The organism is Pseudomonas sp. NPDC089547 (assembly GCF_050280665.1).
Lineage (GTDB): Bacteria > Pseudomonadota > Gammaproteobacteria > Pseudomonadales > Pseudomonadaceae > Aquipseudomonas.
The window spans coordinates 1-49,000 of the sequence record NZ_JBNNVS010000042.1 but is presented as its reverse complement, the minus strand read 5'-3'; the positions used below and the strand labels follow the sequence as shown (position 1 = coordinate 49,000).

The 49,000-nt window shown below is 62.6% G+C and carries 48 protein-coding genes, 1 pseudogene and 1 riboswitch; of the genes and pseudogenes, 30 read left to right on the top strand and 19 right to left on the bottom strand.

The features are described 5' to 3' along the window. Positions 1-105: 105 nt before the first annotated feature. From ACQKPZ_RS22620 to ACQKPZ_RS22600, 5 genes are all read right to left on the bottom strand, one after another. Positions 106-804, bottom strand: coding sequence for an SDR family oxidoreductase (locus ACQKPZ_RS22620; protein WP_427542363.1), 699 nt, complete (start codon positions 802-804; stop codon positions 106-108). Positions 805-815: 11 nt separating this feature from the next. Continuing rightward, on the bottom strand, positions 816-2,243 hold the full coding sequence (gene phrB, locus ACQKPZ_RS22615; protein ID WP_427542360.1) for a deoxyribodipyrimidine photo-lyase: 1,428 nt from the start codon (positions 2,241-2,243) through the stop codon (positions 816-818). After that, positions 2,234-3,136, bottom strand: a complete 903-nt coding sequence (locus ACQKPZ_RS22610; RefSeq protein WP_427542357.1) for a MerR family transcriptional regulator — start codon at positions 3,134-3,136, stop codon at positions 2,234-2,236. Before ACQKPZ_RS22610 ends, phrB begins: the two co-directional genes overlap by 10 nt. Then, positions 3,126-4,094 carry a YbgA family protein gene (locus tag ACQKPZ_RS22605; RefSeq protein ID WP_427542354.1) on the bottom strand — a complete coding sequence of 323 codons (969 nt, stop codon included), beginning with the start codon at positions 4,092-4,094 and terminating at the stop codon, positions 3,126-3,128. The genes ACQKPZ_RS22610 and ACQKPZ_RS22605 overlap by 11 nt, the downstream gene beginning before the upstream one ends. 100 nt (positions 4,095-4,194) lie before the next feature. Further along, positions 4,195-5,181, bottom strand: coding sequence for an NAD(P)/FAD-dependent oxidoreductase (locus ACQKPZ_RS22600; protein WP_391124150.1), 987 nt, complete (start codon positions 5,179-5,181; stop codon positions 4,195-4,197). 187 nt (positions 5,182-5,368) lie between these two features. Between ACQKPZ_RS22600 and ACQKPZ_RS22595 the strand changes: the two genes are divergently transcribed. Together ACQKPZ_RS22595 and hemH are read left to right on the top strand one after the other, a co-directional pair. Then, positions 5,369-6,274 carry a TIGR01777 family oxidoreductase gene (locus tag ACQKPZ_RS22595; RefSeq protein ID WP_427542351.1) on the top strand — a complete coding sequence of 302 codons (906 nt, stop codon included), beginning with the start codon at positions 5,369-5,371 and terminating at the stop codon, positions 6,272-6,274. 13 nt (positions 6,275-6,287) lie between these two features. After that, entirely contained in the window at positions 6,288-7,301 is a 1,014-nt protein-coding gene (gene hemH, locus ACQKPZ_RS22590; protein ID WP_427542348.1) for a ferrochelatase, read from the top strand. 132 nt (positions 7,302-7,433) lie between these two features. Here the strand turns inward: hemH and ACQKPZ_RS22585 are convergent, their stop codons facing one another. Then, positions 7,434-8,708, bottom strand: a complete 1,275-nt coding sequence (locus ACQKPZ_RS22585) for a uracil-xanthine permease family protein (protein ID WP_427542345.1) — start codon at positions 8,706-8,708, stop codon at positions 7,434-7,436. A gap of 2 nt (positions 8,709-8,710) precedes the next feature. Continuing rightward, on the bottom strand, positions 8,711-9,349 hold the full coding sequence (upp, locus tag ACQKPZ_RS22580) for a uracil phosphoribosyltransferase (protein ID WP_110994785.1): 639 nt from the start codon (positions 9,347-9,349) through the stop codon (positions 8,711-8,713). A 160-nt stretch (positions 9,350-9,509) separates the two neighbouring features. Here upp and ACQKPZ_RS22575 point away from each other — a divergent pair, with 160 nt between their 5' ends. The 4 genes from ACQKPZ_RS22575 to ACQKPZ_RS22560 all read left to right on the top strand — a co-directional run bounded on the left by ACQKPZ_RS22575 (position 9,510) and on the right by ACQKPZ_RS22560 (position 11,573). Further along, positions 9,510-10,067, top strand: a complete 558-nt coding sequence (locus tag ACQKPZ_RS22575; protein WP_427542342.1) for a hypoxanthine-guanine phosphoribosyltransferase — start codon at positions 9,510-9,512, stop codon at positions 10,065-10,067. A gap of 2 nt (positions 10,068-10,069) precedes the next feature. Further along, positions 10,070-10,543, top strand: a complete 474-nt coding sequence (locus tag ACQKPZ_RS22570) for a WbuC family cupin fold metalloprotein (RefSeq protein ID WP_427542339.1) — start codon at positions 10,070-10,072, stop codon at positions 10,541-10,543. A gap of 200 nt (positions 10,544-10,743) precedes the next feature. Next, positions 10,744-11,214: a hypothetical protein gene (locus ACQKPZ_RS22565; protein WP_391124168.1), complete on the top strand. Its 471-nt coding sequence runs from the start codon at positions 10,744-10,746 to the stop codon at positions 11,212-11,214. Between the two features lie 68 nt (positions 11,215-11,282). Then, a complete protein-coding gene (locus tag ACQKPZ_RS22560) occupies positions 11,283-11,573 on the top strand; it encodes a PA4642 family protein (protein WP_201207385.1) in 291 nt (96 codons plus the stop codon). A 163-nt stretch (positions 11,574-11,736) separates the two neighbouring features. Here the strand turns inward: ACQKPZ_RS22560 and mqo are convergent, their stop codons facing one another. After that, positions 11,737-13,245, bottom strand: coding sequence for a malate dehydrogenase (quinone) (gene mqo, locus ACQKPZ_RS22555; protein ID WP_391124174.1), 1,509 nt, complete (start codon positions 13,243-13,245; stop codon positions 11,737-11,739). Between the two features lie 601 nt (positions 13,246-13,846). Beyond that, complete coding sequence (locus tag ACQKPZ_RS22550) at positions 13,847-14,080, bottom strand: hypothetical protein (RefSeq protein ID WP_391124177.1); 234 nt, start codon at positions 14,078-14,080, stop codon at positions 13,847-13,849. 145 nt (positions 14,081-14,225) lie between these two features. On the opposite strand from ACQKPZ_RS22550, the gene ACQKPZ_RS22545 reads away from it, so the two are divergent. Further along, entirely contained in the window at positions 14,226-14,810 is a 585-nt protein-coding gene (locus ACQKPZ_RS22545) for a YajG family lipoprotein (protein ID WP_284356255.1), read from the top strand. Between the two features lie 109 nt (positions 14,811-14,919). Here ACQKPZ_RS22545 and ACQKPZ_RS22540 read toward each other — a convergent pair whose 3' ends face one another. After that, complete coding sequence (locus ACQKPZ_RS22540; protein WP_427542336.1) at positions 14,920-15,126, bottom strand: hypothetical protein; 207 nt, start codon at positions 15,124-15,126, stop codon at positions 14,920-14,922. 160 nt (positions 15,127-15,286) lie between these two features. Between ACQKPZ_RS22540 and ACQKPZ_RS22535 the strand changes: the two genes are divergently transcribed. Beyond that, positions 15,287-15,547 (top strand): hypothetical protein, encoded by a 261-nt coding sequence (locus ACQKPZ_RS22535; RefSeq protein ID WP_403198267.1) that lies wholly within the window; start codon positions 15,287-15,289, stop codon positions 15,545-15,547. Between the two features lie 33 nt (positions 15,548-15,580). On the opposite strand, the gene ACQKPZ_RS22530 is transcribed toward ACQKPZ_RS22535, so the two are convergent. Then, positions 15,581-16,747 (bottom strand): 1-acyl-sn-glycerol-3-phosphate acyltransferase, encoded by a 1,167-nt coding sequence (locus ACQKPZ_RS22530; RefSeq protein WP_427542333.1) that lies wholly within the window; start codon positions 16,745-16,747, stop codon positions 15,581-15,583. Between the two features lie 126 nt (positions 16,748-16,873). Here ACQKPZ_RS22530 and ACQKPZ_RS22525 point away from each other — a divergent pair, with 126 nt between their 5' ends. From ACQKPZ_RS22525 to ACQKPZ_RS22510, 4 genes are all read left to right on the top strand, one after another. Beyond that, positions 16,874-17,056 (top strand): CPXCG motif-containing cysteine-rich protein, encoded by a 183-nt coding sequence (locus ACQKPZ_RS22525; protein WP_012270508.1) that lies wholly within the window; start codon positions 16,874-16,876, stop codon positions 17,054-17,056. Then, positions 17,056-17,316 (top strand): putative signal transducing protein, encoded by a 261-nt coding sequence (locus ACQKPZ_RS22520; RefSeq protein ID WP_403198262.1) that lies wholly within the window; start codon positions 17,056-17,058, stop codon positions 17,314-17,316. The genes ACQKPZ_RS22525 and ACQKPZ_RS22520 overlap by 1 nt, the downstream gene beginning before the upstream one ends. Before the next feature lie 15 nt (positions 17,317-17,331). Then, positions 17,332-17,952, top strand: a complete 621-nt coding sequence (locus ACQKPZ_RS22515; RefSeq protein ID WP_427542330.1) for an SOS response-associated peptidase — start codon at positions 17,332-17,334, stop codon at positions 17,950-17,952. 198 nt (positions 17,953-18,150) lie between these two features. Next, entirely contained in the window at positions 18,151-18,969 is an 819-nt protein-coding gene (locus ACQKPZ_RS22510; protein WP_427542327.1) for a M48 family metallopeptidase, read from the top strand. 129 nt (positions 18,970-19,098) lie between these two features. On the opposite strand, the gene ACQKPZ_RS22505 is transcribed toward ACQKPZ_RS22510, so the two are convergent. The 3 genes from ACQKPZ_RS22505 to ACQKPZ_RS22495 all read right to left on the bottom strand — a co-directional run bounded on the left by ACQKPZ_RS22505 (position 19,099) and on the right by ACQKPZ_RS22495 (position 21,968). Continuing rightward, on the bottom strand, positions 19,099-19,683 hold the full coding sequence (locus ACQKPZ_RS22505; protein WP_016501477.1) for a TMEM165/GDT1 family protein: 585 nt from the start codon (positions 19,681-19,683) through the stop codon (positions 19,099-19,101). A gap of 87 nt (positions 19,684-19,770) precedes the next feature. Continuing rightward, a riboswitch (yybP-ykoY riboswitch) is annotated at positions 19,771-19,911 on the bottom strand. 39 nt (positions 19,912-19,950) lie between these two features. Further along, the gene (locus ACQKPZ_RS22500) at positions 19,951-20,949 is read right to left on the bottom strand and encodes a methyltransferase (protein ID WP_391124200.1); all 999 of its coding nucleotides are present in this window, start codon (positions 20,947-20,949) and stop codon (positions 19,951-19,953) included. Positions 20,950-21,002: 53 nt separating this feature from the next. Beyond that, on the bottom strand, positions 21,003-21,968 hold the full coding sequence (locus ACQKPZ_RS22495) for a 2-hydroxyacid dehydrogenase (RefSeq protein ID WP_427542324.1): 966 nt from the start codon (positions 21,966-21,968) through the stop codon (positions 21,003-21,005). 300 nt (positions 21,969-22,268) lie between these two features. On the opposite strand from ACQKPZ_RS22495, the gene ACQKPZ_RS22490 reads away from it, so the two are divergent. From ACQKPZ_RS22490 to ACQKPZ_RS22445, 10 genes are all read left to right on the top strand, one after another. Then, positions 22,269-23,951 carry a fatty acid--CoA ligase gene (locus ACQKPZ_RS22490; protein ID WP_427542321.1) on the top strand — a complete coding sequence of 561 codons (1,683 nt, stop codon included), beginning with the start codon at positions 22,269-22,271 and terminating at the stop codon, positions 23,949-23,951. Positions 23,952-24,283: 332 nt separating this feature from the next. Continuing rightward, positions 24,284-26,170, top strand: coding sequence for a DUF1302 domain-containing protein (locus ACQKPZ_RS22485; RefSeq protein WP_427542318.1), 1,887 nt, complete (start codon positions 24,284-24,286; stop codon positions 26,168-26,170). 25 nt (positions 26,171-26,195) lie between these two features. Next, positions 26,196-27,560: a DUF1329 domain-containing protein gene (locus ACQKPZ_RS22480; RefSeq protein WP_391124211.1), complete on the top strand. Its 1,365-nt coding sequence runs from the start codon at positions 26,196-26,198 to the stop codon at positions 27,558-27,560. Between the two features lie 353 nt (positions 27,561-27,913). Beyond that, positions 27,914-30,631, top strand: coding sequence for a LuxR C-terminal-related transcriptional regulator (locus ACQKPZ_RS22475; protein ID WP_427542315.1), 2,718 nt, complete (start codon positions 27,914-27,916; stop codon positions 30,629-30,631). A gap of 159 nt (positions 30,632-30,790) precedes the next feature. Continuing rightward, the gene (locus tag ACQKPZ_RS22470; RefSeq protein WP_427542312.1) at positions 30,791-32,398 is read left to right on the top strand and encodes a response regulator; all 1,608 of its coding nucleotides are present in this window, start codon (positions 30,791-30,793) and stop codon (positions 32,396-32,398) included. After that, positions 32,395-33,087 (top strand): sensor histidine kinase, encoded by a 693-nt coding sequence (locus ACQKPZ_RS22465; protein WP_391124220.1) that lies wholly within the window; start codon positions 32,395-32,397, stop codon positions 33,085-33,087. The genes ACQKPZ_RS22470 and ACQKPZ_RS22465 overlap by 4 nt, the downstream gene beginning before the upstream one ends. Positions 33,088-33,256: 169 nt before the next feature. Continuing rightward, positions 33,257-33,535, top strand: coding sequence for an AbrB/MazE/SpoVT family DNA-binding domain-containing protein (locus ACQKPZ_RS22460; protein ID WP_427542309.1), 279 nt, complete (start codon positions 33,257-33,259; stop codon positions 33,533-33,535). Beyond that, complete coding sequence (locus ACQKPZ_RS22455) at positions 33,532-33,879, top strand: type II toxin-antitoxin system ChpB family toxin (RefSeq protein WP_427542306.1); 348 nt, start codon at positions 33,532-33,534, stop codon at positions 33,877-33,879. The genes ACQKPZ_RS22460 and ACQKPZ_RS22455 overlap by 4 nt, the downstream gene beginning before the upstream one ends. A gap of 18 nt (positions 33,880-33,897) precedes the next feature. Continuing rightward, on the top strand, positions 33,898-34,542 hold the full coding sequence (locus ACQKPZ_RS22450; RefSeq protein ID WP_427542303.1) for an MBL fold metallo-hydrolase: 645 nt from the start codon (positions 33,898-33,900) through the stop codon (positions 34,540-34,542). Positions 34,543-34,651: 109 nt separating this feature from the next. Further along, a complete protein-coding gene (locus tag ACQKPZ_RS22445; RefSeq protein ID WP_016501466.1) occupies positions 34,652-35,374 on the top strand; it encodes an OmpA family protein in 723 nt (240 codons plus the stop codon). Between the two features lie 135 nt (positions 35,375-35,509). On the opposite strand, the gene pta is transcribed toward ACQKPZ_RS22445, so the two are convergent. Further along, on the bottom strand, positions 35,510-37,597 hold the full coding sequence (pta, locus tag ACQKPZ_RS22440) for a phosphate acetyltransferase (RefSeq protein WP_427542300.1): 2,088 nt from the start codon (positions 37,595-37,597) through the stop codon (positions 35,510-35,512). Positions 37,598-37,628: 31 nt separating this feature from the next. Continuing rightward, the gene (locus tag ACQKPZ_RS22435) at positions 37,629-37,931 is read right to left on the bottom strand and encodes a DUF3565 domain-containing protein (RefSeq protein WP_391124233.1); all 303 of its coding nucleotides are present in this window, start codon (positions 37,929-37,931) and stop codon (positions 37,629-37,631) included. On the opposite strand from ACQKPZ_RS22435, the gene ACQKPZ_RS22430 reads away from it, so the two are divergent. After that, complete coding sequence (locus ACQKPZ_RS22430) at positions 37,930-38,415, top strand: FKBP-type peptidyl-prolyl cis-trans isomerase (RefSeq protein WP_391124236.1); 486 nt, start codon at positions 37,930-37,932, stop codon at positions 38,413-38,415. The genes ACQKPZ_RS22435 and ACQKPZ_RS22430 overlap by 2 nt on opposite strands. A gap of 145 nt (positions 38,416-38,560) precedes the next feature. Next, on the top strand, positions 38,561-39,043 hold the full coding sequence (locus tag ACQKPZ_RS22425; RefSeq protein WP_427542297.1) for a glutathione peroxidase: 483 nt from the start codon (positions 38,561-38,563) through the stop codon (positions 39,041-39,043). Between the two features lie 48 nt (positions 39,044-39,091). Here the strand turns inward: ACQKPZ_RS22425 and ACQKPZ_RS22420 are convergent, their stop codons facing one another. After that, positions 39,092-40,288 carry a glycosyltransferase family 4 protein gene (locus ACQKPZ_RS22420; protein ID WP_427542294.1) on the bottom strand — a complete coding sequence of 399 codons (1,197 nt, stop codon included), beginning with the start codon at positions 40,286-40,288 and terminating at the stop codon, positions 39,092-39,094. Between the two features lie 157 nt (positions 40,289-40,445). On the opposite strand from ACQKPZ_RS22420, the pseudogene ACQKPZ_RS22415 reads away from it, so the two are divergent. Together ACQKPZ_RS22415 and ACQKPZ_RS22410 are read left to right on the top strand one after the other, a co-directional pair. Next, positions 40,446-41,189 (top strand): annotated as a pseudogene (locus ACQKPZ_RS22415) (PAS domain-containing protein); the annotation flags it as partial. A gap of 60 nt (positions 41,190-41,249) precedes the next feature. Beyond that, positions 41,250-41,783 (top strand): methyl-accepting chemotaxis protein, encoded by a 534-nt coding sequence (locus ACQKPZ_RS22410; protein ID WP_427542366.1) that lies wholly within the window; start codon positions 41,250-41,252, stop codon positions 41,781-41,783. A 185-nt stretch (positions 41,784-41,968) separates the two neighbouring features. Here the strand turns inward: ACQKPZ_RS22410 and cysZ are convergent, their stop codons facing one another. After that, a complete protein-coding gene (cysZ, locus tag ACQKPZ_RS22405; protein ID WP_427542291.1) occupies positions 41,969-42,697 on the bottom strand; it encodes a sulfate transporter CysZ in 729 nt (242 codons plus the stop codon). A gap of 331 nt (positions 42,698-43,028) precedes the next feature. On the opposite strand from cysZ, the gene trxB reads away from it, so the two are divergent. Beyond that, a complete protein-coding gene (gene trxB / locus ACQKPZ_RS22400; protein WP_016484911.1) occupies positions 43,029-43,991 on the top strand; it encodes a thioredoxin-disulfide reductase in 963 nt (320 codons plus the stop codon). A 162-nt stretch (positions 43,992-44,153) separates the two neighbouring features. Here trxB and nadC read toward each other — a convergent pair whose 3' ends face one another. Then, the gene (gene nadC / locus ACQKPZ_RS22395) at positions 44,154-45,002 is read right to left on the bottom strand and encodes a carboxylating nicotinate-nucleotide diphosphorylase (protein WP_016713265.1); all 849 of its coding nucleotides are present in this window, start codon (positions 45,000-45,002) and stop codon (positions 44,154-44,156) included. A gap of 242 nt (positions 45,003-45,244) precedes the next feature. Between nadC and ACQKPZ_RS22390 the strand changes: the two genes are divergently transcribed. The 3 genes from ACQKPZ_RS22390 to ampE all read left to right on the top strand — a co-directional run bounded on the left by ACQKPZ_RS22390 (position 45,245) and on the right by ampE (position 48,883). Further along, on the top strand, positions 45,245-47,395 hold the full coding sequence (locus ACQKPZ_RS22390) for a DUF1631 domain-containing protein (protein ID WP_427542289.1): 2,151 nt from the start codon (positions 45,245-45,247) through the stop codon (positions 47,393-47,395). A gap of 88 nt (positions 47,396-47,483) precedes the next feature. Further along, positions 47,484-48,056 (top strand): 1,6-anhydro-N-acetylmuramyl-L-alanine amidase AmpD, encoded by a 573-nt coding sequence (gene ampD, locus ACQKPZ_RS22385; protein ID WP_391124254.1) that lies wholly within the window; start codon positions 47,484-47,486, stop codon positions 48,054-48,056. Next, positions 48,053-48,883 carry a regulatory signaling modulator protein AmpE gene (ampE, locus tag ACQKPZ_RS22380; protein WP_427542286.1) on the top strand — a complete coding sequence of 277 codons (831 nt, stop codon included), beginning with the start codon at positions 48,053-48,055 and terminating at the stop codon, positions 48,881-48,883. The genes ampD and ampE overlap by 4 nt, the downstream gene beginning before the upstream one ends. Positions 48,884-49,000: the final 117 nt, after the last annotated feature.

Sequence of the window (49,000 nt, the reverse complement as noted above, 5' to 3'; positions counted from 1 at the left end):
TGTACTGCGCGAACAGTCAGAAGCGAGTTATGACCCTCCTCCTCCCTTCAAGTCCTACCATACAAGCGGGTTTACCCGCGAAGAGGCCGGCACAGATCTCAGTGGCTAGGGCCTCAACGGCCACAGGCTGGTTAGGTCCAGGGTCTCAAGCACCAATTCCGGCTCCCCTTGTGGCCACCGCCGCAGCAGCTCTTCAGCCGCACTCTGCGGCGTCCACTCCTCCGGTATCGCCTGGGCAGGCGTTACAGGTGTCTTCAGTGATTGTGGCCCCACCACCGTGAGCTGAACCCCATGAGCATCCAGTGCCTTGCGCTGCTCGCGCATCCATTGCGGCACGCTGTTCCAGCCAGCGGTAACTTGGGTGGGACCATACAGCTGCAACGCCGAATAGCGGTTGAACACCGCCATCACCTGCGCCGGCGCGCCTTTGACCAGCAGAGGTAACGCATGGGTCAGGCACTGCTCGCCCGCCAGCTGGTTGCTGGTGACAATTGCCTCGAACAAGTCGCCATCGGCCACATCTTCCGCCAGATAGTCGCTTGTCCCGGCGTTGATGATCAGTCCATCCAGCGAGCACCACGCGTGGCATATCTGCTGGCAGGCATCCGCCGCTTGCCCATCGGCATGCAACTGCCAAGGCAGGCGCAACAAACGCCGGCCATGCTGTGCTGCCAACGCATTCAGTTCATCGCTTTCCTTTGCACTGGCGGCAACGCGATGGCCCTGATCGAGCAAGCGTTCCACCAAAGCCAGACCTAGTCCATTGCTGGCGCCCGTAACCCAGAAACTACGTGAGTCAGTCAAGACGTTGTCCCCTAATCCTGCCGGCGTGGTAGGCCCTTGAAGGCCTCCAGTGCACGCTGGCGACTGCTGCTGAGATCGACAATTGGACAGTGATACGAATTATTAGCAAAAAGATCACTGGATTTCACGGGCTCATGGATGGTTTTCTCGTCAAGGTCACGTAGTTCCGGTAGCCAATGCCGTATGAACCGCCCCTGCGGGTCGAAGCGTTGCGACTGCGAAATGGGGTTGAAGATACGGAAATAGGGCACTGCGTCGGTGCCGGTGGACGCGCTCCACTGCCAGCCGCCATTGTTGGCGGCCAGGTCACCGTCTATCAGGTGGCGCATGAAATGCCGCTCGCCTTTGCGCCAGTCGATCAGCAGGTTCTTGCTGAGGAACATGGCCACCACCATGCGCAGGCGGTTGTGCATCCACCCGGTGTGCAGCAACTGGCGCATGGCAGCATCGATGATCGGGAACCCGGTGCGGCCCTGTTCCCAGGCTTGCAGGTCTGCCGGCGCATCGCGCCAGGGCAACGCCTCAGTCTGGGCCCGGAAAGCTCGGTGGCGTGAAACCTGCGGGTAGCCGGTCAGGATGTGTTTGTAGAATTCGCGCCAGAGCAACTCGTTGACCCAGGTCTGCACGCCGACGCTGCCACTGTCGAACTCGCCACGGTTGCTGGCCAACGCGCCGTGCAGGCACTGACGCGGCGAGATCACGCCCGCAGCCAGGTAGGTGGAGAGCAGGCTGGTACCCGGCTTGGCCGGCAGGTCGCGCAACTGCTGGTAGTCATCGATGGTTTCGTCAAGAAAGCGCGATAACCGTGCTTGTGCCTCAGCCTCACCGGCCGGCCAGTGATCGCTCAGGGCACGCTCAGGCTTTTCGAACCCGTCCACATGCTGGGGGATGGGGTCGCTGCTGACTGGCAGCGGTGCCTGGGGTTTCACTCGGTGGGCCATGGCAGGCAGGCTGCGGTGCAGGTGCTCCAGGCAGGTTTTCTTGAACTGGCTGAAGACCTGGAAGTAGTCGCCACTGCGCGTGAGGATGGTGCCGGGGCGGAAGAACAGCTGGTCGAGGTGGCTGTGAGCCTGGATACCCGACTTCTCCAACAAGGCGCGGGTTGCATCGTCGCGGCGTTGTTCGTTGACGCCGTACTCTTCGTTCCAGTGAGCGCTTGCCACCTGATGCTGGCGGCATACCTCAAGCACGGCCTGTGGGGCCTGGTCCCAGGTGTCGATGGTGCGGATCAGCAGGGGAATGTTCAGGTCTTGCAGCGACTTTCGCAAATCACGCAGGTTGCGTAGCCAGAAGTCGACTTTGCAGGCAGCGTCGTCGTGGGCCTGCCATTGGCCGGGGCTGAGCAGCCACAGGGCGATGGTCGGGCCGCGCTCGCTGGCGGCGCTCAGTGCAGTGTTGTCATTGATGCGCAGGTCGCTGCGCAGCCAGGTCAGGTGCATGGTGCAATGGTCTCTACAGGCTGGCGGTCATGGGCTTGAAGCAAACGCAATGCCGCCTGAGGGGTGTCGAACAGGGCGAGGTTGGGCAGTTCCAGGGCACGCAACTGGGCTTCATGCAGCGCCAGCGTCGGGCCACCGACCAGGGTTGTCACGGGCAGGTTGGCCAGGGTGCGCTGCAGTGCCTTGCCATCGATGCGTGGACCTAGGTGCAGCAGCACTGCGCGGGGGGTGAGCGTGGTTACGGCGCGTTGCAGGTGCTGGCCGGTGACCGGGTGTTCCAGCACCTCGACCGGGAAGCCATTGCTGGTCAACAGCCAGGCGCATAGCCACAGACCCGGGCTGAAGGCACGCTCACTGTCTACCACCAGTAGCACAGCGGGGCCCTGCAGCAGCTGGTTGTCGTGGTAGACCCGTGCGCCAAGCTTGCTGCGCAGCCAACTGTGGAAAAATACCTGCTCCAGCTGCGCATTGAAGTAGTTGCGCCAGCGCAGGTCGAGCAGGTCGAGCAGTGGCATGAGCAATTGCTCGCACAGCGTGACGGCCGGGTACAGGGCCATGGCCTGGTTGAGCTGTTGGTCGAGTGCACGTTGCGACAGGTTGGCGATGGCTTCTGTCAACAATGACTGCCTGGCCTGCCAGTCGCCACTTGGAGGCGTTGTGCTGGTGGGTTGATCGATCAGTTCGCGTACTTGGCCAACCGATGCCCCCCGTTGCAGCCAGCCAAGGATGGTCTCGACCCGCTCGACCTGTTCCAAGGGGTACAGGCGATGCCCTTTTTCAGTGCGCTGCGGCTTGAGCAAGCCATATCGGCGCTCCCAGGCGCGCAGGGTGACCGGGTTGACGCCAGTGCGGCGGGCCAGTTCGCCGATGGGCAGCAAGCTCTCAGACCGCATTGCGCAGGCCCAGGCTTTCGGGGTGCGGCTGCAGGTAGGCTTGCTGCTGCAGGTAGGGGTCAGGGTGTTTGCGCAAATGGTGCTTGATCAGGGTCAGCGGAACGACCAGCGGCACCACGCCTTGTTGGTACTGGCTGATGACTGTCTGCAACTCGGCCTTGTCCTGTTGCGTCAGGCTGTCCTTGAAATAGCCGCTCAGGTGCTGCAGCACATTGCAATGGGTGCCGCGGCTGGCGCACCGGCGCAGGGCCTGCATCAGCTCGCTGAAGTAGCGCGGTCCGACACTCTGCGGGTCGTCATCCCGGCTCATGCTGCCCAGCAGTCGGCCCAAGGCGCGATAGGCCTGAGGGTTGTTGGCCATCACCAGGTATTTGTAACGCGAATGGAAGCGCACCAGGGCGCCACGGCTAAGGCCTTCGGCCAGCAGGCGCTGCCAGTCAGCGTAGGCGTACACACGGCTGATGAAGTTTTCCCGCAATACCGGGTCATGCAGGCGGCCTTCCTCTTCCACTGGCAGGTCCGGGCGTTGGGCGCAGAAGGCCTGAGCGTATACGCCGCGCCCCCCCTGGAAAGCCGGGTGGCCGTTGTCCTGGTACACCTTAACCCGCTCAAGGCCGCAAGACGGTGACTTCTGCATGAAGATGTAGCCGCAGATGTCGTCGAGTTCGCGGGCCATCTGCTCGCCATAGCTGTGCAAAGGGCCGGTAAGGTCCATGCCAGGGTTGCGAGTGCCGACCACTTCCGGCCGCTCGGGGTTACCGACCAGGCGGATCGGGTCGCGCGGTACGCCCAGGCCGATGGCCACCTCCGGGCAGACGGGCAGCCAGTCGAAATGAGCATCCAGTTGCGTACGGCACAGGTCCGAGGCCTTGTGGCCGCCGTTGTAACGCACGCTGTGCCCGGTCAGGCAGGCGCTGATAGCGATACGCGGCTTGCTGTGGATTGAGGGGTCGTGCATGGCTGCCTCCGGTAAACCTGTACGCTACTCAAATCTTGTACAAGTTTATTCCAGCACAGCCCAGAAGTTATGCAAACTAGAATTTGTGTATAGCGCTACATCACTCCAAGTGTTCGAGCAGTCGTCGCGCTGCTTCCTGGCCGCTAAGCCAGGCACCCTCGACGCGCCCCGACAGGCACCAGTCGCCGCAGGCGTACAAGCCCTGGTCGGCATCGGCCAGCGCGCCCCATTCGTGATTGCTGCTGGGGCGTGCGTAGAGCCAACGGTGGGCCAGGGCGAAGGAGGGGGCGGGTACTACGCAGCCGACCAGTTCGGCAAATTCGCCCCGCAGATGCTCGATCACTTCTTCCTTGGACAGGTCGATGTGCTGCCGGCTCCAGTCAGACGTGGCGTGCAGTACCCAAGTATCGAGATGCTCGTCACGGCCGGGTTTGCTGCGGTTGCGCGCCAGCCAGTCGAGCGGGTTGTCCTGCACGAAGCAGCCTTGCATCGGGGTGTCCAAAGGTGCCTGGAAGGCCAGGGCAACAGCCCAGACAGGCTCCATTTGCACGCCCGCAGCCACGGCGGCCAGTTTCGGGGTAGAAGCCAGCAATGGCGTGGCCTGTGGTGCCGGCACGGCGATCACCACGCGGCTGTAGGGCCCATGGCTGCAGCCTTCAGTGTCCTGCAGGTGCCAGAACTGCTTGCCGCGAAATACTTCGGCGATGCGGCAGCCGAAGTTCACCGTCACATCCTTGAGCAGGCCGCGGGTGATGGCGCTCATGCGGGGCACGCCTACCCAACGCGTCTGCTCGTCGGGGGAGGGAGTGAGTTCGCCATCACGGTAGTTGTACAGCTGCGGTTTCCACTGCTCGGCCCAGCCCGCAGCAACCCATTGTTGAACCTGCTCGACGAAGCGCCGGTCACGGGCGGTGAAGTACTGCGCGCCAAGGTCGAGTGCACCGGCCTCGCTGCGCTTGCTGGCCATGCGCCCGCCACTGCCGTGGCCTTTGTCGAACAAATGCACGGATTGCCCGGCCTTCTGCAAGGCTTGGGCAGCTGACAAGCCGGCGATACCGGCCCCGATGATGGCAATAGGTACTGTCATGATGGCCTCTTCAAACCTTGCTGTAAGCAGACTACGCTGTCAGGCAAACCTGTACAATCCAGAAAATCTGTATAAGGTTATTCCGCTTTGGCGGGCAGGTTGGCCTATGTTTATCCGAGAGCGTCGGGTCAAAAAAGTGCCTTGATGTTAAAAATAGACCACCTCAGCATTCTGCGAGGACACAGCCATGCATATATTGCTGACCGGCGGCACCGGATTGATTGGCAAACACCTCTGCCAGTACTGGCTTGGCCAGGGCCATCGCCTGACGGTGTGGAGCCGACGACCTGAGCAAGTGCCAAGAATCTGTGGCAGCGGCGTGCGTGGGATAGCCCGCCTGGAACAGCTGGAGGCGGACGATCATCTGGATGCGGTGGTCAACCTGGCCGGTGCGCCGATTGCCGACCGGCCCTGGACGGCGGCCCGGCGCAACCTGCTCTGGGCCAGCCGCGTTACCCTGACCGAGCAGTTGTTGAGCTGGCTGGGCACCCGGGAGCAACGCCCTCAAGTGCTGATTTCGGGCTCGGCGGTGGGCTGGTACGGTGATGGGGGCGAGCGCGAGCTGACCGAGGCGTCACCGCCGGTGCGCGAAGACTTCGCCAGCCAGTTGTGCATCGCCTGGGAGGAAACCGCCCTGCGCTCCCAGGCACAGGGCCTGCGCGTGGTGCTGGTGCGCACCGGGTTGGTACTGGCCAGCGATGGCGGCTTTTTGTCGCGCCTGCGCGTACCCTTCAAGCTGGGGCTGGGCGGGCCTTTGGGCGATGGTCGGCAGTGGATGCCGTGGGTCCATATAGACGACCAGGTCGCCCTGATTGATTTTCTCTTGCAGCACAAGGATGCCAGCGGTCCTTATAATGCCTGCGCCCCGGAGCCTGTGCGTAACCGCGAATTTGCCAGGCGGCTGGGGCGTGCCCTGCATCGGCCGGCGCTGCTGCCGGTCCCGGCATTGCTGCTCAAGGCCGGCCTGGGTGAAATGTCGACCTTGCTGCTGGGCGGCCAGCGGGCACGCCCGGTACGGTTGCTGGCAGCTGGCTTTACCTTCCGCTTCAACGATCTGCAATCGGCCCTGGACAATCTGTCCAGCCGCCTCTGACATAGGACGCTGCATGACCGATCACGCCCTGCTGCTGGTCAACCTGGGTTCCCCGGCCTCCACCTCGGTGGCCGATGTGCGCCGCTACCTAAACCAGTTCCTCATGGACCCGTACGTGATCGACCTGCCCTGGCCGGTGCGGCGCCTGCTGGTGTCGCTGATCCTGATCAAGCGCCCGGAGCAGTCGGCGCATGCCTATGGCTCGATCTGGTGGGAGGAGGGCTCGCCGCTGGTGGTGCTGACCCGTCGTTTGCAGGCCGCGATGGTTGAGCACTGGCCGCATGGCCCGGTAGAGATTGCCATGCGTTATGGCCAGCCAGCCTTGCCCGACGTGCTGGAACGCCTGGCGGCCCAGGGCGTGCGCAAGGTGACCCTGGCACCCCTTTATCCACAGTTCGCCGACAGCACGGTGACCACCGTGATCGAGCTGGCCAGGCAGACGGTCAGCGAGCGTCAGTTGCCGTTGCAGATGCGCGTGTTGCAGCCGTTCTACGATCACCCGGCCTACATCGAGGCACTGGCTGCCAGCGCCCGGCCGTACCTGGAGCAGGATTACGACCACTTGCTGCTGAGCTTCCACGGTTTGCCGGAGCGGCACCTGAAGAAGCTGGACCCGACCGGCAAGCACGACTTCCAGGCAGCTGACTGCTGCAAGGATGCCAGCGCAGAGATGCGTGCGGTGTGCTACCGCGGGCAGTGCCTGGCCACGGCCAAGGCTTTTGCGCAGAAGATGGGCATCCCGGATGGTAAGTGGTCGGTGTCGTTCCAGTCACGGCTGGGGCGGGCCAAGTGGATTGAGCCCTATACCGAAGCGCGGCTGGACGAACTGGCCAAGGCAGGGGTGAAGAAGCTGCTGGTGATGTGCCCGGCGTTTGTGGCCGATTGCATCGAGACGCTGGAGGAAATTGGCATGCGTGGCAGCGAGCAGTTTATCGAGGCTGGCGGCAAGGAACTGGTACTGGTGCCGTGCCTGAATGATCACCCTGAGTGGGTGAGGGTGTTGGCCGGGATGTGTGAAAAGGCCTGATTTTTCAGGTTGCCTGTACCGGCCTCTTCGCGGGTAAACCCGCTCCCACAGGTATAGCGTTAACCTGGGGGAAACGGGAAACCTGTGGGAGCGGGTTTACCCGCGAAGAGGCCAGATCAGGCTAACGCCGGATCAAGGCAACTGATCATCCAGCTTCTTGTGCTTCCAGCCATCATTGCCCGGCAGAATCAGGTTCAGGGCAATCGCTACGATCGCGCACAGGGCAATGCCCTTCAGGCCCCAGTCATCCGGGCCGTCACCGCTGCCAATCAGCACGCCGCCGATACCAAATACCAGGGTTACCGACACGATCACCAGGTTGCGCGCTTCTGCCAGATCGATCTTGTGGCGGATCATGGTGTTCATGCCCACCGCCGCGATCGAGCCGAACAGCAGGCACAGGATGCCGCCCATCACCGGCACCGGGATACTTTGCAGCAGCGCGCCGAACTTGCCGATGAACGCCAGGGTAATGGCAAAGATCGCCGCCCAGGTCATGATCTTCGGGTTGTAGTTCTTGGTCAGCATCACCGCACCGGTCACTTCGGCGTAGGTGGTGTTGGGCGGGCCGCCGAACAGGCCGGCTGCCGTGGTGGCAAGGCCGTCACCCAGCAAGGTGCGGTGCAGGCCGGGCTTTTTCAGGTAGTCACGGCCGGTCACGCTACCGACCGCGATCACCCCTCCGATGTGCTCGATCGCCGGCGCCAGGGCGACCGGGACGATGAACAGGATGGCCTGCCAGTTGAACGCCGGCGCGGTGAAGTTGGGTATCTCCAACCACGGCGCAGCGGCGATCCTGGCAGTATCCACGACGCCAAAAGCGAACGATAGGGCAAAACCCACCAGCACGCCGGAGATGATCGGCACCAGGCGGAAAATGCCTTTACCGAACACAGCAACGATCAATGTAGTCAGCAAGGCCGGCATGGAGATCAGCATGGCGGTCTTGTAGGGCATCAGCGCCGCGCCATCCCCACCTTTGCCCATTGCCATGTTGGCGGCGATCGGTGCCATGGCCAGGCCGATGGAGATGATCACCGGGCCGATCACCACGGGTGGCAGCATGCGGTCGATGAAGCCGGTGCCCTTGATCTTCACCATCAGGCCCATGAACGTATACACGAAGCCTGCGGCCATCACGCCGCCCATGGTCTCGGCCAGGCCGAACTGGCCCTTGGCGAGGATGATCGGGGTGATGAAGGCAAAGCTGGAGGCCAGGAACACCGGTACCTGGCGGCCGGTAACCAGCTGGAACAGCAACGTGCCGATGCCAGCGGTGAACAGCGCGACGTTCGGGTCGAGGCCGGTGATCAGTGGCATCAGCACCAGCGCGCCGAATGCCACGAAGAGCATCTGCGCGCCCGAAACGACCTGGCGCCAGAGCGGGTCGTTGAAGCCGTCCTGCATGGTCAGGCGTCCTTTTGCTTGGTGCCGAAGATCTTGTCACCGGCATCGCCCAAGCCCGGCACGATATAGCCGTGCTCGTTCAGGCGCTGGTCGATCGACGCGGTGTAGATCTTCACGTCCGGGTGGGCTTTTTCCACCACTTCAATGCCTTCTGGCGCGGCGACCAGGACCATGGCGCGAATTTCTTTGCAGCCGGCCTTTTTCAGCAGGTCGATGGTAGCGACCATCGAACCACCGGTGGCCAGCATCGGGTCGATGATCAGGGCCAGGCGCTGGTTGATGTCGGGTGCGAGCTTTTCCAGGTAGGTGTGGGCTTCGAGGGTTTCTTCGTTGCGGGCAACGCCGACGGCGCTGACCTTGGCACCCGGGATCAGGCTGAGCACGCCGTCGAGCATGCCGATACCGGCGCGCAGGATGGGCACCACGGTAATCTTCTTGCCGGCGATTTTTTCAACTTGCACCTTGCCACACCAGCCGTCGATCTCGTAGGTTTCGAGTGGCAGGTCCTGGGTGGCTTCATACGTCAGAAGCGCGCCGACTTCCTGGGCGAGTTCGCGAAAATTCTTGGTGCTGATATCAGCACGGCGCATCAGGCCGAGCTTGTGGCGGATCAGCGGATGGCGGATCTCACGAGTGGGCATAGGGGGCTCCGAAAGGCGGGCAAAAAAACCGCGCTAGATTAATCTATTCAGCCTGTGCTGTCGTCTGGTCATTCTGGACGTTAGTCCATAAATGCTTGATCTGGGACGAGCGGATGCGTACCTTTGCCCGCTTTTCCAAAATACCCCCCCGGAGAGCGCCATGTCCGCCGATCTCGAGCACATCCGTCAAGTCATGCTTGAAGCTGACTGCCTGTACAACGAAGCTGAAGTCGAAGCGGCCATCGCCAACGTCGGCGCGCAGATCTGCAAAGACCTGCACGACAAGAACCCGGTGGTGTTCTGCGTGATGAATGGCGGCCTGATCTTCGCCGGCAAACTGCTGACTCACCTGCAGTTCCCGCTGGAAGCCTCGTACCTGCATGCCACCCGCTACCGCAACCAGACCAGCGGCGGTGAGCTGTTCTGGAAGGCCAAGCCTGAAGTGTCGTTCATCGACCGTGACGTGTTGATCGTTGACGACATCCTCGACGAAGGCCACACCCTCAGCGCCATCATCGAGTTCTGCAAGCATGCCGGCGCACGCTCGGTGCACACGGCGGTCCTGATCGACAAGGACCACGACCGCAAGGCCAGCCCGGACCTCAAGGCCAACTACGTGGGCCTGCCGTGCGTCGATCGCTACATCTTCGGTTACGGCATGGACTACAAAGGCTACTGGCGCAACGCCAACGGCATCTTCGCCGTTAAGGGGCTGTGACCATGCGCCAGCCTGCGTTCATCGACCAATCGCTGTTCGCCGGGCTGGCCGAAAAGGCTGCTGCCAACCCGCGTGGGCGGCAGCACCATAACTTCCATGAAATGGAAGAGCCCTGCCACCGTATGGCGGTCGGGTTGCAGCCAAACACTTATATTCCGCCCCACCGCCACTTGAGCGCCGACAAGGCCGAAGCCCTGATCGTGCTCAAGGGCCGTCTGGGCCTGCTGATTTTCGATGAGCAGGGCGTCGTGACCGACAAGCGGGTGTTGCAGGCCGGCGGCGACTGCCTGGGTGTGGACCTGGCGCCCGGTACTTACCATGGCTTGGTAGTGCTGGAACCGGACAGCATCTTGTTCGAGTGCAAGGCCGGGCCATACCGGCCTGTGGGGGAGGGCGAGCATGCGCACTGGGCGCCGCGCGAGGGTGAGGCGGGCGTAGCCGAGTACCAGGCCTTGATGCTCGCGCAGTTCGATTGATCTTGCCTGTTTCGGTCGGCGTGTGCGGTCAACTGTAGGAGCGGCCTTGTGTCGCGATCGGGCCGCACCGCGGCCCCGGCGATGTCTGTGGCGAAGCTGCAATCGAGGGGCTGCTGCGCACCCCGATCGCGACACAAGGCCGCTCCTACAGTTGAACGTGTATGCCGTGCTAGAGTGCTCCTTCATACAAGGAGCCTCACATGCGTGCGATTCTTCCCCTCTTGCTGGCAGTCAGCCTGCCACTCGCCGCCGCACCGCTGCACAGCCAGTTCCTGCCACCTGACGATCTCTCCCTGCGCCAGGAAGCGCCGACCGGGCAGCAATTGCTGCAGGTAACCGACTACTCGGTGGTGGTCGGTGCCCAGCGCCAGTCCGATCAGCAGCCGATCCCGATCACCTCGTCGTTGCAGGTGCGCCTGAAGGGCAAGCCGTTGAGCAAGGGCGCGACCATTGCCCAAGTGCTGCTGACCTTCGACGGTGAAGCGGCCAAGAGCTTGAAAAAGCCCGTGTATGACGAGAAAACCCGCACCCTGAGCCTGAATTACCCGGTCAGCGATTACCGGGTGATCATGGACTTGCTGCGCAATGAAACGCTGTATGTGCAGTTTCTGACCTACGCCAACGGCCACATCTGGGCCGACCTGCACACCGGGACCGTACGTACGCGTTGAGGCACGCAGGCTGCGGGGGGTAAACTGCCGGCCTTCGAAATTCCGTGATGGCCCAGTTGGAGTCGGCAATGCGTAAAGACAAGAAACAGGTAATCGGCGACGAAATCAGCGACGACTACATCAAGTCGTTCCTTCAGTTTGAACCGGCCGACGGCGTGACCTCGCCGTCGCTGCACAAGCTGGTCAAGGCCTACCGTGGCCTGCGCGTCGACGACTTCGAGCGCTTTGTTGGTTTCTTTGTCGAGGCTGGCCTGGACCTGGATGGCAAGGACGAGCATGGCAAGACCTTCGTCGAGCAGATCGCCGACCAGCGCAATGCGCCGGAGTACGTTGAGATCATCGCTAACGCCCGTGGCTGATCGTTAGCCTGGACCGGCCTCTTCGCGGGCATGCCCGCTCCCACAGCCAGGCTTTGCGCTATCCCTGTGGGAGCGGGCGAGCCCGCGAAGAGGTCGGCACAGGCTGACAAAGATCCAGGCACAAAAAAACGCCCCGAGGGGCGTTTTTTCGTTACCGGGCGGTTCAGGCGTAATGCTTGGCCGCCGGGCTGCTTTCTACCAGGTCCAGCGCCACGTCGTTGTCGGCGCTGATCTTGTGGTACAGGGCGGCATCGGTGGCCAAGGTCTTCTCGCGAGCCGGGAAGATTTCCTTGAGCTTGGCAGCCCAGGCACCTTTGGCCTGCTCGGGGAAGCAGCGCTCGATCAGTTCCAGCATGATCGACACGGTTACCGACGCACCCGGCGAAGCGCCGAGCAATGCAGCCAGGCTGCCATCCTGGGCCGAGACCAACTCGGTACCAAATTGCAGCACGCCGCCTTTTTTCGGGTCTTTCTTGATGATCTGCACACGCTGACCAGCCACTTCCAGGCGCCAGTCTTCGGCCTTGGCCTGCGGGTAGAAGCGACGCAGGGCTTCCAGGCGCTGCTCCATCGACTGCATCACTTCGCTGACCAGGTACTTGGTCAGGTCCATGTTGTCGCGGGCCACGGCCAGCATCGGGCCGATGTTGCCCATGCGCACCGACAGCGGCAGGTCCATCAACGAACCGTGCTTGAGGAACTTGGTGGTGAAGCCTGCGTATGGACCGAACAGCAGCGAAGTCTTGCCGTCAACAACGCGGGTGTCCAGGTGCGGAACCGACATCGGCGGGGCGCCCACGGCGGCCTGGCTGTAGACCTTGGCCTGGTGCTGCTTGACGATTTCCGGGTTGTCGCAACGCAGCCACTGGCCACTGACAGGGAAACCACCGAAGCCTTTGCTTTCCGGGATGCCGGATGCTTGCAGAAGCGGCAGGGCAGCGCCACCGGCGCCGAGGAAGACGAAGCGGGCGTCCACTTCGCGGCTGCCGCCGCTGTTGACATCCTTGATGCTCACGGTCCAGCCGCTGCCATTACGGCGCAGGCCGACAACCTTCTTGCTGTACTTCACCTGCGCGTCCGGCGAGTCACCCAGCAGCTTGAGCAGCTTGTTGGTCAGGGCGCCGAAGTTGACGTCAGTGCCTTTGGCTACGCGGGTAGCTGCAATGTGCTGGTCCGCCGGGCGGCCTGGCATCATCAGCGGCATCCAGTCGTTCATCACCGCCTTGTCTTCGGTGTATTCCATGTCGGCGAAGGCGTGGTGCTGCTTGAGCAGCTCGAAGCGCTTCTTGAGGAAGGAAACACCCTTGTCACCCTCGACGTAGCTCAGGTGCGGGACAGGGTTGATGAATGCACGCGCCGAGCCAAAGTTGCCCTTCTTGCTCAGGTAGGCCCAGAACTGACGAGAAACCTCGAACTGGGTGTTGATGTGCACGGCCTTCTTGATGTCGATGCTGCCATCGGCGGCCTGAGGCGTATAGTTAAGCTCGCACAGGCCAGCGTGGCCGGTACCTGCGTTGTTCCAGGGGTTGGAGCTTTCCGCGGCTCCGGAGTCCATCGCCTCCACGACCTCAAGCTTCAGGGTCGGGTCGAGCTCCTTGAGCAGTACGGCCAGGGTGGCACTCATGATGCCTGCGCCTACCAGTACCACATCAACCGATTCGTTCTGCGCCATTTAACGCGTCTCCACAATCTACAGCTACCTAATTGACAGCATAGGACCTGGGTTCGCCAGGGTCGCCATGTCCGACTTTTCGCAGTTCTTGCAACTTCCGCGGACACCGCCAATCAGTCTTCGGGTTCGGGTATTGAACGCCGTTTGCCACGGGTGCGGCAATTCGACTTATGGTCAAGGTGTCGTGCGTGCGTTATGGAACGGTTCAGACACTCATGCGGGATGAGTGCATTTGCCGCCTGTTCAGGGCTGTTCGGGACACATCTGCCGCTTTTGCACATGCCAGACTGTTCATTTGCTCGCCACACTCTTGTGAAGTTGTGAAAACCGTTTTTTCACGCTCTTTTGGAGACGTGAACCTCAAAAGGGGACTGCGCGATGGCAACCCGCAGGTTCATGCAGTGTGAAGGGCCGGAAAAGCAGGCACGACAGCCGATGCAAGACCTGAGTGGAAGGCTCTCTGTGGGCTAGGCAGTGAAGTTGCCGGGGTCAATCGGCGAGTGCGGGGCCCGATCAGGAGACGTCCTTATAATCGGGGGGAGATTATAGCGATGTCGCGGGCAGAAATGTCGCCATTCGTGGCTTTTTATTGCAGCGTTTGTCAGGCCGTGAGGATGCGCTGGTGCCAGCGACGGCTTGCGCGTGTGCAAGCCCGGGCGTCGGCGGGCAGCTCGCGGCCCAGCCAGGCCAGCTGGATTTCACTCACCTGGACCCACCCACTGCCACCAGGTGCCTGGCTGCATTGCTTGAAGGCCAGGCATTTGCCCTGGGCATCGAGGCGGGCGTAGGCGTTGTGGCGCGGGCGTCGGAAGAGCAGGGTCCAGAGCGAAGCCATGGCGGCGAGTCCTGTGCGTTAGGGCTTGGCGCAAGGATAAGGGCGTGGCCATGAAACGATTGTGACAAGCGGTTCGGGCCGATGACTGGTCTGTGCCTGGCTAGGTATACTGTGGGCCTTTGCCGCATTTTCTGGAGAAACGCGCATGTTGCAACGTCTGTTGTTCGGTTTGATTGCCGTGGCCAGCCTTAGCCTGGTCGGTTGTGCCCACAGCCCGCAACAACTAAACCCGCAACCCACGCTCAAGGCCCAGCTCGCGCCGGTCGGCCACGGCCAGCCGGTCGTGGTCCGGGTGGTTGACGGGCGGGCTTCGCAATCGCTGGGCACCCGTGGTGGCATGTACCCCGAGACCAGCACCATCAGTGTCAGCGGTAACGACGTGGTACCCAAGCTGCAAGCCCAGGCCGAAGCTGCCGTGCGCCTGCTTGGCTTCACTCCGACGCCAAACGCCTATAACGCTCCGCAGCTGACAGTGACCCTGGCAGAGCTGAAGTATCAGTCGCCCAAAGACAACCTGTACGTGACCGAGGCCACCATCGGCGCCACCTTCCGTGCCGACGTGCGCAACGGCGGGCGCAGCTACAGCGGCCGTTACGGCGCTTCGCTGGACCAGCGTTTCGGCATGGCGCCGAACCAGGACACCAACACCCAGCTGGTGGGCGATGTGCTGAGCGATGCCCTGACCCGCCTGTTCAAGGACCCGACCATCGGGCAGGTGCTGGGGCAGTAAGCCTTTAGCTGCAAAAGAAAACCCGCTGCCTGTCTTCAGTCAGCGGGTTTTTTGTTGCCTGTGCCGGCCTCTTCCCGGCTGAAGCCGTTCCCACAGGGGCCGCGCAGGCTCAGGCAGCTTCTATGTGGAAATCCAGCAAGCTTAAGCCGGTCCCGGCGTCCACCTCTGGCAAATCCTCATGCACATGCCCACCCAGCGCGCAGTAGACCAGCCATTGGCGGTCGTGCACGTTGATGGCAAAACCATCGATCAGCGCCTGCTGTTCATCGCTCTGGGCAACGAGGTAGAGGCGGTCCTGGTTTTCGGCGTGCAGCATGAACAAGCTCCAGATCATGAAAAGGCCGACAGGGTGGCCTGTTCTGATGACGAGCGGATGACAGATGAAATTTAATGACACTTTGTCGCCCAGGCCGGGCGCCAGGGTGTGACTTGGGTAGAATGCGGGCCTTTGCTGCTGCTCACACCGAGGTCGCGTGATGTCCTTGCAAGTGCTCTGGGGGTTTCTGGCCGCCCATCCCGCCAAGTGGATCAACCTGCTGGCGTTGCTGCTGACCTGCCCAGGCGGGCTGCTGCTGCACAGTGCGCGGCGGCGCGATGCCGAGACCCGCGAATACATGGCGGTGGACGAGGGCGTGGTGGATGCGTTCGACCTTCGAGTGCCGCGCTACTTTTATATTCTCGGTTTTTCGTGCCTGGCGATGGCGTTGCTGTTGTCCTGGTTCAGTACCTGGGTTTGAGAACCTGGGGCCGCTTTGCGGCCCCAAAATCCATCAGGCTACAGGTGCCTGTTGCCTGACCTGGTACTGGTTACGCACAGGCGTCGCATACTGCAACACCAGGTAAGGCCGCTGCTCTTCAGGGCAGGCATCCAGGCGGCGCTGCCATTCTTCCTTGGCCTTGGCCAACTCATCGGCCGGGAACACCTTCTCGGCACTCGGCACGTGCAGGGCATCGTCCTTGCCATCCCACATCTCATACGCCAGGTAATGCACCGGGAACAGCCGGTACCCGCCTAGGATCTGCCGGTCAATTTCCACAGCCAGCTGTTTGGTGTCCTCGTAGTACTCGGTCACCGGTGGGGCAAAGCTGATGTGCACCCGGCCCTTGTAGCCGGTAATGCCCTTGGCGATGCTGTTGTCATCCTCGCCCGGCGCCTTCTTGTAGGTGCCGGTGGTGGCGCGGATATAGAGCTCGCGGGCCTTGGCCTGGTCGCACGGGTCGTATTCGTAGCTGATCGACACCGGTGTCAGGTTCAGGCTCTGGATCACTGCACCGAAAGGCTCGTCCTTGCGGCTCATGTGGAACATCTTGAGGATCGCCGAATCGGTACGGTCGTCACCATCCTTGGCGCGGCCTTCGGCCTGGGCGATCCAGATCGAGGTGGCGTCGTTGCGGATCGAGTGGCTGATGTAGGCCGAGAGCAACTGGTAGGCGGCCAGCTTCTCGCGGCGCCCACTGATCGAGCGGTGTACGATGAAGCTCTTGTTCAGGCGCATCATGTCGCTGACAAAGGGCTTTTGCAGCAGGTTGTCACCAATGGCAATGCGTGGAGTCGGCAAGCCTGCGTGATACACCGCGTAGTTGACGAAGGCCGGGTCCATGACGATGTCACGGTGGTTGGCCAAAAACAGGTAGGCGGTGCCGGCCTTGAGCTGTTCCACGCCCGAATAGGTAACGCCGTCGGTGGCGCGGTCGATGGTCTGGTCGACGTAGTACTCGACTTTGTCCTGCAAGGTCGAAACGCAGGTGACGCCAGCAAATTCCTTGCGCAGGCGGCGAGCAATCAGCGGCTTGAGCAACCAGCCAAGAGCGCCGGCCGCCCGCGGGAAGCGGAAGTGGGTGAGGATATCGAGGAATGCCGGGTCGCTGAGCAGGCGTGCCAGAACGGCAGGGACCTCAGCGTCGTCGTACGGTCGGATGGCATCGAATTCGCCCATCATGCTCTCTTGTTGGAAACGGCTAGGGTAATAAGGTAGGGGCGGGCTCCGAAAATACGGCTCGGACACACACAGGCCCTGTAAACAGACCGGCAATTATACGCATAAGTCACCCCGGAGGCCGCGATGCTGGAAACTGCGATCTACGATTGCCCTTATTGTGGCGAAGAAGTCGAAACCACGGTGGACCTGTCCGGTGGCGATCAGGAGTACATCGAGGACTGCCAGGTGTGCTGCAAGCCTATCCGCTTCGTGCTGCAGGTTCATGGCGAGGAATGGATGCTGGATGTGTTCGGTGAGAATGACTGATGCGGCGGATCTACGAACCGGAAAACCTGCTCGAAGCCGAAATGCTGCTCGGCATGCTGGCCAGTGAAGGCATCAGCGTTCAACTGGTGGGCCGTGACCTGATGGGCGGCGTAGGTGAACTGCCCCTGCACGGCCTGCTCGGGCTTGCAGTGGCAGATGAGCAGGCCGAATACGCACGGCAGCTGATCGATGCGTACAATGATGCCCAGCCACTGGTTGGCGACGAACCGGAGAGTTTCCCCGGTACCTTGATCTGCTAGGTTCTTAATTCGCCCATGTGTGGACGTTACGCCCTGTTTCGCTGGCCCCAGGTGCTTGCCAGCCTGCCTGGTTTCCCCGAAGGCCAGCCGGCCCAATGGAACATTGCGCCAGGTGCCACGGTGCTTATCCAGCGCCAGCTCGACGGCCAACAGCAACTGGCCAAGGCGCGCTGGGGCCTTACCCCGGCCTGGCTCACCGACCTGTCCCGCACGCCCGCGCATGCCCGCGCTGAAACCCTGGCCGAGCAACCCATGTTCCGTGAGGCGTTTCGCCAGCGCCGTTGCCTGATGCCGGCCAACGGTTTTTACGAGTGGCGTGGCAGCGTGCGAAAGCGCCCGTACTGGTTGACCCCAGGGGAGGGCTCGTCGTTGTACTTTGCTGCGGTGTGGGAGGCCTACCCGGTACAGGATCAGGTGTGGCTGAGCTGTGCGGTGGTGACACAGGCGGCCATGAACCAGCGTCGGCCGCTGATACTGGACGAGGCGGGGCAGGCAGCCTGGCTGGATCCGGATACGCCGATTACCCGCTTGCACGAGTTGCTGGCCAGCCCGCCGGCAACATTGCGCGAGCGGGCTCTGGCCAACTTCGTCAATGACCCGAAACTGGATGCGCCGGAGTGCCTGACCCCGGCTTGATGTGCTGCCTGTACTGGCCTCTTCGCGGGTAAACCCGCTCCCACAGTTAATGTGCCCACCTCAGGTATGCCAAAGCCCCTGTGGGAGCGGGCTTGCCCGCGAAGAGGCGGGCCCAGGCGAAGAAAATCTTCCCTACGGCTATAGCGGGCACTGGCGACTCGGCCTAGGATACGGCGCATGTAAAAAGGGAGTGTTTTCATGCGTAAGTCTTTTGTCGTCAGCCTGTTGAGTGCTGGCATCCTGCTGGCCGGCTGCCAGGCGGTGAACACCACCAGCGGCGGTGCTGTCGGCGTGCAGCGCCAGCAGTATATGTTCAGCATGCTTTCGACCGATGAGGTCAACCAGATGTACGCCCAGTCGTACCAGCAGACCTTGGGCGAAGCGTCGAGTAAGGGTGTGCTGGACAAGTCCAGCGCCGATGCCAAGCGCGTGCAGGTCATCGCCAACCGCCTGATCGCCCAGGCGCCCAAGTTCCGCCCGGATGCCGCGCAGTGGAACTGGGAAGTCAACGTGATCAAAAGCGACGAGCTGAACGCCAACTGCGGCCCGGGCGGCAAGATCATCGTGTACACCGGGCTGATCGATCAGCTCAAGCTCACCGATGCGGAAATTGCCGCAGTGGTGGGGCATGAAATTGCCCACGCCCTGCGAGAGCACAGCCGTGAGGCGATGTCCAAGGCTTATGGCGTGCAAATGGCCCGCCAGGGGGCCGGTGCCCTCTTGGGCCTGGGCGAGGGCAGCATGGCCATGGCCGATGCCGTGGTGAACTACTCCATGACCCTGCCCAACAGCCGGGCCAACGAGAACGAAGCCGACCTGATCGGCCTGGAGCTGTCGGCACGTGCGGGTTATGACCCGAATGCCGCGATCACCTTGTGGAACAAGATGAGCAAGGCTTCCGAAGGTGCGCCCCCAGAGTTCATGAGCACTCACCCGGCTTCTGAAACCCGTATCGCTTCGCTGCAGGCGGCGATTCCAAAGGTGATGCCGCTGTACCAGGCTGCGGCCAAGCAGTAATGATGTGAATTCTGGGGCCGCTCTGCGGCCCTTTCGCGACGCAAGGCCGCTCCTACAGGGGATCGCGTACCTTTGTAGGAGCGGCCTTGTGTCGCGATGGGCTGCGCAGCAGCCCCGCTTGTTGTCCCGTTACCCCACCCAGCCACTGGCCTTCATCGCCGTGTAAACGGCCACGATCGCCAGCACGAAGAACGCCGTGGCCGCCAGGCGTCGGATCAGCGTCAGTGGCAGTTTGTCTGCCGCGAAGTTACCCGCCAGCACCACCGGCACGTTGGCAATCAGCATGCCCAGGGTGGTACCGATAATGACCATGATCAGGTGCGGATACTGCGCAGCCAGCATGACCGTGGCCACCTGGGTCTTGTCACCGATTTCGGCCAGGAAGAACGCAATCAGCGTGGTCAGGAACGGCCCGAAACGGCGTGCCGGGTTCTCGTCGTCGTCCATCTTGTCCGGGACCAGGGTCCACAGCGCAGTGGCGGTAAAGCTCGCCGCCAGGATCCAGTGCAGTGCCGAGTCGCTGAAAAAGCTGCCAAACCACGCGCCCACGGCACCGGCCGCAGCATGGTTGGCCAGGGTAGCGGCAATGATGCCGGCAATGATCGGCCAGGGCTTGCGGAAGCGGGCAGCGAGAATGAGCGCGAGCAGTTGCGTCTTGTCGCCGATTTCGGCGAGCGCAACGATAGCGGTGGGGACCAACAGAGATTCCAGCATCAGGATTCCTACGGGGGCGGGTCGACACGGCTATGACACGTACAGCCTCCCCGCCCCGGGTAAGGTGTGCGTGTCATAGGTCTTGTCAAACCCTGGATCCGTCTACGCGGATCTCTCCATGCAGGCTGGCATGATGGGTCGCACGCGCCATGGTCTGTGGACCAAGTATGTTGACGCGTACCGGGCGAGCAGTGCGCTCGCGGGAGACTACTCCCCTAGGACGGTGCGGATTCTGCCTAGGCAAAACGCTTTCGGCAAGCGCTGTTTTTATCCGCGCATTGCCTGGTAAATCCGAAAACCGTCAGCCTCGTCGCGTACCTGGCAGTTGCCCAGCGCCCCTTCGATCAGCGGTTGATAGCGCAGGAAGCTGTTGGCAACCAGGCGCATTTCGCCACCTTTTCGCAGATGAACGGCGGATTTTTTCAGCAAGTTTTCCGAAGCCTGGTAGTTGGTGTGCACTCCGGTGTGGAATGGCGGGTTGCTCAGGATCAGGCTCAGCTCGGTCGGTGCAGCGTCGATACCATCACCGCTGATCACGTCGCCTTCCAGGCCGTTGGCGGCCAGTGTCAGGCGGCTGGCCGCCACGGCGAAGGCGTCCACGTCCAGCAGGGTTACCCGGCTTTGCGGGTAACGGCGCTTGACCGTGGCGCCCAATATCCCGGCGCCACAGCCGAAGTCCAGCACATGCCCGCTTGGCAGGCCGTCGAGGTGCTTGAGCAGCAGGGCGGTACCCCGGTCCAGCCGCCCGTGGCTGAATACGCCGGGCAGGCTGACCACCTGCAACGGGCCGTCTTCCAGGGCTAGCTCGAAGTGTTCGGCCAGGCTTTGCAGCGGCTTGGCTTCGGGCGCCTGCTCGATGGTCACTTGCCACAGCTGGCAGTGCCGGGCGCTGTCGAGCTTGCGCGGTTTGCCAAAGGCTTGCAGCTGTTTGGCCGCGCCTTCGATGCCGCCGCGCTTTTCGCCGACCAGGTACAGCTCGCGGCCGGCCAGGCGCGATGCCAGGGCATTGAGCAGGTAGGCCGCCAGTTCGCGGGACTTGGGCAGGAACAGCACGGCGCTGTCGAAGGCCGCTGCAGGCGGCTCTACCCCATAATGACTGCGGCCGGCAAAGCGGCTGTCGAGCATGGCCTGATCGCCTGCATGCCAAGTCCAGGCCTGGGCCTGCGGCAATTGGGTGAGCAGGCCATCGGCGGGGGCACCAGCGATCAGCAGCGGCCCCTGGAACAGCTCTGCCTGGCGGAGCAACACTTCACTGCGCGGGTCCATGGACGACGCCTCCTGGAAAAAGTGGCGCAGTGTAGCAGAGGCGGGCGACGGGCTCAGCTGACTACGCGGCGTGGCTGCCCGGCAAAGAAGGCCTGGGCGTTCTCGCTGAGCTGGCCGACGATACGCTGGCGCGACTCCACCGCACCCCAGGCGCTGTGCGGGGTGATGATCAGGCGCGGGATGCCGGGTTCGAGCAGGGGGTTGCCATTGACCGGCGGTTCCACGCTCAGCACGTCGGTGGCTGCACCGCCCAGGTGGCCACTGCGCAGTGCGTCGGCCAGCGCCTGTTCGTCGATCAGGCCGCCGCGAGCGGTATTGACCACCAGCGCACTGGGCTTGAGCAGCGCCAGTTCGCGGGCACCGAGCATGTGCCGGGTGTGCTCGTTCAGCGGGCAGTGCAGGGTCAAGGCGTCGACTTGTGGCAGTAGCTCGTCCAGCGGCAGGCGGTCGTCACGTTCCGGGCGCCCAGGGATCTGCCCGCTCAGCACACGCATGCCAAAGGCCTCGGCCAGCCTTGCCACCGCGCCGCCCAGTTCGCCGTGGCCAAGCAGGCCGAGGGTTTTGCCTTCCAGCTCGACGATGGGGAAGTCCAGCAGGCAGAACTGGCTGGCCTTGGCCCACTGGCCGTCGGCCACTGCCTGGTTGTAGTCGCACAGGCGGGTTGCCAGGGCCAGCAACAGGGCGAGGGTGTGCTGCGCGACGGACGGCGTGCCGTAGCCCTGGCAATTGCAGACCGTGATGCCTTGGGCGCGCGCCGCCGCCAGGTCGACGTTGTTGGTACCGGTGGCAGCCACCAGGATCAGCTTGAGTTGCGGGTTGGCCGCCAGGGTTGCGGCGTCAAGCATGACCTTGTTGCTGATCACCGCGACCGCGCCTTGCAGGCGTTCCGAGACCTGGTCGGGACCGGTGGCGGCGAACAGCTCGAATTCATCGAAATGCTGCTTGAGGGGCGAGAGGTCGAGGTCGCCAAGGTCCAGGGACTGGTGATCGAGAAACACGGCGCGACGCGGGCTGGGCATGGGGTTCTCCGGTGATTGAGGTGTGGCCATTCGCGGGTAAACCCGCTCCCACAGGTACTGCACCAGCCTTGGCCGTTGTGCAGGACATGTGGGAGCGGGTTTACCCGCGAAAAGGCCCTCAGCTTCACCACACAACCTGAAGCTGCTGCCGCAGTGTCTAGCTCAACGTTGTCACCCGTCAACGCCCCCCACTCATACCTCAACCAGCCAAATCATTCCTTCGGCTGATTTAGCCGTCACATTGGCGAACTACAGTAGTTCCCAGACTTGTCCGGCCCGCTTTTCAGAAAAGGGATACCCATGTTGCAGACCCGCATCATCAAACCCGCCGAGGGCGCCTACGCCTACCCATTGCTGATCAAGCGCCTGCTGATGTCTGGCAGCCGCTATGAGAAAACCCGCGAAATCGTCTACCGCGACCAACTGCGGCTGACGTATCCACAGCTCAACGAGCGCATCGCGCGCCTGGCCAACGTGCTGACCGAGGCCGGGGTAAAGGCCGGTGATACCGTGGCGGTAATGGACTGGGACAGCCACCGTTACCTGGAATGCATGTTCGCCATTCCCATGATCGGTGCGGTGGTGCATACCATCAACGTGCGCCTTTCGCCTGAGCAGATCCTCTACACCATGAACCACGCCGAAGACCGCGTGGTGCTGGTCAACAGCGACTTCGTCGGCCTCTACCAGGGTATTGCCGGGCAGCTGACCACCGTCGACAAGACCCTGCTGCTGACCGATGGCCCTGACAAGACCGCCGAGCTGCCCAACCTGGTGGGCGAGTACGAGCAGTTGCTGGCAGCTGCCAGCCCGCACTACGATTTCCCCGACTTCGACGAAAACTCGGTGGCCACCACCTTCTACACCACCGGCACCACCGGCAACCCCAAGGGTGTGTACTTCACCCACCGGCAACTGGTGCTGCACACCCTGGCCGAGGCCTCGGTCACGGGCAGTATCGACAGCGTGCGCCTGCTGGGCAGCAATGACGTGTACATGCCCATTACCCCGATGTTCCACGTGCATGCCTGGGGTATTCCCTACGCTGCCACCATGCTTGGCATGAAGCAGGTGTACCCGGGGCGCTACGAGCCAGACATGCTGGTCAAGCTGTGGCGTGAGGAGAAAGTCACCTTCTCCCATTGCGTGCCGACCATCTTGCAGATGCTGCTCAATTGCCCGACCTCGCAGGGCCAGGACTTCGGCGGCTGGAAGATCATCATCGGTGGCAGCGCGCTCAACCGTTCGCTGTACCAGGCAGCCCTGGCGCGTGGCATCCAGCTGACCGCCGCCTATGGCATGTCCGAAACCTGCCCGCTGATTTCCGCTGCGCACCTGAACGACGAACTGCAGGCCGGCAGCGAGGATGAACGTATCACCTACCGGATCAAGGCCGGCGTGCCGGTACCGCTGGTTGAGGCGGCGATTGTCGACGGTGACGGCAACTTCCTGCCGGCCGATGGTGAAACCCAGGGCGAGCTGGTGCTGCGTGCGCCATGGCTGACCATGGGCTATTTCAAGGAGCCGGAAAAGAGCGAGGAGCTGTGGCAGGGCGGCTGGCTGCACACCGGTGACGTCGCCACCCTCGACGGCATGGGCTATATCGACATCCGCGATCGCATCAAGGATGTGATCAAGACAGGTGGCGAGTGGATCTCTTCTCTCGACCTGGAGGACCTGATCAGCCGTCACCCGGCCGTGCGCGAAGTCGCCGTGGTAGGGGTGGCCGACCCGCAATGGGGCGAGCGTCCGTTTGCCCTGCTGGTGGTGCGCGACGGCCAGGCCATCGACGCCAAGGCACTCAAGGAACACCTCAAGCCGTTCGTCGAACAGGGGCACATCAACAAGTGGGCGATTCCTAGCCAGATCGCCGTTGTTACTGAAGTTCCCAAGACCAGTGTCGGCAAGCTCGACAAGAAACGCATCCGCCAGGACATCGTCCAGTGGCAGGCCAGCAACAGCGCGTTCCTTTCAACGCTGTAACCGCCGTGCGGGTCGCGATCGCCAGAACGCGACCCGCACGCTAGAGGCCTCGGCGCCTTGCCAAACGGCAGAAATGCGCCATCCTTTAGCACTGCCAGCCCGCAACCGGAGCAACAGAGCAGCGAGTTGGCGGCACGGAGCGCAAATCACACTTTAGAGGGATCAAGCGCCTGTGCCTTGCTGGCTATAGTCGGGGCCAGGGGATTTTCAGGAATGGGGGAGGGCGACGCGCGCAAGCCGTGTCGCCGTGGGCGAAAGCCTGCAAACCGGTCGCTCGGGCCGTTCTTGAAGGGACTCACTGCCATAACAATAAAGTACATGGAGTAGCGTCGATGAAATCTGCAAACCTGTTCTGGCGCCGGGCCAAGTTGCCCCTGGCCGTCAGCCTTGCTTCCACGCTCGCAAGTCCTGCTTTCGCTGTCAGCTTCAACATTGGTGAAATCGAAGGCCAGTTCGACTCCTCGCTCTCCATCGGCGCCAGCTGGTCGACAGCCAACCCCAACAAAAACCTGATCGGGGTGAACAACGGCGGCAAGGGCCTGTCGCAGACCTCCGACGATGGTCACCTGAACTTCAAGAAGGGCGAAACGTTCTCCAAGATCTTCAAGGGTATCCATGACCTGGAGCTGAAGTACGGCGATACCGGTGTGTTCGTGCGCGGCAAATACTGGTACGACTTCGAGCTGAAGGACGAGGGCCGCGAGTTCAAGGACATCAGCGACTCCAACCGCAAGGAAGGCGCAAAGTCGTCCGGCGCCCAGTTGCTCGACGCCTTCGTGTACCACAACTACTCCATCGGTGATCAGCCTGGCTCCGTGCGCCTTGGCAAGCAGGTTGTGAGCTGGGGCGAAAGTACGTTCATTGGCGGTGGCATCAACTCGATCAACCCCATTGATGTATCGGCGTTCCGCCGCCCTGGGGCCGAGATCAAGGAAGGCCTGATCCCGGTCAACATGTTCTACATCTCGCAAAGCCTGACCGACAACCTGTCGGCCGAAGCCTTCTACCAGATCGAGTGGGACCAGACGGTTGTCGACAACTGCGGCACCTTCTTCTCCCAGCCGGACATCATCGCCGATGGCTGTACCGACAACCTGCGCGTGCTTAACAGCAGCCGCACGGTGCCGGGCGCGGCCCAGCAGTTCCTCGCTTCCCGGGGCGTCAACATCAACGAAGAAGGGGTGATGGTACGTCGTGGCGCCGACCGTGATGCCCGCGACAGCGGCCAGTTCGGCGTGGCACTGCGGTACATGTTCGATCCGCTGGACACCGAGTTCGGTGCCTACTTCATGAACTACCACAGCCGCGCGCCGATCTTCAGCGCGACCGGAGCTGCACCGTCGGTGTTCGCCGGCCTCAGCGCGCTGCCTGCGCAGTTGCGGGCGTTGGCGCCGCTGATTGTGGCGGGTAACTCCGAGTACTTCGTCGAGTACCCCGAGGACATCCGCCTGTACGGCCTGAGTTTCTCCACCACGCTTCCCACCGGCACCGCGTGGAGCGGTGAAATCAGCTACCGGCCGAATGCCCCGGTGCAGCTGAACACCACCGATATCCTGTTCGCTGGCGTGCGTCCGATTGGTGGTGCATTGACCAACGCCTCGCTGCTTACCGGTACGCCGGGGCAGGACCTGCACGGCTATCGTCGCAAGGAGATCACTCAATTCCAGACCACCCTGACGCACTTCTTCGACCAGGTAATGGGCGCCAGCCGCATGACTGTAGTGGGCGAAGTTGGTGTCACCCACGTTGGCGGCCTGGAAAACGCACGCGAGACCCGCTATGGCCGTGACCCGGTCTTCGGGCCTGGCCCGCTGCCTGCCACCGGCGGTGCCGACACCTGCCAGGCGCTCAATGCCAGCACCATCGCGGGTGCCGGTGCGGGGGCATCCACTGCCAACCTGAACCGCAACTGCGAGAACGATGGCTACACCACCAGCACTTCCTGGGGTTACCGCGCCCGCGTCATCTGGGACTACAACGACGTGTTCGCCGGGGTCAACCTGAAGCCGAGCGTAGCCTGGTCGCATGACGTTTCCGGCTACTCGCCAGGCCCTGGTGCCAACTTCGAGGAAGGCCGCAAGGCTGTCAGCCTGGGCCTGGACGCCGAGTACCAGAACACCTACACGGCGAGCCTGTCGTACACCAACTTCTTCGACGGCAAGTACAGCACCGTGGATGACCGCGACTTCGTCGCCCTCAGCTTCGGCGTGAACTTCTAAGCACACAGATCCAGGACGACACGACATGAACAAGACCAGAAGTCTGCTGCAAGCCGGTGTACTGGGCCTGTCCCTGCTGGCGACCAGCGTAATGGCTGCGGTATCCGCCGACGAGGCGGCCAAGCTGGGCAGCACCCTGACCCCGATGGGCGCCGAAAAGGCCGGTAACGCCGATGGCTCGATCGGCCCGTGGGAGCCGCTGTCGAAGACCGCGGGCAGTGTCGACGGCAAGGGCTTTTTGTCCGACCCGTATGGCAGTGACAAGCCGCTGTTCACCATCACCGCGCAGAACGCCGAGCAGTACAAGGACAAGCTTTCGCCAGGCCAGCTGGCCATGCTCAAGCGCTACCCGGATACCTTCAAGATCCCGGTATTCAAGACCCATCGCGGCTCGACCGTGCCGGCTGATGTGTTCGCCGCCATCAAGGAAAACGCCACCAAGACCACACTGGTCGAGGGTGGCAACGGGCTGAACAACTTCCGCACGGCCGTGCCGTTCCCGATCCCAAAAAGCGGCCTGGAAGTGATCTGGAACCACATCACCCGCTACCGGGGTGGCAGCGTCAGCCGCCTGGTGACCCAGGCCACGCCGCAGCAGAACGGCTCGTTCAACCCTGTGTACTTCTCCGACCAGTTCGTGTTCCGCGACAAGATGAAGGATTACGACCCGAACAACCCGGGCAACATCCTGTTCTACTTCAAGCAGGAAGTGACCGCGCCTGCACGCCTTGCCGGTACCGTGCTGCTGGTGCACGAAACCCTCGACCAGGTGAAGGAGCCGCGCAAGGCGTGGATCTACAACGCTGGCCAGCGTCGCGTGCGCCAGGCGCCGCAAGTGTCGTATGACGGCCCGGGCACCGCCGCGGACGGCCTGCGGACTTCGGACAACCTGGACATGTTCAACGGTGCGCCAGACCGCTACGACTGGAAGCTGGAAGGCAAGAAGGAGCTGTACATCGCCTCCAACGCCTTCAAGCTGGATGACCCCAAGCTGAAGTACACCGACATCATCAAGGCCGGCCACATCAACCAGGACCTGGCCCGCTACGAGCTGCGCCGTGTCTGGCATGTGGTCGCGACCCTCAAACCGGGCCAGCGGCACATCTACGCCAAGCGTGACTTCTACATCGACGAGGACACCTGGCAGGCTGCAGTGATCGACCAGTACGACGGCCGCAACCAGCTGTGGCGCGTATCTGAAGCCCATTCCCAGCCGTACTACAACAACGAGGTGCCTTGGTACACCCTGGAAACCATCTACGACCTTCAATCGGGGCGCTACCTGGCCCTGGGCATGAAGAACGAAGAAAAGCGGGCCTACGACTTCGGCTTCAGTGCCAGCAAGGCCGACTTCCAGCCTGCAGCGCTGCGTCAGTCGGGTATCCGGTAACCTGAAGTCTTCAACTCCGCGTGATCCCCAGAACGCCCCGGCTTGCCGGGGCGTTTCTATTTTCCTGTACGGGCCCTTTCGCGGGCACGCCCGCTCCCACAGGTACTGCCCTGGCTTTGAAAGCTGTGCAATACCTGTGGGAGCGGGTTTACCCGCGAAGAGGCCCGTACCAGCAATAAACTTGCTGAATACCTTCTCAAACCCCCGCCCCAGCCCTTGTCCATCAGCCATGTTGCTTTTTGTCGCAGTCTTTTCCACGCCAATAGCGCCCATCATCTTCAAATGCGCTGCGTTACCGGCTAGTCTCGCAAGCATCCATAACGCCGTAGTCTTCCACCCAGAATGAGCCGGCCATGACAGACCTGTCCCGTACGCATGGATTCACCAGCCAGGCCCTGGGCCTGCTGGACGGGCGTTTCTTCCGGCCGCCGCTGCCGGACGGCCATGTGCCACGTCTACGGTTGTGCCAACGTCTGCGCGCCGGCCTCGGCGGCCGCTTGCTGTTGGTAAATGCGCCGGCCGGTTTCGGTAAAAGCTCCCTCGCCATCGAATTTTGCGAAGCGCTGCCTCAGCACTGGCGCAGCCTTTGGCTGGGCCTGAGCCAACGGGATGCCGACCCTGGCCGTTTTCTTGAGCGCTTGCTCGAAGGCCTGCAGCAGTACTGCCCGGCCCTGGGGGGCCAAGCGATGGGCTTGCTGAAAATGCGCCAGCGCCACCAGCCGTTCGCCTTCGAAGAGTGGCTCGACGGCCTGCTCGACGAGCTGGCGCTGTACCTGCAAGCCGATACGCCGGTGCTACTGGTGCTGGACGACTATCACCTGGCTCAGGGGCCGGTGCTTGACCGCTGCCTGCAGTTTTTCCTCAATCACTTGCCCGCTGGCCTGGTGCTGCTGGTCACCAGCCGCCAGCGCCCTGACTGGCATCTGGCGCGCCTGCGCCTTTCACGGCAACTGGTCGAACTTAACGAACAGGAGCTACGCCTCACGGCAGATGAGTCGCTGGCAGTGATCGGTCGCCAGCCCACCGGCCTGCGTGGCCAGGCGCTGGACAACCTGATCCAGCGTAGCGATGGCTGGGTGGCCGGGTTGCGCTTCTGGCAACTGGCGGCCAGCGACAGCGCCGACGAGCAGGCCTTGCCCCAGGCACTGCATGGCGGCGAGGGGCTGATCCGCGACTACCTGCTTGAAGAAGTCATCGACATGCTACCTGCCGATGTGCAGGCCTTCCTGTATGAAACCGCCTCTCAGGAGCGTTTCTGCGCGCAGCTTTGCGATGCCGTGCGGGGCCGCCACGACAGTGCCGCAGTGCTGCGCTTCCTGCAGGCGCACCAGGTGTTCCTGGTGCCGCTGGACGAACATGGCCACTGGTTCCGCTACCACCACTTGTTTTCCGACCTGCTGCGCAGCCGCCAGGCCAGCGAGCCGCTGGCCGGCTTGCACCTGCGTGCGTGCCGCTGGTTCGAAACCCAGGGCCTGCTGGACGAAGCGGTGGAGCAGGCGCTGCGTGCCGGCCACCTCGATGTTGCTGCCGACCTGGTGCAAAGCTTGTCCGAAGAGCAACTGCTGGCCGAACAGAACGTTGGCATGTTGCTGCGCTGGAAGATGGACCTCCCCGACAGCCTGCTGATCAGCACGCCCCGGTTGATCGTGCTGTACAGCTGGGCGTTGGGCCTGGCGTGCCAGCTGGACGCGGCCGAGGAACTGGCCGGCTACCTCAGCCGCTTTCTGCCCGCGCCTTCGGCGACCGCGCAAAAGTCGATGCTGGCCCAGTGGTTGGCGCTGAGTGGGGTCATAGCCCGTGGCCGTGGCGACCGCGAGCGCACCCTGGCCTATTGCGGTGAAGCGCTGCAGAGCCTACCGAGCAAGCGCTATGGCCAACGTCTGGTGTGCCTGTCGACGCTGTCCAACCTGGCCATCGCCGATGGTGATTTCTGGCGGGCCCGCGGCTGGAACCGGGAAGCCCTGGAGCTGGCCCAGCGAGTCGGCAACCCGTTGTTCGAGGCCTTGGCCCATTACGACCGGGCGCGTGTGCTGCACGCCCGTGGCGAAGTATTGCGGGCGCTGGACGAAGTGCGCCAAGGGCTGCAACGCCTGCAAGGGCTTTCGGCACAGCGGTTGTACGCCGTGCGCGCACGCCTGACGCTTTACGAAGGCTATCTTTTGGTTTCGCGCCTGCAACCGGCCCAGGGCCGTGCGCGGTTGCGCGCGGGGCTGGGCGAGGCGCGGGCCTGCCGGGACATCAGTGTGCTCATCGGCCATTGCGTGATCGCCACGCTCGATGGGCGGGAAGGGCACTTTGCCGAGGCCTTTGCCGAACTGGCCGAGGCTGAGCGCCTGATGCATATCTGGGACGTTCCCCCGGTCTATTACCTGGCCATGATTACCCTGGTCAAATGCGAACTCTGGCTGGCCCAGGGGCGCATCGACCTGGCCGAGTCGTGGCTGCTGCGTCTGGGCCAGACCTATGGCGGTGAGCAGCCAGCGGCAGCACCGGAGTTCCACCCACTGCTGCCGTTGCACATTGCGCTGCAGCAGGCGCTGCTCGAGCGTATCCAGTTACGTGGCGACGCCGCCGTGCAACGCTTGGCAAGCCTGGTCGAGCGGGGGCAGGCCAGTGGCGGCATGATGCTCACTGTCAGCGCGCTGTGCCAATGGCTCTCCCTGCTGCTGGACGAAGGCCGCGAAGGGCAGGCCGCGCAGTTGCTGCCAGGCTTGCTTGAGGCCGCACAGGGGGGCGTGCTGCAACCGTTCCAGCCACTGCTGGAAAAGCACCCGCTTTGGTTTCACGAGCAACTGCCGGCAGGTGCCACCTGCCCGGTACAGGCCGAACTGCTCAAGCGCCTGCCGCCGTTGCCAAGCGCCAGCACGGGCAGCGGTGAAGCGCTGAGCGGCCGCGAGCTGGCCGTGCTCGAACTGATTGCCCAGGGCTGTTCCAACCAGCAGATCAGTGAGCGGCTGTTCATTTCCCTGCACACGGTGAAGACCCACGCCAGCCACATCAACAGCAAGCTGGGGGTGGAGCGGCGTACCCAGGCGGTGGCCAAGGCGAAATCCCTGGGGCTGCTGGCCTGATACTGGCCCTGCATGACATTGCCCGCTAAAGTGATGGCCTGAGGCCATGGTTTGTGGCCGGCAATGCTCTACCCTCATCTTTCCCGACCAGCTGCCGATACAGCGATCGGTGGCATCGCCTCGCGCGATTTTTCAATCATTCCAAGGCAGGTCGTGTTGATGCTGCAGTACGGGCAAAAAAGCTTTCTGATCGTCGACGACTTTACCGACTTTCGCACGTCGACCCGTTCCATGCTGCGCGAGCTTGGCGTGCGCGACGTGGACACCGCTGACAGCGGCGAGCAGGCGCTGCGCATGTGTGCGCAGAAACGCTATGACTTCATCCTGCAGGACTTCCACCTGGGCGATGGCAAGAAGAACGGCCAACAGGTGCTCGAAGACCTGATCATCGACAAGCACATCAGCCATGAGTGCGTGTTCATCATGGTCACGGCCGAGAGCAGCCAGGCCATTGTGCTCAGCGCCATCGAGCACGAGCCTGATGCCTACCTGACCAAGCCGTTCAATCGGGTTGGCCTGGCCCAGCGCGTCGAGAAGCTGTTCCAGCGCAAGACGCTGCTCAAGCCGATCCTGCAGGCGCTGGACCGCAATCGCCCGGCCGAAGTGCTGGCGGCCTGTGCCGAGCTGTGCAAGAAGGACCCACGCCTGGCACCTCTGTGCCTGCGCTATCGGGCCGATGCCCTGCGCAACCTCAACCGCTTCGACGAGCTGGAAAAATTCCTCAAGGCCATCCTGGCCAGCCGTCCGCAACCTTGGGTGTACGCAGCGCTGGGCGCCCTGATGCACAAGCGTGGCCAGAATGCCCAGGCCCAGGGTGTGTACGAGCAGGCGCTCAAGGCGTTCCCGATCATGCCAGGCCTGTACGACGGCATGGCCGAGGTGCTGGTGGCGCAGGGTGATACCAAGCGGGCGCAAAACCTGCTGGAAGAGGCCGTGCGCCTGTCGCCGCTGTCGGTGCGCCGACAGTCGACGCTGGGCAAGCTGGCGTTGGAAAACGAAGACTTCGAGAGCGCATCCAAAGCGTTCCGCCATGCGGTGAACCAAGGGCAGAGTTCGCGCTACAAGGATGCCGAAAACAACCTCGGCCTGGTGCAGGCGCTAATGAGCAAGAACGCAGGCTTTGGCCTCGACGCCCGCACCCGGGTCGAGATCAACACCACGCTCAGTGAGGTGGCCAAGGAAAACCCCGAAGACCAAGGCTTGCAGGTGCGTGCGCGGATGATGAAGGCCGCCAGCCTGCAGCAGGCTGGCGACCCGGAAACGGCCGCCAAACTGACTGAACAGGCGATCCAGCGCCTGGACAAGATGAACCAGTTCTTCTCGGTCGATTCGGCCCTTACCGTTGCCGCGCAGTTGCAGGCAATGGGCCAGGAAGCCGCCGCCATCGGCGTGCTGAAAAGCTGTGTGGAAAGTTATGGCGATGACCCCAAGGTCATGGAGAAAGTGGGCAAGCTGACCGACGACCCCACTGTGCTCAACGCCATTACCGAAGCGGTCACCCTCAATCGCCAGGGTGTGCGCAGTTACCAGGGAGGGCAGCTTGGCGAGGCGTTGCAACTGTTCCGCAAGGCGCTGGGTATGCAGCCGAAGAACATCAGCATCGCCCTCAACACCGCCCAGGCGCTGCTGCGCATCGGCGGTGACAACCCTCAGCCTGCGATCATGCAGGAGTGCCAGGACGCCTTGACCAGCGTGGCCGGCATCCCTGCCAGCGACAATCGCTATGACCGTTACCGCAAACTGCACATCCGAGTGTTCGGCGCATGAATCTAGACAACCAGGGGCTGGATTTTTCCACGGTGATCGCCTCCACCGTGCACGACCTCAAAAGCTCTTTGTCCGCGTTGATCCAGTCCCACAACCAGTGGATGGAACGCTTGCCCGAAGAGCTGCGAGGCGGTGCCGAGCAGGGGATCATGGAGCACGAGTTTCGCCACCTCAACGGCATGCTGGTGCAACTGCTTGGGCTCTACAAACTGGGCATCAACCAGCTACCGGTGTGCCCGGACTACCATGAGCTGGACGATTTCATCGAGGCCCAGTTGGCAGCGCACCAGGAAGTGCTGAAACACAACGACATCCTCGCCACCTGGCGCATCGACACCGACAACCCGCTGGGTTTCTTCGACCGCGAACTGGTGGCCTCGGTGATCGCCAACGTCATTACCAACGCCACCCGCTTTGCCGGGCACGCCTTGCTGATCACCATCGAAGAAGCAGACAACCAGTTGGCGATCTGTGTAAACGATGATGGCCCGGGTTATCCAAAGCACATGCTCGAGCGCCAGGAGGAGTACATCCAGGGCATCGACTCGACCAGCGGCAGTACCGGGCTGGGGCTGTATTTTGCGGCGCGGATTGCAGCACTGCATGAAAGCGGCGGGGTACGTGGGCGGATCGAGATTTCCAACGGCGGGGCGCTTGGGGGTGGGTTGTTCAGGTTGTTTTTGCCTTGATCACTGGCTGAGCTTGCGTTTCTTATTTTTACAGTTGGAAGGTGGTTTCCCAAGGTGATGTAGGAGGTTTCCTTCTTGAGGTTGCAGGGCTTTTGTCCGGTGCGGACAGATGACAATGTAGATACGACGTTTCTACATTTCGCTTGCAATCGCTTGGAGGGTTTCTACTATGTATCTACCTTGGGAGATACTCATGCAGATCAAGATTCAGCAGTGGGGCAACAGCGCCGCCATCCGCTTGCCGGCGGCAGTGCTCAAACAGATGCGCCTCGGTGTCGGCTCCACCCTGAGCCTGGACACAGCGGGAGAAACGATGGTGCTCAAGCCCGTCCGATCGAAACCCAAATATACCCTTGAGGAATTGATGGCCCAGTGCGACCTGAACGCACCGGAGCCAGAGGACATGGCCGACTGGAATGCGATGCGCCCAGTAGGACGTGAAGTGTGAAACGGGTGAAATTCGTCAGGGGCGATATCGTTCGCGTCAACCTCGACCCTACAGTGGGGCGAGAACAACAGGGTGAGGGGCGACCCGCACTGGTACTCACACCGGCGGCGTTCAATGCGTCAGGGCTGGCAGTGATTGTCCCGATCACCCAAGGTGGTGATTTTGCAAGGCATGCGGGTTTCGCAGTGACGCTCAGCGGTGCGGGCACGCAGACTCAGGGGGTGATGCTCTGCAACCAGGTCCGCACAGTCGACCTTGAAGCACGCTTCGCCAAGCGCGTAGAGTCGGTGCCCGAAGTCGTCATCCTGGATGCACTGGCCCGAGTGCAAACCCTATTCGATTAACCGGTTCCCGTATTCACCATGCACAATCCATCGCCCGCGCTCATCCGCGAAACCTTCCCCGTAGGCCCCCTGCAATGCAACTGCACCCTGATCGGCGACCCCTTGACCAAAAAGGCCATCGTCGTCGACCCGGGCGGTGACCCGGACAAGATCCTGGCGCGCTTGCAGGCCCACGGCCTGACGCTGGTGAGCATCATCCACACCCACGCGCACTTCGATCACTTCCTGGCTTCGGGTAAGCTCAAGGAGCTGACCGGCGCCACCCTGCACCTGCACAAGGACGACCAGGTGCTGTGGGACAACCTGGAGATGCAGTGTCAGATGTTCGGCGTTCCCTACACACCGGTACCTTCCCCCGACCGCTGGCTGGGCGATGACGAAGAACTGGCCTGTGGCTGTGGTGTGGCGCTGCACACGCCAGGGCACACGCCGGGCTCGATGAGCTTCTGGTTCGCCGATGCCAAGCTGTTGATTGCGGGTGACACCCTGTTCCGCCGTGGCATTGGCCGCACGGATTTGTGGGGTGGTGACCAGCGTGCCATCGTGCGTTCCATCAAGGAGCGGCTGTACCGGCTGGACGAAGAGGCCGTCGTGGTCACCGGCCACGGGCCCGATACTCGTCTGGGCGACGAGATGCGTGAAAACCCCTTCGTCCGCGCCTGACGGCACATGAAGGCACTTTCATTGAATTTTTCATTGCCGATGCAATCCAAGGCTGGCATAGATCCCTTTGTGATCTGCCGCATTTATGAATTTCAGTAGGAGCTTGTCCATGTTCACCATGCGTCGTCTGATTATCGTCGCAACCGCCGCTGCCCTGATGACCGGCTGTGCCGGCCAGAACCCTTATGACAACCAGGGTCAGGCACAGGGCTCCACGGGGATGAGCAAGACCGCCAAATACGGCGGCCTGGGCGCGCTGGCCGGTGCCATCGCCGGTGCCGCCATCGACCACAACAACCGTGGCAAGGGTGCACTGATCGGCGCTGCTGCGGTGGGTGCTGCCGCTGCCGGTTACGGCTATTACGCCGACAAGCAGGAAGCCGAGCTGCGTGCGCAGATGGCCAATACCGGTGTGGAAGTTCAGCGCCAGGGTGACCAGATCAAGCTGATCATGCCGGGCAACATCACCTTCGCCACCGACTCGGCCAACATCGCCCCAAGCTTCTATTCGCCGCTGAACAATCTGGCTGGCTCGTTCAAGCAGTTCAACCAGAACACCATCGAAGTGGTCGGCTTCACCGACAGCACTGGCAGCCGTCAGCACAACATGGACCTGTCCCAGCGCCGTGCGCAGGCAGTCAGCACTTACCTGACCTCGCAGGGTGTGGATGCCTCGCGCATTTCGGTTCGTGGCATGGGCCCGGACCAGCCGATCGCCAGCAACGCCGACGCCAATGGCCGTGCACAGAACCGCCGTGTGGAAGTCAACCTGAAGCCGATTCCGGGTCAGCAGTATGACCAGCAGCAAGGGCAGGTCCAGCAGTATCCCTGATTGAACCCCGGGGCCGCTCTGCGGCCCTTTCGCGACACAAGGCCGCTCCTACAGGAAACCGCGTGGCTTGAAGCTTTCGCGATTCCCTGTAGGAGCGGCCTTGTGTCGCGATGGGCTGCAAAGCAGCCCCAGATTCTAGCCTGCCACGCTGGCCTGAATGGCAGTCAAGGCAATGGTATGCACGATATCGTCAACCTGAGCCCCGCGCGGCAGGTCGTTCACCGGCTTGCGTAAGCCCTGTAGCATCGGCCCAAGGCTCACCCCATCTGCACTGCGCTGCACCGCCTTGTGCGTGGTGTTGCCAGTATTCAGGTCAGGGAACACAAAGACCGTGGCGCGCCCGGCCACCGGGCTATCCGGCGCCAGCTCCCGTGCAATCGCCGGGTTGGCTGCCGCGTCATACTGCAACGGCCCATCGATCAGCAGCTGCTGCGCTGCCCCCTGTGCCAGGCGTGTCGCTTCGCGCACTTTCCCCACTTCTTCATCACTGGCCGAGTCGCTGGAATAGCTGATCATCGCCACCCGTGGCGCGATGCCGAAGGCCTGCGCCGATTCAGCACTCTGCCGGGCGATCTCCGCCAACTCGGCAGCGCCCGGGTGCGGGTTCATCACGCAGTCGCCGTACACCAGCACCTGCTCGGGGAACAACATGAAGAACACCGACGACACCAGGCTTGAGCCCGGCGCCGTCTTGATCAGTTGCAGGGCAGGGCGGATGGTGTTGGCGGTGGAGTGCACCAGGCCCGAAACCAGGCCGTCCACTTCGTCCAGGGCAAGCATCATGGTGCCGACCACCACCGGGTCTTCCAGTTGCTGTTCGGCCATCGGTGCATTCAGGTTCTTGCTCTTGCGCAGCTCGACCATCGGCTCTACATAGCGCCCGCGAATCAGTTCGGGGTCGAGGATTTCCAGGCCTGGCGGCAAGGTGATGCCCTGAGCGCGGGCCACGGCGTCGACATCCTCGGGCTTGGCCAGCAGCACGCAGCGGGCAATGCCACGGGCCTGGCAGATGGCCGCCGCCTGCACAAGCAAGGGCTCGGCGCCTTCCGGCAGGACGATGCGCTTGTTGGCCTGCTGTGCCCGCTGGATCAACTGGTAACGGAACACCGCTGGCGATAGGCGCATTTCACGTGGGGTGCCGCAGCGCTGGTGCAGCCAGGCCGCGTCGAGGTGGCTGGCGACAAAATCGGTGATGAACTCGGCGCGCTCGCGGTCGTCGACCGGGATTTCGCGGTTCAGCGAATTGAGCTGGTTGGCGGTGTCGTACGAGCCGGTGCTGACCGACAAGATTGGCAGCCCAGCCTGCAGCGCGCCGCGGCACAGCCCAAGGATGCGCGCGTCGGGCTTGCTGTCACTGGTCAGCAGCAGGCCGGCGAGCGGCACGCCATTGATCGCCGCCAGGCTGACAGCGAGGATGATGTCGTCGCGATCGCCCGGGGTTACCACCAGGGTGCCGGAGGTCAACAGCGGTACCGTATTGGCCACGGTGCGTGCGCAGATGATGATCTTGCTCATGCGCCGTTGCTCATAGTCACCGGCGTTGAGCACCTGGGCACCCAGCAGCTCGGCCACGTCGCGGGTGCGTGGGGCATTCAGCTCGGGTTGGTACGGAATGCAGCCGAGCAGGCGGAAGTCGTTGCCGCGCAGCAGGGGCGAGTGCTCGCGCAGGCGGGTGGCGAAGTCCGCCATGCTTTCGTCGGTGCGCACCTTGTTGAGGATGACCCCGAGCACTTTCGGGTCGCGTGGGCCGCCGAACAGCTGGGCTTGCAGCTCGACTCGGCCGGACAATTCGCTGAGCACTTCGTTTTCCGGTGCCGACACCAGGATCACTTCGGCATCCAGGCTCTTGGCCAGGTGCAGGTTGACCCGCGCCGCATAGCTGGCGTGGCGCGTGGGCACCATGCCCTCGACCACCACCACGTCATTGCCAATGCAGGCTTGCTGGTAGAGGCGGATGATTTCTTCCAGCAGCTCGTCCAGCTGGCCGTCGCCGAGCATGCGCTCGACCTGCGCCAGGCTCAGGGGCACAGGGGGCTTGATGCCGTGGGTGCGGGCTACCAGTTCGGTCGAGCGCTCGGGGCCGGTGTCACCCGGGTGGGGCTGGGCGATCGGCTTGAAGAAGCCGACCTTGAGGCCAGCGCGTTCAAGGGTGCGCACCAGGCCCAGGCTGATGGAGGTCAGGCCGACGCCAAAGTCGGTCGGCGCAATGAAAAATGTCTGCATGCGTGCTTCTCGAAATAAGCGGTGCAAGAAATTAACGGCCAAGGGTAGCGCTATCGGCCCCTTGTGCGCACCAGCCGCATGCGAAAGGCTGGCCGATGTGCTGCGCACGCTGGGCCGGGTCGAGCACCCAGGGGCGTGCCTGCCACGGCGGCTGGTGGCGCAGGTGCTGGGTATGGCCGCAGGACAGTTCGGCCACCCAGTGGCCTTCTTCGTCCTGATGAAAGCCAGTGATCCGACTGATGGGCCGTTGCTCGTCCGCAGTGCGTTCGCAATCGGGCGATGGCTTGGTTACACTTGTCCGCTCTACATACTTTTGCAAAAGGTCTTGCCCCATGCTGATCGCCGCCAACAAGGCAGTCTCCATCGACTATACCCTGACCAACGACGCCGGGGAGACCATCGACAGCTCCGCCGGTGGCGCGCCGCTGGTTTACCTGCACGGTGCCGGCAACATCATCCCGGGCCTGGAAAAAGCCCTGGAAGGCAAACAAGCCGGTGACGAGCTGAATGTTTCCATCGAGCCGGAAGACGCCTACGGCGAGTACCTGGCCGAGCTGGTAAGCACCCTGAACCGCAGCATGTTCGAAGGCGTGGACGAGCTGGAAGTGGGCATGCAGTTCCACGCTTCGGCGCCGGACGGCCAGATGCAGATCGTCACCATCCGTGACCTCGACGGCGACGACGTCACCGTTGACGGCAACCACCCGCTTGCCGGCCAGCGCCTGACCTTCCAGGTCAAGGTTGTCAACGTGCGCGACGCCAGCGACGAAGAAATCGCTCACCGTCACATCCACGGTGAAGGTGGCCATCACCACTGATTTTCTGCGCTAAGCTCAGAAAGTCGCCAGGCGCTCGGGCAAGCCGATTTACCTTCCTACGGGAGGGGGACGGTTTGGACGAGCGCCTTTTTAGTGGGCGGAATTCGCCTGCGCGGCAACCGGGAACCTGAGAGGGGATGTCATCATGAGTGCATTTCACGACCTGAAACTGGACGCGCTGAACGGCGGGGAACTGCCCCTCGCTCCGTTCAAGGGCCAAGTGGTGCTGGTGGTCAACGTTGCCTCCAAATGCGGCCTTACGCCGCAATACAAGGCCCTGGAAAACCTCTATCAGGTTTACAAGGACAAGGGCTTCAACGTGCTGGGCCTGCCGTGCAACCAGTTTGCCGGGCAGGAGCCGGGCAGCGAAAAGGAAATCCAGGATTTTTGCAGCCTCAACTACGGCGTGAGCTTCCCGCTGGGGGGCAAGCTGGAAGTCAACGGGCCGCAGCGCCATTCGTTGTACCGCCTGCTGGCGGGTGAGGGGGCCGAGTTCCCCGGCGACATCACCTGGAACTTCGAGAAGTTTCTGGTCGGCAAGGATGGGCGGGTGCTGGCGCGCTTTTCGCCGCGCACGGCGCCGGATGATCCGACGGTGGTGCAGGCCATCGAGAAGGCACTGGCCTGAAGTTCCTGTGGGAGCTGGCATGCCCGCTCCCACAGGAACACGTAACCTTCAGGTTCGAGTTTTGAGTGCGATGGGGCCAGCATTTGTAGGTGAAGCAGCAACCTGACTGCGGGCTGCCTGCAAATGCCCCTCAAACTGCTCGACAATCGCCGGCCAGCCCTGGCGGCTGGCGTGCTGCCGCGCATTCAGGCGCACCCGACGCAACGTTTCCTCTTCTTCCAGCAGCCAGCAAGCCGAGTCGATAAACGCGGCCTGGTCCCCCGGCATGGCCAGCGCACCGCTGTGGCCATGGCGAATATGCTGCGCAGCGGCCGCCTCATCGTAGGCAACTACCGCCAACCCCGAGGCCATGGCCTCAAGCACCACATTGCCAAAGGTTTCGGTCAGGCTCGGGAACAGGAACAGGTCGCCACTGGCGTAGTGCTCGGCCAGTACCTCGCCGCGCTGGGCACCACAGAACACCGCGTCCGGCAATTGCTGCTCAAGCGCGGCCCGCTGTGGGCCGTCACCGACAAAAACAAGGCGCAGGCGTTTCTGTGGATAAGTTTTCTGCAGTGCCTCAAGGCAAGGCCGTAGCAAGCCAAGGTTCTTTTCCACTGCCAACCGGCCGACATGCAGCACGGCGATATCGTCCGGCCCAAGCCCCCAGCTTTCGCGCAGCGCTTCGCTGCGCCGGGCAGGGTTGAACAGGCAGGCATCGACACCCCGGGCCAGCAACTCCAGGCGCTCGAAACCACGGCGTTCAAGCTCCCGGCGCTGGCTGAGGCTAGGCACCAGGGTGGTGGCCGTGCGCCGGTGGAACCAGCGCAGGTAGTGCGTGAGCATGCGAGCCAGCAGGCCCAGCCCGTACTGGCCGGAATACTGCGGAAAATTGGTATGGAAGCCGCTGACCACCGCCACTCCCAGGCGCCGCGCCGCACGCAGCGCGCTGAGCCCCAGCGGCCCCTCGGTGGCGATATACAGCACATCCGGGCGTTGCCGACGCCAGCGGCGCAGCAACTTGTGCATCGATACCTCGCCCCACTGCAAGCCCGGGTAGCCAGGCAGCGCCCAGCCGCGGCACAACATCAGGTTCGGGTTGTTGTGCGCTGGCCCCTCACCTGTCTGGCGAGGGCGTACCACCTCGACATCGTGGCCGCGTTGGCGCAACCCTTCGCTGAGGCGGCCAAGGGTGTTGGCCACGCCGTTGATTTCAGGTGGAAAGGTTTCGCTGACCAGGGTAATGCGCAGGGCGGGTGTATTCATGACAAAAAGTTTCCGCCTACTCGGTTGCGCCTATGTGACCGCCATGTGACATGCAGATGACGCCCGACCACCGTCGCCTCGGGCTTTGAGAATATTTCCTTGCGCGTCTCTCAAGAAAGGCGCTTCGCCAGCCGATGCAGATGCATTCGACTAGGTGATGCGCTCCGGGAGAGCGGTGATGTTCAACAGCAAGCTCAAGCAAGAAATCCGGCAACTGCGCGAAGACCTGATGTCTGTGGAGCAGGTCAAGAGCAGTCTCGACAACGAGATGCTGGTACTTCAGCTCGACCCCCAAGGACGGATCGAGATGGTCAACGGCAACTTCGAGAGCGAGATGTTCTACCGTGCCGAACAATTGCTTGGACGCAACATCGAGGACATCGTCCCCGGTCATGTGAAGTCGCTGGACTTCTACCAGCGCATGAAAAGCGCGATCAGCCGCGGCGAGCACCTGAACGGCGCCTTCCGCCTGCTGCGTGGCAATGGCCAGGAAGCCTGGCTGCGCTCGATCCTGCAGCCGGTCAAGAACAGTGAAGGGCGCATCAAGTATTTCACCCTGCACTCCAGCGACCTCACCCGCACCATCGAGACCTCGCGCGAGCATGAAAGCCTGATCAAGGCGCTGATGCGCTCTACCGCCGTGATCGAGTTCAACCTCGACGGCACCATCCTCACCGCCAATGACCGTTTCCTGGCCACCGTCGGCTACCGCCTTGAGCAGATTCGCGGCAAGCACCACCGCATGTTCTGTGAGCCAGGGGAGGCCAATTCGGCCGGCTACCAGGCGTTCTGGGACAAGCTGCGCCGTGGGGAATACATTGCTGAACGCTTCAAGCGCATCGATGCCCATGGCCGGGTGATCTGGCTGGAGGCCTCGTACAACCCTATCTTTGACGCCCATGACGTGCTGTACAAAGTGGTCAAGTTCGCCACTGTGATTACCGACCAGGTCAACCAGGAGATGGCAGTGGCGGAGGCGGCAGATGTTGCCTACAACACTTCGCTGGGTACCGATGTCAGTGCCCAGAAGGCCACTGATGTGGTTACCCAGACTGTCAGCGTGATGCGCGGCCTGGAAGCTTCGATGCAGGAGGCGGCCGAGGGCATCCAGGCGCTGGATACCCAATCGCGGGTGATCGGCTCGATCATCAAGACCATCAGCGACATTGCCGGGCAGACCAACCTGCTGGCGCTGAACGCGGCCATCGAAGCGGCCCGTGCGGGCGAACAGGGGCGTGGCTTTGCCGTGGTTGCCGACGAAGTGCGCCAACTGGCGTCACGCACCAGCACCGCCACCGAGGAAATCGCCCGGGTGGTGAAGCAGAACGAGCAACTGGCGCAGGCGGCGGTTGAGATCATCGATACCAGCAAACGCCAGGCGGAGCAGGGGCTGGCGCTGGCTGACGAGACCGGTAACGTGATTGTCGAGATCCAGGACGGGGCCAAGCGGGTGGTGGATGTGGTGGGGCAGTTTTCCAGCCGGTTGGGGCAGTGAAGTTCAGCGATAGGGCCGTGACACGGCCCTTGTGGGACTAACTGTCCTGCTCAAAATCTAAAAGTTGAAGCCATACCTGTGGGAGCGGGCTTGCCCGCGAACACGGGCGAAGCCCGTGCCATCCACCGCGGTGCCTGCTTCGCGGGCATGCCCGCTCCCACAGGGACCGCGCCAGCATGCAGAAACTAGTTGCGCTCCCGCACCCAGAACAACGTAGCCCCCGCCACCGCTGCCGGCATCATCAGCACGTTCACCCCCGGAATCATCAATGCCAGGTAGGTAATGCCGCCAAAGCCCAGCGATTGCCAGCGCTTCTGCCGCAGCCAGGCGAGCATGTCCTGCCAGCTCATCTTGTTGTTGTCCGCCGGGTAGTCGATGTACTGGATGGCCATCATCCACACCCCGAACATCAGCCACAGCGGCGCGGCCACCACATTGACCACCGGGATCAGCGACAGGATGAACAGGCCAATTGCCCGCGGCAGGAAGTAGCCCAGTTTGCGCATTTCGCGGCTGAAGGTACGTGGCACCATGGCAACCAGCTCGCCCCAACTGAACGCCGGAAAGGTGTCCTCACCACGCACCACTACCTCGACCTTTTCCGCCAGAAAGCCGTTGAACGGTGCGGCAATGATGTTGGCCACCAGGGTGAAGGTGAAGAACACCATCAGCAGTAGCAAGGCCACGAACAGCGGCCAGAGAATGTAGCTGAGGAAGCTCAGCCAGTTCGGCAGCGTTGGCATCAGGGCATCGAGCCACAGGCCGAACTGGTGGCCGGCGAAGTAGACAAGGCCACCGAACAGCAGCAGGTTCACCGCCAGTGGCAGCAGCACGAACAACCGCAGGTTGGGGCTCAGCACCAGTTTCAGGCCTTCGCGCAGGTATTGGGGGCCAGAGAGGACAGGGGCTTGCATCGGGAGACTCCGCAGAGAAGGAAAACGCGCTGACCTTACCGAGTTTGCCGCGCCGACGAAAGGCGGGTAGCGGGCGGGAAACGGGATGTAACAAAAGCGCCAGGGGCTTGTTTATCGATGAAATCGCAGCATAGACGATGCCTATGAGGTGGATTGTCTAAGGATATTTCCTTAATCTTTGCGACCTCGCTACAGTGCGCTCAACTTTCCGCTTTTCGGGCCTGCGCGTTGTAGCCTTCCCCAAGTGCTGCGTGGGTCCGTTTTAAATTTCCAGCTGGCGCAGCCGGTACAACGATGCCGGCCCGTGCGGCCCGCTCGACAGGAGTTCGACATGTCTGAAGTACGTCATTCGCGCGTCATCATTCTCGGTTCCGGCCCTGCCGGTTACAGCGCTGCAGTCTATGCTGCCCGCGCCAACCTCAAGCCGCTGCTGATCACCGGCATGCAGGCCGGCGGCCAGCTGACCACCACCACCGAAGTCGACAACTGGCCAGGCGACCCCCACGGCCTGACCGGCCCTGCCCTGATGCAGCGCATGCAGGAGCACGCCGAGCGTTTCGAGACCGAAATCGTCTTCGACCACATCAATGCCGTCGACCTGGCCAACAAGCCGTTCACCCTGCAGGGTGACAGCGGCAAGTACACCTGCGACGCGCTGATCATCGCCACCGGTGCCAGCGCCCGCTACCTGGGCCTGCCGTCGGAAGAGGCCTTCATGGGCAAGGGTGTTTCGGCCTGCGCCACCTGTGACGGTTTCTTCTACCGCAACAAGCCCGTCGCTGTGGTTGGCGGCGGCAACACCGCCGTGGAAGAAGCGCTGTACCTGGCCAACATCGCCAGCAAGGTAACCCTGGTACACCGTCGTGAGACCTTCCGCGCCGAGAAGATCCTGGTCGACAAGCTCAATGCCCGTGTGGCCGAAGGCAAGATCGAGCTCAAGCTCAACGCCACCCTGGACGAAGTGCTGGGTGACAACATGGGCGTGACCGGTGCGCGCCTGAAGAACAACGACGGCAGCAGCGACGAAATCAAGGTCGACGGCGTATTCATCGCCATCGGCCACACGCCGAACACCTCGCTGTTCGAAGGCCAGCTGACCCTGAAGGACGGCTACCTGGTAGTGAACGGCGGCCGTGAAGGCAACGCCACCGCCACCAACGTTGAAGGTGTGTTCGCAGCAGGTGACGTGGCTGACCACGTTTACCGCCAGGCCATTACCTCGGCCGGCGCCGGTTGCATGGCGGCACTGGACGTTGAGCGTTACCTGGACGGCCTGGCCAACGCCTCGTTCTGATCCCGGATCGCCGGGGCCGCTTTGCGGCCCATCGCGACACAAGGCCGCTCCTACAGGAGTGCGCGGTCGCCTGTAGGAGCGGCCTTGTGTCGCGAAAGGGGCGCAAAGCGCCCCCAATCAAAAATCGGTCTCAAGGCCGATTTTTTGTTGTCTGCGGTCAGCTCACAGGCTCAACCGCATCGACAGGTCCACCGCCTTCACATCCTTGGTCATGGCGCCGATCGAGATGTAGTCCACGCCGGTTTCGGCAATCACACGCAGGGTTGTTTCATTGACCCCGCCGCTGGCCTCCAGCTTGGCCTTGCCCGCGTTGATGCGCACCGCTTCGCGCATTTCCTCAAGGTTCAGCTCATCCAGCATGATGATGTCCGCGCCAGCGGCCAGCGCCTCGCGCAATTCATCCAGGCTTTCCACTTCGATTTCCACCGGCTTGCCCGGCGCGATGCGGTGCGCCGCAGCCACGGCTTCGGCCACGCCACCACTGGCGGCGATGTGGTTTTCCTTGATCAGGAACGCGTCGTACAGGCCGATGCGGTGGTTATCGCAGCCGCCGCAGGTCACCGCGTACTTTTGTGCCAGGCGCAAGCCTGGCAGGGTTTTGCGAGTGTCCAGCAGGCGCACCTGAGTGCCCTCCACCAGGTCGGCCAGGAAGCGTGCACGGGTAGCCACGCCCGACAGCATCTGCAGGAAGTTCAGCGCACTGCGCTCACCGCTCAGCAGCGAACGGGCGGGGCCTTCCAGGTGAAACAGTGGCTGGTTGGCCGTGGCGCGTTCACCGTCGGCCACCTGCCAATGCACCGCCACGCGCGGGTCGAGCTGGCGGAACACGGCATCGACCCAGGCGGTGCCGGCAATCACGCAGTCTTCACGGGTGATGATGGTGGCCTTGGCCAGGCGCTCGGCCGGGATCAGCTGCGCGGTGATATCGCCACTGCCGATGTCCTCCAGCAGCGCGCGGCGTACGTTGGCTTCGATTTCGGCGGTCAGGTCGGCAAGGCGTAGGTTCGGCATGGTCGGCTCCACAAGCTAGATGCCCGCGATTATAGGGCAGGGGGCTGGTGTGTACAGCCGCCTTGGCGATGACCTTTGGTCGGGCGCAGTGAGCAATCGGAGCCAATCCGGGTCATTAGCCAGCCGGTGAATCGGCGCTGGCAGGTGTGCGTTTTTTTACCGATAATAGCGCCCAGTATTTGGCGTCATAGCTTTGACGATCTTGGCCCATTCCGGGCAAGACACCCTGCAAGGAATCCAGGATGCATAAAGAAGGCAAGTTGGTGTCCTTGGCGGCAGCCAACGACCGAGGGGGGCGTATGCCTCTGCCTTGCCTTCCTGTATTGCTGCTGCAGGTGCGCGACAAGGCTGCCCTGCAGTTGCGCCAGGGCCTGCAGGATTTGTTCGACAACGCCGATGACACGCTCTTCGAAATGGCCGACAAGTCCGTCGACCGCTGTGACCAGAACCTGTACTTCGAGGCCATGCGTGACCTGCGCCTGAAGCGCAAGAGCATTGAACGTGGCTTTCTGGATACGTTCTACGACACCTTCGTGCGTATCGGCCAGGTCGACCTGCTGGCGAGCCTTGCCGAGCCGGGCAAGCCGCGGAACAAAGCCCAGGTGGAGCGGGCCGTTGCTATCGAGGGCATGGTGGCAAGGGTGGTGTCACGCGATGGTATTGCCCTGCAACAGTTGAACCTGCGTTTGCAGGCGTTGCTCGACCGGCCGCTGCACGAACAGCACAACCCTTTGGGGCCCACCGCTTTATGTGGCTACTTCCTGGATGCAGGGCGCAACCTGGGGGTTGGGCTGCGGGTCAAGCTGGTGCTGCTGAAACTGTTCGAGCGCTATGTGCTGCGCGATGCAGACATGATCTATGGCGAGGCCAACCAGCTGCTGGGCGCCGCTGGTGTACTGCCCGAGCTGCAACCGGTACCGCGCCGGCGCACCGAAGACCGATGCATGCGCGCACAACGTGGGCCAATGAAACTTGGGCAAGACGTGGGTACCGACGCGGCAGGGCAGGCTTTCTTCGCCTCGATGCAAGCGCTGCTGGCCCCGGCACGCGGGCAGTTTGCACCTCGATTGCAGGCCGTGGCTGCCGCCCGGCCGATCAGTACCGCCGACCTGCTGAGGCTACTGTCGCATTTGCAGCACTACGTACCCGCCACCCACGAGGCCGATGACTTCGACCTTGGCCAACAGCTTGAGCAGCTGTTGTTGCGGGTCAGTGTGCGCAGCGGCACGCGCCGGCGCATCGACGTGGCGGACGAGGACATGATCAACCTGGTCGCCTTGCTGTTTGCCTATATCCAGGGCGATGACAACCTGCCAGCCAGCCTGCGCGCGCTGCTTGTGCGCCTGCATATTCCCTTGCTCAAGGTCGCGCTGATGGACAAGGCGCTGTTCAGCCGGGCCAGCCATCCGGCGCGCCGGCTGCTCAACGAGATCGCGGGCGCGGCCATTGGTTGGGAGTGCGATAGCAAAGGCCTGCGTGACAACCTGCAGGTGCGGGTAGAGCGTATCGTCCAGCGCTTGCTCAATGATTTTGTCGACGATTGCGCCCTGTTTACCGAGTTGCTCGACGATTTCCTTGCCTTCAACCAGGAGGAGCGGCGGCGCAACGAACTGCTGGAACAACGCACCCGCGACGCCGAAGAGGGCCGGGCCCGCACATTGCAGGCCAGGCAGCAGGTGCAGCACGTGCTCAATCAGCGCCTGCGTGGCCGCGTTTTGCCGCAGGTGGTGGTGCACATGGTGGTGCAGGCCTGGAGCCAGGTGCTGTTGCTGGCCTGGCTCAAGCAGGGCGAGGCCTTCCAGCCCTGGCGGGATGCGCTTCATACCCTGGACACGCTATTGGCCAGCATCACCCCCGGGCACGAGCCGCAAACCCTGTTGCAGCAGGTGCCGGGGTTGCTTAAGGCACTGCGTGATGGCTTGGCCAGCGTGGCCCTGGATTCGGCGGCAACCCGTGAATTCTTCTTGCAACTGGAACAATTGCACCTGCGTGCCTGCTCAGGCACCAAGCTATCCACGGGTAATGATGTTGTCGAAGTACTGGTGGACGCGGACATTGTGCTGGCGATTGCCGAAGAGCCCGCCTGCGCACCGCTGCACATTGCCGATGGGCAGGCGCTGGCGATGCGGCAAGTGCAGCGCTTACGTATCGGTACCTGGGTTGAAGTACGCGATGACGACGAAGTGCTGCGCTGCAAACTGGTAGCACGCATTGGTAGCAGCGACCGGCTTGTATTTGCCAACCGCACCGGCATGAAAGTACGTGAGTGGAACGGAACCGGCCTGGCCCAGGCACTGCACCGAGGCGATGTGCGGGTGCTGGATGACGGGTTGTTGTTCGAGCGAGCACTGGAAGCGGTGCTCGACGGGCTGCGGCAGCCGCAGGTGCAGTAGGCAGCAACATTACAATCATTCACATGCAAACGGCGTTGGCGGCAGGGCATACTGTTGCTCTGTTCACGGCGCTTTCAGGATCTGCCCCATGCAATTGGACCGTGCCACTGGCTGGTTCCACGGAATCGGAATCACCCACTGCCCCTCGCCGAATTTCAATGCCCGCCCCGACGGCGAATCGATTTCCCTGCTGGTGATCCACAATATCAGCCTGCCGCCAGCCTGTTTCGGCACCGGCAAGGTGCAGCAATTCTTCCAGAACCGCCTGGACCCAGCCGAGCACCCTTACTTCGCCAGCATCAACCACCTGACCGTGTCGGCACACATTTTTGTCGAACGTGACGGGGCGGTGACCCAGTTTGTGTCGCTGCTCGACCGCGCCTGGCACGCGGGCGTGTCATGTTTCGACGGGCGCGAAGGCTGCAATGACTTCTCCATCGGTATCGAGCTGGAAGGTACTGACGACCTGGCCTATACCGATGCCCAGTACGCCGTGCTGGAGCAACTCACCCAACACATTCGCAGTGCCTGGCCTGCCATCGACCTGGGTCGCATCCAGGGCCACAGCGACATTGCCCCGCAACGCAAGACCGACCCCGGCCCGTCCTTCGATTGGCCGCGTTACCGCGAAGCGTTGTTGCACAAAGAGGACAAGGCATGAGTTTTCTGGTGTTGCTGCTGGCGCTGTGGGTCGAGAAGTTTTCGGCCCTGCGTCACCAAGTGCAGCGTGACGGGTTTTTCCTTGGTGAGTTGGTGCGTCTGGAACGCAGCGGCAAGGTTCACCCATGGTGGACGCTGGCCATTCTGGTGCTGGCACCGGTAGCGCTGCTGGTGTTGCTGCTGCATGTGCTGGAGCCGGTAGCGTATGGGCTGTTGGCCTTGCCGGTACACCTGCTGGTGCTGGTCTACAGCCTGGGCCGTGGCGATGCCAAGGCTTCGCTTGGGCCGTTCCGCGATGCCTGGCGGCGTGGTGATGACCAGGCGGCGCTGCATGTTGCGGAGCGTGACCTGGGGCTTGCCGCCGATGAGCCGCACAGCCTGTTGGTGCGCGTGCAGGGCAACCTGTTGTGGCAGGTGTACCAGGGCTTTTTTGCGGTGATCTTCTGGTATTTCGTGTTGGGCCCGGGGGCCGCGTTGGCTTACCGCCTGCTGGCGCTGTGCGGCGAGCACAGCCAGCAGCCGGTATTGAAGGCGCGTGCCGAACAGCTGCGGCATATCATGGACTGGTTGCCGGTTCGTTTGCTGGCATTGAGCTTTGCTTTGGTGGGCAACTTCCTCGCGGTCACGCGGGTGATGCTGCATGAAGTGCTCAACTGGCACATCAGCGCTGCGCACCTGGTGGCCAGGGTAGGGCGCATTGCCGACGATATTCCCGAGGAAGAAGACAGCCAGCGTGGGTTGGGGCGGCTGGACAGCCTGTGGGAACTGCTGCTGCGCTGTGCGGTGCTGTGGTATGCCGGGTTTGCGCTGTGGACCGTGCTGATCTGACCTGAAGCCAGACGCATATCCTTGTAATCGATGGACTCGCCCCCGCCGAGGCATCACAGTGCCACGGTGGCGTTCGAAGAAGCCAACGGCAGCGAGGGCGAGACCATGAAAAAGCAT

Coding starts and splice junctions, on each gene's coding strand:
- ACQKPZ_RS22530 (WP_427542333.1), bottom strand. CDS start 16,747: ATGGGCGAATTCGATGCCATCCGACCGTACGACGACGCTGAGGTCCCT.
- ACQKPZ_RS22585 (WP_427542345.1), bottom strand. CDS start 8,708: ATGCAGGACGGCTTCAACGACCCGCTCTGGCGCCAGGTCGTTTCGGGC.
- ACQKPZ_RS22575 (WP_427542342.1), top strand. CDS start 9,510: ATGTCCGCCGATCTCGAGCACATCCGTCAAGTCATGCTTGAAGCTGAC.
- ACQKPZ_RS22500 (WP_391124200.1), bottom strand. CDS start 20,949: ATGGACCCGCGCAGTGAAGTGTTGCTCCGCCAGGCAGAGCTGTTCCAG.
- pta (WP_427542300.1), bottom strand. CDS start 37,597: ATGCAGACATTTTTCATTGCGCCGACCGACTTTGGCGTCGGCCTGACC.
- ACQKPZ_RS22410 (WP_427542366.1), top strand. CDS start 41,250: ATGGCAGTGGCGGAGGCGGCAGATGTTGCCTACAACACTTCGCTGGGT.
- ACQKPZ_RS22425 (WP_427542297.1), top strand. CDS start 38,561: ATGAGTGCATTTCACGACCTGAAACTGGACGCGCTGAACGGCGGGGAA.
- ACQKPZ_RS22485 (WP_427542318.1), top strand. CDS start 24,284: ATGAAATCTGCAAACCTGTTCTGGCGCCGGGCCAAGTTGCCCCTGGCC.
- ACQKPZ_RS22480 (WP_391124211.1), top strand. CDS start 26,196: ATGAACAAGACCAGAAGTCTGCTGCAAGCCGGTGTACTGGGCCTGTCC.
- ACQKPZ_RS22475 (WP_427542315.1), top strand. CDS start 27,914: ATGACAGACCTGTCCCGTACGCATGGATTCACCAGCCAGGCCCTGGGC.
- ACQKPZ_RS22495 (WP_427542324.1), bottom strand. CDS start 21,968: ATGCCCAGCCCGCGTCGCGCCGTGTTTCTCGATCACCAGTCCCTGGAC.
- phrB (WP_427542360.1), bottom strand. CDS start 2,243: ATGCACCTGACCTGGCTGCGCAGCGACCTGCGCATCAATGACAACACT.
- ACQKPZ_RS22570 (WP_427542339.1), top strand. CDS start 10,070: ATGCGCCAGCCTGCGTTCATCGACCAATCGCTGTTCGCCGGGCTGGCC.
- ACQKPZ_RS22390 (WP_427542289.1), top strand. CDS start 45,245: ATGCATAAAGAAGGCAAGTTGGTGTCCTTGGCGGCAGCCAACGACCGA.
- ACQKPZ_RS22545 (WP_284356255.1), top strand. CDS start 14,226: ATGTTGCAACGTCTGTTGTTCGGTTTGATTGCCGTGGCCAGCCTTAGC.
- ACQKPZ_RS22430 (WP_391124236.1), top strand. CDS start 37,930: ATGCTGATCGCCGCCAACAAGGCAGTCTCCATCGACTATACCCTGACC.
- ACQKPZ_RS22450 (WP_427542303.1), top strand. CDS start 33,898: ATGCACAATCCATCGCCCGCGCTCATCCGCGAAACCTTCCCCGTAGGC.
- ACQKPZ_RS22515 (WP_427542330.1), top strand. CDS start 17,332: ATGTGTGGACGTTACGCCCTGTTTCGCTGGCCCCAGGTGCTTGCCAGC.
- ACQKPZ_RS22520 (WP_403198262.1), top strand. CDS start 17,056: ATGCGGCGGATCTACGAACCGGAAAACCTGCTCGAAGCCGAAATGCTG.
- ACQKPZ_RS22420 (WP_427542294.1), bottom strand. CDS start 40,288: ATGAATACACCCGCCCTGCGCATTACCCTGGTCAGCGAAACCTTTCCA.
- ACQKPZ_RS22505 (WP_016501477.1), bottom strand. CDS start 19,683: ATGCTGGAATCTCTGTTGGTCCCCACCGCTATCGTTGCGCTCGCCGAA.
- ACQKPZ_RS22605 (WP_427542354.1), bottom strand. CDS start 4,094: ATGCACGACCCCTCAATCCACAGCAAGCCGCGTATCGCTATCAGCGCC.
- ACQKPZ_RS22550 (WP_391124177.1), bottom strand. CDS start 14,080: ATGGCTTCGCTCTGGACCCTGCTCTTCCGACGCCCGCGCCACAACGCC.
- ACQKPZ_RS22510 (WP_427542327.1), top strand. CDS start 18,151: ATGCGTAAGTCTTTTGTCGTCAGCCTGTTGAGTGCTGGCATCCTGCTG.
- ACQKPZ_RS22460 (WP_427542309.1), top strand. CDS start 33,257: ATGTATCTACCTTGGGAGATACTCATGCAGATCAAGATTCAGCAGTGG.
- trxB (WP_016484911.1), top strand. CDS start 43,029: ATGTCTGAAGTACGTCATTCGCGCGTCATCATTCTCGGTTCCGGCCCT.
- cysZ (WP_427542291.1), bottom strand. CDS start 42,697: ATGCAAGCCCCTGTCCTCTCTGGCCCCCAATACCTGCGCGAAGGCCTG.
- ACQKPZ_RS22525 (WP_012270508.1), top strand. CDS start 16,874: ATGCTGGAAACTGCGATCTACGATTGCCCTTATTGTGGCGAAGAAGTC.
- ampE (WP_427542286.1), top strand. CDS start 48,053: ATGAGTTTTCTGGTGTTGCTGCTGGCGCTGTGGGTCGAGAAGTTTTCG.
- nadC (WP_016713265.1), bottom strand. CDS start 45,002: ATGCCGAACCTACGCCTTGCCGACCTGACCGCCGAAATCGAAGCCAAC.
- ACQKPZ_RS22610 (WP_427542357.1), bottom strand. CDS start 3,136: ATGCGGTCTGAGAGCTTGCTGCCCATCGGCGAACTGGCCCGCCGCACT.
- upp (WP_110994785.1), bottom strand. CDS start 9,349: ATGCCCACTCGTGAGATCCGCCATCCGCTGATCCGCCACAAGCTCGGC.
- ACQKPZ_RS22445 (WP_016501466.1), top strand. CDS start 34,652: ATGTTCACCATGCGTCGTCTGATTATCGTCGCAACCGCCGCTGCCCTG.
- ACQKPZ_RS22540 (WP_427542336.1), bottom strand. CDS start 15,126: ATGCTGCACGCCGAAAACCAGGACCGCCTCTACCTCGTTGCCCAGAGC.
- ACQKPZ_RS22465 (WP_391124220.1), top strand. CDS start 32,395: ATGAATCTAGACAACCAGGGGCTGGATTTTTCCACGGTGATCGCCTCC.
- ACQKPZ_RS22565 (WP_391124168.1), top strand. CDS start 10,744: ATGCGTGCGATTCTTCCCCTCTTGCTGGCAGTCAGCCTGCCACTCGCC.
- hemH (WP_427542348.1), top strand. CDS start 6,288: ATGACCGATCACGCCCTGCTGCTGGTCAACCTGGGTTCCCCGGCCTCC.
- mqo (WP_391124174.1), bottom strand. CDS start 13,245: ATGGCGCAGAACGAATCGGTTGATGTGGTACTGGTAGGCGCAGGCATC.
- ampD (WP_391124254.1), top strand. CDS start 47,484: ATGCAATTGGACCGTGCCACTGGCTGGTTCCACGGAATCGGAATCACC.
- ACQKPZ_RS22600 (WP_391124150.1), bottom strand. CDS start 5,181: ATGACAGTACCTATTGCCATCATCGGGGCCGGTATCGCCGGCTTGTCA.
- ACQKPZ_RS22535 (WP_403198267.1), top strand. CDS start 15,287: ATGTCCTTGCAAGTGCTCTGGGGGTTTCTGGCCGCCCATCCCGCCAAG.
- ACQKPZ_RS22470 (WP_427542312.1), top strand. CDS start 30,791: ATGCTGCAGTACGGGCAAAAAAGCTTTCTGATCGTCGACGACTTTACC.
- ACQKPZ_RS22560 (WP_201207385.1), top strand. CDS start 11,283: ATGCGTAAAGACAAGAAACAGGTAATCGGCGACGAAATCAGCGACGAC.
- ACQKPZ_RS22490 (WP_427542321.1), top strand. CDS start 22,269: ATGTTGCAGACCCGCATCATCAAACCCGCCGAGGGCGCCTACGCCTAC.
- ACQKPZ_RS22435 (WP_391124233.1), bottom strand. CDS start 37,931: ATGGGGCAAGACCTTTTGCAAAAGTATGTAGAGCGGACAAGTGTAACC.
- ACQKPZ_RS22595 (WP_427542351.1), top strand. CDS start 5,369: ATGCATATATTGCTGACCGGCGGCACCGGATTGATTGGCAAACACCTC.